Origin of the sequence: Micromonospora sp. NPDC093277 (assembly GCF_044765245.1) — a bacterium.
In the GTDB taxonomy this organism is placed as follows: Bacteria; Actinomycetota; Actinomycetes; order Mycobacteriales; family Micromonosporaceae; genus Micromonospora.
Genome location: NZ_JBIWJO010000001.1, coordinates 1,005,657 through 1,060,197, shown reverse-complemented (window position 1 = coordinate 1,060,197; position 54,541 = coordinate 1,005,657). Strand labels below are relative to the sequence as shown.

The following is a 54,541-nucleotide window of genomic DNA, read 5'->3' as shown; positions in this document are numbered from 1 at the left end:
CGGGGGGGGGGGGGGGGGGGGGGGCCGCCCGCGCCCCACCCCCCCCCCCCCCCCCCCCCCCCCCCCCCCCCCCCCCCCCCCCCCCCCGACAGCAACAAACCACCCCGAGCCCCCCGAGCAACCAACCCCCGAGAGCAACCAGCCCCGACAGCGACCACCCACCCAGAGCAACCACCCACCCCGAGCAACCGACCCCCGAGAGCAACCAGCCCAGCCAGAGCAACCAGCCCCCAACAGCAACCAGCCCCCGAGCGCAACCAGCCCCCGAGCGCAACCAGCCCACCCAGAGCGGCCTGCCCCTCCCGGCCCCCCGGAAACGCTGGCGGACGCGTCGAGGCTGCTTCGAGGACCGGTTGCTTCAGTCGATCGGCCGGGGCGACCACGAACAGCGTTCATCGAAGACTGCGGAGGTCGGGAGTGACCGGGGAACGGACCAGGAAAACAAAGAACGTGGCCGCCCGAGTCGGCGGCTGGAGCGCTCGTCACCGCTGGTGGGCGATCCTGATCTGGCTGGGGTTCGTGGTGGTCGCCACCGTCGTCGGCAACGCGGTGGGCACCACCCCGATGAAGAGCTACGAGGGCCAGAACGGCGACTCGCGCCGGGCCCAGCAGATCATCGACGAGGCCGGTTTCCCCGACGTGGCCGGCGAGATGGTGCTGGTCCAGTCCCGCGACGGGCGGATCACGGTGGACAGCCCCGAGTTCCGCCAGGCGGTGCAGGACGTCCGCAGCGCGGTCGAGGCGACCGGCCAGGTGGAGCACCTGCGCACCCCATACGACCCGGCCCGGCCGGCACCACGGACCAGCGACGGCACGACCGCTTTGGTGCTGTTCGACATGGCCGGCGCCGGCGACAGCGCGGACGAACGGGTTCAGCCGGTCCTCGACGCGGTGGCCGGCGTACAGGCCCGACACCCCGACCTGCGGGTGGAGCAGGCGGGCGCGGCGAGCCTGCAGCGGCTGGCCGGCGTGGCGGTCAACGAGGACTTCCAGCGGGCCGAGGCGCTGTCGCTGCCGATCACCGCGATCATCCTGCTGATCGCCTTCGGCACCCTGCTGCCCACGCTCATCCCGCTCGGGGTGTCGATGACCGCGTTCTTCGCCGCCACCGGTCTGCTGGCACTGGCCAGCAAGGCGCTGCACGTGGCCGACACCACCACCAACCTGATGCTGCTGATCGGGCTGGCGGTGGGCGTGGACTACTCACTGTTCTACGTGCGGCGTGAACGCGAGGAGCGGGCGAAGGGCCGGTCCAAGCAGCGTGCCCTGGAAATCGCGGCGGCCACCTCCGGTCGCGCCGTGCTGATCTCCGGGGTCACCGTGATCGTGGCGATGGCCGGCATGTTCCTCACCGACCACGGTGTGTTCATGGGCTTCGCCCAGGGGACCATCCTGGTCGTCCTGACCGCGATGGTGGCCTCGGTGACGGTGCTCCCGGCGACGCTGGCGGTCTTCGGCGACGCCGTCGACGCCCGGGTGATCCACGGAATCGTGCGGCTGGTCACCCGGGGCCGGGTCACCTGGCCACGGCGACTGGGCGGTCGGGCCGGCGGCGGTCGGGTGTGGAACGCCGTCCTGACCGGCGTGCTGCGCCGTCCGTGGATTTCGACGGTGCTGACCGTGGGCGTGCTCGCCGCGCTGGCGGTGCCCGCCCTCGGCATGCGGCTCGGCCAGCCCGGCATCGACGACCTGCAGGGCGATTACCCGATCGCGGCCACGTTCAAGGCGATCGACAGGGCCTTCCCGGGAGGCAACGAACCGGCCACCGTGGCGGTCAAGGCGCCGGACGTGTCCAGCCCCGCGACGCGGGAGGCGATCGAACGGCTCAAGGATCGGGCGCTGGCCACCGGCGTGGCGCACGAACCGGTGAGCGTCCAGGTGAATCCGGCGGGGACGGTGGCCACGGTCTCGCTCAGCATCGGCTACGGCGAGCAGGGCCGGAAGGCGGTCGAAGCGCTGCGGGAGACGATCGTGCCCGAGACCGTGGGCGCGCTGCCGGACACCCAGGCGTACGTCACCGGCACCGTGGCCGCCACGGCCGACTTCAACCAGCAGATGTCCCGTACCGCGCCGTTGGTCCTCGCGTTCGTGCTGGTGCTGGCGTTCGTCCTGCTGCTGAGCAGCTTCCGATCGATCATGGTGGCGATCCAGGCGATCCTGCTCAACCTGCTCTCGGTGGCCGCCGCGTACGGGGTGCTGGTGCTGGTGTTCCAGGACGGGCACGGCGCGGACCTCCTCGGCTTCACGCCGGGCGCGATCGTCAACTGGCTGCCGCTGTTCCTCTGCGTCATCCTGTTCGGACTGTCGATGGACTACCAGGTCTTCATCCTCAGCCGGATCCGCGAGGCGTACGACGGCGGGATGTCCACGGAGCGGGCGGTCACCCACGGCATCAAGTCTTCCGCGGGGGTGGTCACCAACGCGGCGCTGATCATGGTGGCGGTCTTCGCGGTGTTCGGGACCATGTCGCTGCTCAGCTTCAAGCAGATGGGGGTGGGGCTGGCGGTGGCCATCCTGATCGACGCCACCGTCGTGCGCGCCGTCCTGCTGCCGGCCACCATGAAGCTCCTCGGCGAGCGGGCCTGGTACCTGCCGAGCTGGCTGAACTGGCTGCCCAGCCTCTCGCACGACGAGCGGCCGGAGGAACCGGAGGAGGCGGAACAGCCGGCGGCCACGCGCGAGCCGGTCCCGGTGAGTTAGGAGTGTGCCGGGTCCGCGCCGCGCAGCAAGCGGTGCGGACCCGCTGGCACAGATCGTGTACTTCTGGTGGGCGATACTGGGTTTGAACCAGTGACCTCTTCCGTGTCAAGGAAGCGCGCTCCCACTGCGCCAATCGCCCGAACGCCCGCCGGGTCGGAACACCGGCGGCGGTCGGCCCCACGAGGGGCGGATCGCGAGCGGACGACGGGATTCGAACCCGCGACCCTCACCTTGGCAAGGTGATGCGCTACCAGCTGCGCTACGTCCGCGTGCCGCCAGCCTCCGCTGGCGACGGGTAGAACTGTACCCGATGGCAAGATCGCCGTGCGGGAGACCCCCACGCGCGGGGCACCACCCACCACCGCAGTGTGATTGCGCTGGTCGCCGACGGGGTACTGACTGCTCTCGACAGCACAACCCGTCCCCCGAAGGAGGCTGTCGTGGGAATCGGAACCAGTATCTTCCTGATCGCGGTCGGTGCGATCCTCACCTTCGCGCTGGACGTCCACGTCGGCGGGGTCAGCCTGGATGTCGTCGGCTGGATCCTGATGGCGGCCGGCGTGCTCGGCCTGATCATGACCACGCTGGTCTGGGGCCGCCGCCGCGACGTGGTCACCACGGCCGAGCCGGCGGAGTACCGGCGGGTCGAGGAACGGCGGGACGTGACGCCGCCGCTGTGACGCACCAGGCACCCGTGGTCGGCGGAGCCGACCGGTCACGGGCAGGACGGGCCCGGGGCGCCGGCCACGGCCGGCGCCCCGTTCGGGTGCCGGGTCAGCCGCGCATCAACTCGTTGAGCGTGCCGTAGTCAAGGGCGTCGGCCAGGGCGTCGTACGTCCCGGTGGCGAACGCCTCCACGGCGGCCCGGTGGGCTACCGCGTACGCGGCCTCGGCAACCGAGGAACCGAGGCTGACCCGGGCCACCCCGATCTTCGCCAGCTCGGCCACGGCCGGGGCACCCGGACCGGCCAGGACGTTCAGCGGCGCCGGAATCGCCTCGACCAGGGCGGCGAGCGTGCCGAGGTCGACCGTGCCGGGCACGAACACCCCGTCGGCGCCGGCCGCCAGGTACGCCCGGGCCCGCGCCACCGTCTCCGCGACGCCCCCGGCGCCGCGCAGGAACGTGTCGACGCGCGCGTTGACGAAGAGCGGGACCGCAGCTCGGTCCGCGGCGGACCGGACGGCCGCCAGGCGGTCACACTGATCGTCGACCTCCCGCAGCGGGATGGCCCCGTCGTGCCGGGCATCCTCGACGTTGACGCCGACGGCACCGGCCGCGACCACCGCCGCCACGCTCTCGGCGACCTCGTCGGCGGTGTCGCCGTACCCGGACTCGATGTCGGCGGTGACCGGCAGCGACGGGGCCGCCGCGACGACCCGGCGAACCAGGTCTACGGCGGTGTCGCGGCCGAGGGCATCGCCGTCGGGGGTGCCGAGACTCCAGGCAACGCCGGCGCTGGTGGTGGCGATCGCACGGGCGCCGACTGCGGCAACGATCCGGGCGCTCGCGGCGTCCCAGGCGTTGACCAGAACCAGCGGTTCGCCGGGGATGTGCAGGGAACGGAAACGCAGGGCAAGGTTGCGGTGATCGTTCACCCGGCCAGTCTGGGTCCACGCCGCCGATCGCCGTAATGTTTCAGTCCCAGCTGAAACGAAGGAGGCGGCGTGGTCGCGATCGGCCTGTCGGCGGGTGCCGTGGCACGGGTCCGGTTCGCGCTGTCCTGCCTCTGGGAAACGGTCGCCAGCGTGCGGGTGCTCCGCGACCCCGGCCAGCACGCGATCCACCTGCCGTGGGTGAACCGGGTCCGGCCGCGCCTGGCCGAGGCGAACCTGATCGGCCCGGACCACGGCCTGCTCTGGCAGCTCGTCCCGCCCGCACCCGGGTACCTGGCCGACTTCCTCACCCCGCCACCCGCCGGGCTGGCCCCCGACCTGGGGCAGGAACTCGCCGTCCTGCGCGCAACCCCGCCCGGGACCGTCCGCGCCCACCTGGACCTCTACCCCGGGCCTCGACCACCGGCTCTGGCCGCCCTCTACGCCGACCCCGAGGACGGGCTGCACCGCCTCGCCGGGGAGATCGAGGCGTACTGGCGGTTGGCCCTCGCCGGCGACTGGCCCCGGATCCGGGCCCTGCTGGACGCGGAGGTGTTCCGGCGGGCCCGCCGGCTGGCCGAGGACGGCGCGGCCGGGCTCCTCAACGACCTGCACGAGCGGGTCCGCTGGGAGGGCGACGCCCTGCTGATCAGCCAGCGGCACTGCACGGCTGCGGACGTGCCCGACGGCAGCGGGTTGGTGCTGGTGCCATCGGTCTTCGTCTGGCCGTCCGTGCTCAGCATCGCCGCCGGGGAGGTGCCGCAACTGGCGTACCCGGCCTGGGGGCTCGGCGCGCTGTGGGCCTGCCCGCCGACCGCGCCGGACGCGCTGGGCGCCGTACTCGGTCGGGGCCGGGCGCGACTGCTCGCGGCGTTGGACGCGCCCCGGTCGACCACCGAGTTGGCCCGCCGGACGGGCCTCTCTCCGGCGGGCGTGTCGCAGCATCTCACCGCGCTGCGCGCGGCTGGCCTGGTGGTGACGCACCGGCACGGCCGGTCGCTGCTGAGCAGCCGGACGGCGGTCGCGGAGGCGTTGTTGACCGCGTCGGCGTGAGTGGTGGCCGACTGGCCCTGCAGAAGCCCGCCGACGGGTCCGGGAGAAACAGAAAGGCTCGTCACCGCTGTCCGGTGACGAGCCTTTTGCTCATCCAACTGGTGGGCGATACTGGGTTTGAACCAGTGACCTCTTCCGTGTCAAGGAAGCGCGCTCCCACTGCGCCAATCGCCCTCGTCTACTGCCGAGGTGGAGACGGGATTTGAACCCGTGTACACGGCTTTGCAGGCCGTTGCCTCGCCTCTCGGCCACTCCACCGAGGTTGCCCCCGACACTCTCGGCGGTGGCATCTCCGAGCGGACGACGGGATTCGAACCCGCGACCCTCACCTTGGCAAGGTGATGCGCTACCAGCTGCGCTACGTCCGCGTGCCCCCGGTGTTTCCCGGTGACGGATGTGAACTTTAGCCGAGCCCGGGAACGGTTGCCAAATCGGGGTGCCCTTTCGGCGCGTCCGGGCGGTGACGTCCAGCTTCCCGTAGAGCTTCCTAGGAACCTGGGCGGAATGAACCCCGGGCCGGGCAGGGGGCGGGGAACGCGCACCCGACACGCCGGCGCGGGAAGTGTCCGGGTTCCGACTGACACCCGCCGGACCGGCCGCAGCGGTAACTCCCCGTGGTCACATCGATGGGATACGGTGACGGGCGTGACGAGACGCGCCGCCGAAATCCGCCTGGATGCCCTGCTTCGCACAGCCTGTGACGTGATCGCGGAACGTGGACTCGCCAACACCCGCACCGCCGACGTGGCGGAGGCCGCCGGAGTCAGCCAGGCCCTGGTCTTCTACCACTTCGCCACCAGGGACCGGCTGCTCGCGCGGGCGTTCGCGTACGCCGTCGAACAGGACCTGACCCGGCTCGACACGGTGGTCCGCTCCTCCGCCCCGCCGCTGGCGAAGCTGCGCCGGATGCTGCGCCTCTACGCGCCGACCGGCCGGTCGACCTCGTGGTCCATGTGGATCGACGGCTGGGCGGAGTCGCTGCGTACCCCCGAGCTGGAAAGGCTCTCCCGCCGGCTCGACCTGCGGTGGCGGCAGGATCTCGCCAAGGTGATCTCCGACGGGGTGGCCGACGGCACCTTCGACTGCCCGGATCCGGCGGGCGCGGCATGGCGGATCAACGCGGTGATGGACGGCCTGGCGGTGCAGCTCGCGGTGCACGAGCGGGTGATCACCCGACGGCAGATCGCCGAGTGGATCCGCCTCGTCGCCGCGCGCGAGCTGGGGCTGGAGCCGGCCCAGCTCGACTGATCCCGCGCCCGCAGCCGCCCCCAGCTCCTGAACCCGCGCCGCAGCCGCCATCCCGGTTCCGGGACCACCCACGCCAAGCCCGCCCGGCCCGCCGCGTACACCGGCCCCGGGCCGTACGACAGAATCACCCGGTGTCCGACCTGTCCGCGGCCTTCGTCCGGCTGCACGCCCGACTCGCCCCGGTCGCCTTCGTCCCCGAGGTGCGGTTGCACCAGGCCGACGAGCCGATCGGCCTGTGGGAGCTGACCGAGGGCGAGTTCCGCAGCGCCCAACCACCGCCGTTCTGGGCCTTCGCCTGGGCCGGCGGGCAGGCGCTCGCCCGCTACGTCACCGACCACCCCGAGCTGGTCGCCGGACGGCGGGTGCTCGACCTCGCCTCCGGCTCCGGCCTGGTCGCCATCGCCGCCGCCCGCGCCGGCGCTGCCGCCGTCCGGGCCGTCGAGGTGGACGAGCGGGCGGTCGCGGCCGTCGCACTCAACGCCGAAGCCAACGGGGTACGCGTCGACGCCGAACTCGGCGACATCCTCGACGGCGACGCCGGGGACGCCGGGGTGGTGCTGGCCGGCGACGTGTTCTACAGCGAGGCGATGGGCCGCCGGATGCTGCGCTTCCTGCTCCGGGCCGCCCGGTCCGGGGCCCGGGTGCTGGTCGGCGACCCCGGCCGGGCGTTCCTGCCCCGCGAGCGGTTCCACGAGCTGGCCAGGTACGACGTGCCGGTGCCGGAGGCGCTGGAGAGCGTACGGGTGAAGCACACCACCGTGTGGGAGCTGGACCCGGCTCCGCCGGGAGCCGCCCGCTAGCGTGACGCCGTGCTGTTCCGGGGCTGGGAGGAGTCCGTCGACCGTCCGTGGCCCGACGTGGCGACCGTGGTCGACCACGTCGGCGTGCCACACCTGGTGGTGACCCGGCACGAGCTGGTCCGGAGGCTGCTCACCGACCCCGAGACGTTCCGGCCGGACAACGCCCTCGACGCGGTGACCCCGATCCCGGTGGCCGCCCTGCGGGTCCTCGCCGGTCACCGGTTCCGGCTTCCCTCGACGCTGGCCAACAACTCGGCCGCCAGCCACCCCGAGATCCGCGGCATCGTCGCCGACGCGCTGCACCCCGACCGGGTGGCCGCGCAGCAGCCCTGGCTGGCCGACCTGGTCCGGCGCCGGGTGGCCCGGCTCGCCGCCGCCCTCGACGCCGGCGCACCCGTCGACCTGTACGCCGAACTCGCCGCCGACCTGCCGCTGCTGGTGCTGGCCCGGCTGGTCGAGCTGCCGGACGCCCCGGTCGGCACGGTCAAGGACTTCGCCCGGGCCGCCCTGGAACTCTTCTGGGCACCACTCGACGAGAATCGGCAGCTCGCCCTCGCCGCCGAGGTAGGCCGGTTCCACACCGTGCTGCGCGCGTTCGCCGAGACCGGCGGCGGGCTGGCCGCCCGGCTGCGGGACGCCGGGCACTCCTCCGACGTGGTCGTCGGCGCGCTGTTCTTCCTGCTGGTCGCCGGCCAGGAGACCACCTCGCAGTTCCTCACCCTGCTGCTGCACCGACTCACCGGCGAACCGGCGGTACGGGCCGGGCTCCGCTGCGGCGAGATCCGGGTCGCCGACGTGGTCGAGGAGGGGCTGCGGCTGGAGCCGCCGATCGTCACCTGGCGGCGGGTGGCCGCGGTGGACACCACGCTGGGCGGCACCGCCGTCCCGGCCGGCACCAGCATCGTGGCCTGGCTGGCCCGGGCCGGCCGGGACGCGGAGGTGTTCGCCGCGCCCGACGAGTTCCGGCCCGGGCAGCGCGGCTCCCGGCGGCACCTGGCCTTCGGGGCCGGGCCGCACCGGTGCGTGGGCGCGCAACTGGCCCGGATGGAGGCGGCCGTGGTGGTCGCCGAGGCGGCGCCGCTGCTCGACGGGGTGACCGTGGTCCGGCCGCCGTGGTGCCCGGACAACCTCACGTTCCGGATGCCCGACGCGTTCGTGGTGCGCCGGGCCTGATCCGGGCCGGCCCGCGCCCCGTCAGCGGCACCACCCGGCCGGCACGTCGCCCGGCGGCCGATCGATCTGCCGGACCTCGGCGGCGGCCTGATGTCGTATCCGATTCAGCTCGAAAGGACGCTCAGGGTGACCCGCCGGCGGCGGCGAAGGGGGCACAGCCCCGCGCGGACCTGACGAAAGTCAGGGTGAGCTGACGCCGATCGGCAGCGGTGCGGCCACCCGCCCGCTGCCTAGCGTCGAAGCATGATCACACTACGTACGTTGACGAAGCGGTTCGGGACGGCGACCGCGGTCGACGACCTGACCGTCGACATCGGACCGGGGCAGGTGACCGGCTTCCTCGGCCCCAACGGCGCGGGCAAGTCCACCACCATGCGGATGGTGCTCGGGTTGGACCGGCCCACCGCCGGGCAGGCCCTGGTCAACGGCCGCGCATACCGGGAACTGCGGCATCCGCTGCACGAGGTGGGCGCGCTGCTGGACGCCACCGGCATCCACCCGAGCCGCTCCGGCCGGTCCCACCTGCGGGCGATGGCTCGCAGCAACGGCATTCCCGCCCGCCGGGTCGCCGAGGTGCTCGACCTGGTCGGCCTGGACGGGCGCGCCGCCGACAAGCCCGGCCGGACCCTGTCGCTGGGCATGGGACAGCGGCTCGGCATCGCCGGAGCGCTGCTCGGCGACCCGCCGGTGCTGCTGCTCGACGAACCGGTCAACGGCCTCGACCCGGACGGCGTGCGCTGGGTCCGCCGGTTCACCCGGGCCCTCGCCGACGAGGGGCGGACCGTCCTGCTCTCCAGCCACCTGATGAGCGAGATGCAGCAGACCGCCGACCGGGTCATCGTGCTCGGCCGGGGCCGGCTGATCGCCGACGCGCCGCTGGCCGAGCTGATCGCCGCCGGCCCGGCCGCGTCGGTTCGGGTACGCGGCCCCGAGCCGGCCGGTCTCGCGGCGCTGGGCGCGCGGCTGACCGCTGAGGGAGCGACGGTGACCGGATACGACGCGGACGGGCTGACCGTCACCGGCGCCTCCGCCGCCCGGGTCGGTGACCTGGCGTACGAGCTGCGGGTGCGGGTGCACGAGCTGGCCCCGGTGGCCGCCTCGCTGGAGGAGGCGTTCCTGGAACTCACCGCCGGCAGCGTCGAGTACGCGGCCGGCCCGACCGGAAGCGAGCCCCGATGACCGCCCTGCCCACCGCCCAGCCGGCATCCCGGCCGGCATCCCGGCCCGCACCGACCACCGGCCCGTTCACCGGGGCGATCGCCGCCGAGTGGACCAAGTTGTGGTCGGTCCGGTCCACTTGGTGGGCGGTGCTGGCCGCGGCGCTCACCATGGCTGCCACCACCGCCCAACTCGCCATCTACGCCGTCAACGCGAACACCGACGACGATCCCACGGCCGGCCCGGGCGTCGTGCCGGTCGGCGAGATCGTGACCGGCTCGCTGGCACTCACCCAGTACGTCGTCCTCGCCCTCGGCCTCTTCGCGATCACCAGCGAGTACGCCACCGGCACCGTCCGCACCACGCTGTGCTGCACCCCGTCGCGCAGCCGGGTACTGCTGGCCAAGGCGGTCGTGGTCGGCGTGGTGGTGTTCCTGATCGGGCTGCTGCTCGGCGGCATCGGCGCGGCGGTCGCCCGGCCGGTGCTGGGCGAGTGGGGCAGCGCCCCGCTGGGCGGGACGGTACGCGACGTGGTCGCCTCGGCCGCGTACCTGGCGCTGGTCGGGGTGCTGGCGTTGGGCCTGGCGGCGGCGCTGCGCGGCGCGGTGCTCACCCTCACCGTGCTCCTCGCCCTGCTGATGATCGTGCCGTTGTCGCTGCAGGAACCAGGGATCACCGTGCTCACCCGGATCGCCGACGCGTTCCCCGGGGTGGCCGGCAACCACTTTCTCGCCGCGGACAGCGAACCGTACCCGGCGGTGGTGGGCCTGCTGCTGCTCGCCGGCTGGGCGGCCGCCGCGCTGGCCCTCGGCAGGTGGGCGCTGGCCCGGCGCGACGCGTGAGCGAGCGGGGTGGGGCTGGTCAGCCGGTCGGCGGGACCAGCCCCGCCTCGTACGCGAGGATCGCCGCCTGCACCCGGTTACGCACGTCCAGCCGGGTAAAGATACTGGTCAGGTAGCTCTTCACGGTGCCCTCGACGAGATGCAGCCGGCGGGCGATGTCGGCGTTGGACAGTCCCGCCCCGACCAGCGCCAGCACCTCCCGCTCCCGGTCGGTCAGCCCGGCCAGCCGGTCCCGGGCGTACGGGGTCCGGGCCATCCGCCCGCCGCTCAGCTCGATCACCCGGCGCGCCACCCGGGGCGACAGGTACGCTCCACCGTCGGCGACCGCACGGATCCCGGCGAGCAGTTCCCGGGGATCGCCCGACTTGAGCAGGAAGCCACTGACCCCGTGGCCGAGTGCCCGGGCGATCAGGTCGTCCTCGCCGAAGGTGGTGAGCATGACCGTGGCGGTCTCGGGGACCAGCCGGCGGATCTCCGCCGCCGCGCCGAGCCCGTCCCACCGGGGCATCCGGATGTCCAGCAACGCCACCCGGGGCCGGTGGGCGCGGACCAGTTCGACAGCGACGCGACCGTCCCCGGCCTCGCCGACCACCTCGATCCCCGGGTCGGCCGCCAGGATCGCCCGTACCCCGGCGCGGACCATCGCCTCGTCGTCGGCGAGCACCACCCGCAGGGGGCCTTCGGGGTCGTCGGTCACGACGCGATCCGCTCCTTGCTGACCAGCCGGCCGTCGGAGAAGCAGAGCCGCCAGGCCGGCTCCGCGAAGGGAAAGTTGCCGTCGGTGTAGTACTCGCAGCCCGCCGGGGTGTCCGCGGTCGGCGGGTCCGCCTGCCGTTCGGGCAGCCCGAGGCGGTCCCGGGTGTCGCCGAGGCGCAGCCGCTCGTACCCGGTCCGGTCGAGCACCGCGCCCGCGGTGGCCAGCGGGTAGTAGACCAGGGCGAGCACCAGGCCGAGGACGGCCGGGGTGCCGAACGCCACCAGCACGCTGCGCCGGGCCTGCCGTCGGGCGTCCCGCAGCCGCCGCTCCGCCTCGCCGGTCCGCGGCACCGAGCCGGCCGTCGCCGGCTCCGCCGTGCCGCGCGGCGCCTCGCCGGGAACGGTCCGACCGTCACCGGTCACCGGCAGGCGCGCGGAGACCGCGAAGCCGCCGGCCCGGGGGCCCGCGTCGAGCACGCCGCCGGCGAGGCGGGCCCGCTCTCGTAGGGCGAGCAGCCCGGAGCCGCGCGAGGCCGGTCCCGGCAGTGGACCGGCCGGGGCGGGACCGTTCACCACACTGACCGCCACCTCGCTGGCGGCGTGGTCGACGGTGACGGTCACCGGGGCGTCGGGGGCGTACCGGGCGGCGTTGGTCAGCGCCTCCCGGACCACCCGGTGCACCGTGTGCGCGGTGAGCGGAGGCAGCTCGGCCTCGGTCGATCCGCCGCGCAGCTCGACCGCCATCCCGGCGTCCCGGGCCTCGCAGACCAGCTCGGCCACCGTCTCGTCGGCGGGCCGCAGGGAGCCGGGCTGCTCCTCGCGGAGCACACCGATGACGTCGTGCAGCCGGTCGGTGGCGGCGGCCACGCTGGCCCGCAGCTCGCCGGCGGCCGCCCGGTGGGCGGGAGCCAGGTCGGCGGCCAGTTCCAGGGCGGCGGCACGCAACGCGATCAGGCTCAGGTCGTGGCCCAGCGAGTCGTGCATCTCCTGGGCGATCCGGGCCCGCTCGCGCAGCCGTACCTGGTCCACCGCCGCCTGCCGCTCCCGCTCCTCCGCCGCGGCGTGCCGCCGCCCGGCCTCGGCGAGCGCTCGCTGCTGCCGCCGGAGCCGGCCGAGCAGCCAGGGGAACACCCCGGCGAAAAGCAGCACCGAGGCGAGCAGGAACCAGGTCGCCGGGCCGGTGCCGAGCAGGCCGAGGTTGAGCGCGGTCCCGCCGACCGCGATCACGCCGAAGAGCACCGCCACCCGGCCGGCGCCGGCGCTGCGCCGGCCGGCGAGGTAGCTGAACACCGGGATGGCGAAGACGAAGTTGCCGTCGACCAGCGAGCCGAGCACCACCGCCGCCAGCGCCGCGAGCGGTAGCCGGCGACCGACCGCCACCGCGAGGGCGAGCAGCGCCAGCGACCCGACCAGCTGCGGCACCTCATGCCTCGGCCAGGGCGGGGTGAGCCCGGCGTACGCCACCGGCGCGGAGACGGCGGCCCAGAGCAGCAGGTCGCCGAGCCATCGCCGGCCCGTCGGCGGGCCGTCCGGGTCGTCGGATTCCACGGCGGTCACGCTACCGACGGCGGTCCGGGCCGGGACACCGACGAAAGTCAGGTGTTCAGCTGGCGTCCTCAGCCCAGGCCCGCCAGTCGTCGAGCACGCCGTAGAGGGCAGGGGTGAGCCAACCCGGCGCGGAGCGGCGGAACACCCCCGGGTCCATCGCACCCGCGCCCATCGGCACGGCGCCGAGCAGGCTGGGCGCCAGCTCGGTCAGGTTGGCCCAGTGCACCAGCTCAGGCTCGGCCGGCCAGGCGCCGATCACCACGCCGGCCGGGATCGCCCGGCGTTCCAGCGCCTCCAGGGTGAGCGCGGTGTGGTTGAGCGTGCCGAGCCCGGCGCGGGCCACCACCACAGCCGGCGCGCCCAGCGACACCGCCAGGTCGGCCACCGTCCAGGGCTCGCCCGACGGCCGCAGCCCCATCGGTACGAGCAGCCCGCCGGCCCCCTCGACGAGCACCAGATCGTGCTTGTCGTTCTCCTCGCGGATCGCGTCCACCGCCGCGTAGAGCTCCAGCGGCGGAAGCTCCGCGACCCGGGCCGCGGCGAGCGGGGCGAGCGGGTCCGGGTAGGCGGCCAGGGTCCGGCCGGTCAGCGGGGCGGCCAGCCGGGTGACCGAGTCGACGTCGCCCGGCTCGCCGGTGGCCGTACCGGTCTGGCCGGGTTTGACCACCGCGACCCGCAGCCCGGCGGCCTGCGCGGCAGCGGTGATCGCCGCCGTCACGACGGTCTTGCCCACCTCGGTGTCCGTGCCCGTCACCAGCACCGGCCCGGTCCAGCCAGTAGTCATGAGCCTTCCTTCGGGGCGCAGTCCACGATGACGTCCAGTGCTCGGACGAAGTCCGCCCGGGCCAGCCCGGCGTTGATGGTCAACCGGAGCCGGGACCGGCTGTCCGGGGTGGACGGCGGCCGGAAGCAGCCCACCGCCACGCCCCGCTCCCGGCACTCGGCCGCCCACGCGGTCGCCGCCTCCGGGCTGGGCGCGGTCACCGACACCACCGCCGCGTCTGGGGCGGAGACGTCCAGCCCGGCCGCGCCCAGCCGGCGGACCGCGAGCGCGGCCCGTTCGGCGAGTTCGGCGCGCAACCCGTCGCCGGATCGGGCCAGCTGGACCGCCGCCACCACGCCGGCGGCCACCGCCGGCGGCAGTGCGGTGTCGAAGATGAACGTGCGGCCGGTCTCCACCAGGTGCCGGACGAACTCCGCCGGCCCGGCCACCACCCCACCGGCCCCGCCGAGCGCCTTGGAGAGCGTGGCGGTCACCACCACGTCCGGCGCGCCGGCCAGGCCCGCCTCGGCCACGCCGCCCGCCCCGCCTGGGCCGGTGACGCCGAGCGCGTGCGCATCGTCGACCAGCAGCAGCGCGCCGTGCCGGCGGGCCACGGCGTGCAGCGCGGCCAGCGGGGCGAGGTCGCCGTCGACGGAGAAGACCGACTCGGTGACCACCACCGCGGGACGGCCCGGGGCCGCGGCGAGCGCGGCGGCCACCGCGTCCACGTCGGCGTGCGCGGTCACCACGGTCTCCGCGCCGGAGATCCGGCAGCCATCGATCAGCGAGGCGTGGTTATGGGCGTCGGAGACGAGCAGCGTACGCGGCCGCACCAGGCCCCGGACGGCGGCGAGGTTGGCCAGGTAGCCGGAGGAGAAGACCAACGCCCGGTCGGTGCCGAGCCACCCCGCGAGGGCGTCCTCCAGCGCGTGGTGAACGTCGGTCGAGCCGCGTACCAGCCGTGACCCGGTGGCGCCCAGCCCGTACGCGGACAGCGCCCGCGCCGCCGCGGCGGTGACCTCGGGGTGGGCGGCCAGGCCGAGATAGTCGTTGCCGGCGAGGTCGACCACGGCGTCGGCGGCGGCACGCGGGTGCAGCCGGCGGGTGAGCCCCGCCCTGGCCCGCAGCTCGGCGCGGCGGTCCAGGGCCGCCAGCCAGTCCGCCACCGTCACTACTCCCCTGCCGTCGACCGCCTCGCGGGGCGAAGTTACCACCCACCCGCCGGACCTCGGCGGATCCACTCCCGGCTTGACCTCAACCTCGCTTCAGCTCGAAGGCTGGGCCGATGGGAAACCCGACGCGCCTGGCGGCCGCGCTGCTGCGCCGCTGCCTCGCCCTCGCTCTGATGCTGGCCGCCGCCGACCCGGCCCTGCCGGCGCCGACCCGGGCGCTGCTCGCCGATGACCTGGCCAACCCCGACGCGGAGCCGATTTCTCGCCGCCGGGCCGCCTTGTAGGGTACGAGCCATGCCAGAGATCCTCGACCAGGCCCGGACCCAGGTGCTGGAGAACGGCGTCGGCCTCGACGAGGCCGGTGTCCTCGCCGTGCTCAACCTGCCCGACGAGCACCTGCCCGCCGCCCTCCAGCTCGCCCACGAGGTGCGGATGCGCTGGTGCGGCCCCGAGGTCGAGGTCGAGGGGATCGTCTCGCTGAAGACCGGCGGCTGCCCGGAGGACTGCCACTTCTGCTCGCAGTCCGGTCTGTTCACCTCGCCGGTCCGCTCGGTCTGGCTGGACATCCCGGCGCTGGTCGAGGCGGCGAGGCAGACCGCGGCCACCGGGGCCACCGAGTTCTGCATCGTGGCCGCCGTACGCGGCCCGGACGCCCGGCTGATGAAGCAGATGCGCGAGGGCGTGGCCGCCATCAAGGCCGAGGTCGACATCCAGGTCGCCGCCTCGCTGGGCATGCTCACCCAGGAGCAGGTCGGCGAGCTGGTCGAGATGGGTGTGCACCGCTACAACCACAACCTGGAGACCTGCCGCTCCTACTTCCCGAACGTGGTCACCACGCACTCGTGGGAGGAGCGCTGGGAGACCCTGAAGATGGTCCGCGAGTCCGGCATGGAGGTCTGCTGCGGCGGCATCCTCGGCCTGGGCGAGACGGTGGAGCAGCGCGCCGAGCTCGCCGCGCAGCTCGCCGAGCTGGACCCGCACGAGGTCCCGCTGAACTTCCTCAACCCCCGACCGGGCACGCCGCTCGGCGACCGCCCGGCGGTGGAGGGCAAGGACGCGCTGCGGGCCATCGCCGCGTTCCGGCTGGCCATGCCGCGCACCATCCTCCGGTACGCGGGCGGCCGGGAGATCACCCTCGGCGACCTGGGCACCCGGGAGGGTCTGCTCGGCGGCATCAACGCGGTCATCGTCGGCAACTACCTGACCACCCTGGGCCGGCCGGCGACCGACGACCTGAAGCTGCTCGACGACCTGAAGATGCCGGTCAAGGCGCTCTCCGCGACCCTGTGAGGCTGACAAGTGACCGTGAGCGAGCTGTGGTGCGACCGCTGCGGTGACTCCGCCGCGACGGGCCCGCACGAGGCGTGCGCCTCGGCCCGGGCGTTGGAACCGCCGCGCTACTGCGCGCACTGCCGGCGGCGGATGAAGGTGCAGGTGGTGCCGACCGGCTGGTCGGCGGTCTGCGTCGAGCACGGCGAGATCCGGGGCTGACCGGTGCTGCGCGGGCGGGCGGTGACACTGCGACCGGCGACGGACGCGGATGTGCCCACCCTCGCGGCGATCCGGGCCACCCCCGAGGTCCGGCGCTGGTGGCGCGGCGGCGCCGACCTGGCCGGCGAGGTCCGCGCCGACCTGGCCGACGACGAGCTGGCCGTCTACGCCATCGAGCACGACGGCCGGGTGGTCGGCGCGATCCAGTGCTCCGCCGAGACCGAACCGGACTACCGGCACGCCAGCCTGGACCTCTTCCTCGACCCTGGGGTACGCGGTGCGGGCCTGGGCGGCGACGCCATCCGCACCCTGGTCCGGCACCTGATCGACGAGCACGGCCACCACCGCTTCACCATCGACCCGGCGGCGGCGAACACGGCGGCGATCCGGGCGTACGCGAAGGTGGGTTTCCGCCCGGTGGGCATCATGCGCCGCTACGAGCGTGGCGCGGACGGACGCTGGCACGACGGCCTGCTGATGGACCTGCTCGCCGAGGACCTCGCCGGCTGATCAGCCGAGCGCCCAGGGCGCGGATAGCCGCCGCCCCCATCGCCAGCTCAGCGGGTACGGATCCAGTACCGCCTGGTCCGCCCCCGCTCGGTCTCCCGGACGTCCTCCAGCACCCCGCCGTGCCGCTCGATGGTCCGCGCGGAGGGGACGTTTGCGTCGTCGCAGGTGACCAGGACCGGATCGATGTCCCGCCGGGCGGCCTCGGCGAGCGCCGCGCCGAGGGCGAAGGTCGCCACGCCCCGGCCCCGCGCCGAGGGGCGCACGCCGTAACCGATGTGGCCGCCGGCCCGCAGGAGGAAGTCGTTGAGTCGCAGCCGCAGCGAGATGGCACCCAGCACCTCGTCGCCCTCGACGATCCACCAGTAGAGCGCGGGGACCAGACCGTTGGGTAGCGGCCGCGATTCGTCCGCGCCGTCCCGCAGCCGCCCCACCCAGGCCGCGAAGCCCTCCGGTGAGTCCACGTCGTCGGTGGGCTGCAACCCGCCGCCGTCCTGGTGGACGCCCCGACCCCAGTCGTCCCGGGCGGCCAGCCAGGACCGGTGCAGGCGGGTGGTCGGGGTGATCAGTGCCGGCATGCGCGCAGGCTAACGGCACCATCGGCCCGCCGGCCACCGAATTCCCGCCCGGTCAGCCGTCCCAGAGCAGGTGGCCGTCGGGGAGACGGCGGGCGCCCTCGGCGGGCCGGTGCGGGCTGAGCCGGCCGTCGGGCATGAGGTGCTGGACGGGCATCCCGCGACCGAGCACGGCCACGTCGGCGATCAGGCGGCGGTGGCAGCGCCACCACACGCTCTCGCTGCACATCACCGCCGTGCTCCGCCGCGCCGCGTCGACCAGCACCGCGTCCAGCCCCGCATCGAAGTCGGCGGTGCGGGTGTACGCGGCGTACGCCCGGAACGCCGCGACCGTCCACCAGGTGTCCGGCTCCGGTTCCCCGGCGCGTACGTGCCGTCGGCCGCCGAGCCGCGGCTCCCAGCGGTAGTCGATGCCCCGTTCGGGCAGCCAGCGTTCGAGGGCCTCCCGCCCTACGTCCGGGTTGGTCCGGCTGCCCGGATACCGCCGTACGTCCACGACGAGCGCGACCCCCGCCCCGACCAGCAGTTCTCCCAGCCACTCCCGCCCGGCCGCCCCGTGCCCCACCGTCAGCAACACGAACCCAGCTTGCCCCGAATCTTGGACACTTGCCGTTCGGTACGAACGGCAGCTCTCCAAGATCTCACCTCTCGGGTCGCCAGCCGGCCGCGCGGAGGGCATGGCGAAGCGAATCGGCGACCTCGTCCGGGTGGGCCCGGACGAGCCAGGCGGGAAAGCGGAGGATGCGGTCGCCGGTCGTCCTGATGTCGTTCTGCCGGCGCATGTCATCGGCCCATTGTCGGACGTCCATATGATGCGCACCGTCGACCTCCACGTGCAGCCGCCACTCCCGCCAGTACGCATCCAGCCAGCGAACGCGGCCGGCCCGGCCGGTCCGGCGTTCCTGCAGGTCCGGGCGGGGAAGCCGGTGCCGTCGGCAGAGTCTGAGGAAATCGAGTTCGGACAGCGCCTGCGCGCCGCCGGCGATGTCGGTCAGCGTTCGCCGGATCAGGGCACGGCGCGGTGCTCTGGGCAACGCGGCCAGCACGGCCTCGACCTCCTCGGGCAGCACCCGACGCTGCTGGCACGCCCTCGCCACGACCAGTTGTGCCTCCTCCGTGTGCCGGGCCCAGGCGGCCGCGTCGACCACGGCCCTGGCGGTGGTCGTCCGAGGCGGCCTGGCGAGTTGGCGATGCGCCCCGGGCAGCACCGACGTGCGGTACACGACGACCGCAGGCATGTCGACCGGAAGCCGGCGTAGCAGCGTCGCCGCCCGCCGCTGGGCAGGAACGAGCATGTGGAGCGGCTCCGCCGGGAGGCCCCGGACGCCGGCCTCGGCGGCAGCCGTCGGACCGGCCAGCACCGCCTCCGGACCGGCAGCCAGCACGGCGGCCCAGAGCTGCTGGTCCCGAGTGAGGCGACCGTTTCCGGTGAGCAGGATGCCCCGGCAGATCGACCGCCAGCGGCCGGAGCGAATCTTGCCGCGTACCGTGCCCTCGGTCAGCAGCCGGGTCGCCTGCGCGGTCGTCACCACCCCGGCCTGCTCGAACGCCAACCATTCCAGCGCGTCCGCCTCGTCCTTCGGAACGGCAACAGTTCTCACCACACGCCGGAGTCTTCTCCGGCATCCACCCGTGGCGCTGCCCTGTCCACAGCCCTGGAGCGAATCTTGGACAGTTGTCGTTCAGTGCGAACGGCAACTGTCCAAGATCTCAAAGCGGGACGGTCAGGAGACGGTGCAGGCGGTGCCGTTGAGGGTGAAGGAGGTGGGCTTCGGGTTGGTGCCGGTGTGGGTGCCGTTGAAGCCGAAGCCGGTCGACGCCCCCGGCGCCAGCGTCCCGTTGTACGACAGGTTCGTCGCGGTGACCGAGGTGCCGGTCTGGGTGAAGTTGGCCGACCAGCCCTGGCCCACCTTCTGCCCGGTGTTCGGGAAGGTGAAGGCGACCGTCCAGCTGTTGATCGCGGTCGTGCCGGTGTTGGTGAGCGTGATGTTCGCGGTGAACCCGTCGCTCCAGTCGTTCGTCACGTAGTCGATCCGGCACGGCGCGGTGGGCTGGGCCGGCGCCGTGGTCACCGTGACGGTCGGCGACGGGGCCGAGGCGTTTCCGGCGGCGTCCACCGCGACCACGTAGTAGGTGTAGGCGGTGGCCGGGGTCAGCCCGGTGACCGCATACGTGGTGCCGGTGACCGTGGTGACCAGGGCGTCGGTGGACCCGGTCCGCCGGTAGACCCGGTAGCCGGTGACGCCGACGTTGTCGGTGGCCGGACCCCAGGCGAGGGTGAACCCGTTCGGCCCGATCGCCGAGGCGGTCGGGGTGCCGGGCGCCGTCGGCGGGGTGGTGTCCGAACCGCCGCCGGACGGGGTGGTGACCTCCACCAGCGGCGAATACGCCGACCGGTTGCCGGCGCCGTCGCGGGCGCTGACCCGGAACCGGTACGTCCGGGCCGGCTGGAGCGAGCCGACGGTCAGCGTGTTGGTGCTGGTCTGGTACATCACCAGCGCGTCGCTGCCGACCGTCTCCTGGCTGACGTCGTAACCGGCGAGGCCGCTGCCGCCGGTGTCGGTGGAGGCGGCCCAGGTCAGGGTGACGGAGCTGGCGGTGAGCCCGGACGCGACCGGGGTCCCGGGCACGGTGGGCGGGGTGGTGTCGGTGGTGCCGGGTGCGGGCTCGTCACCCCAGACCCGTACGCCGGCCTCGTAGAGCGGCACCTTGCGGTTCGGGCCGGCGGTGGTCTGGTACGACGGGTCGTTGGTCGGGTCCCAGGTGCCGCCCTCGGGCACGCCGACCTTGAACTGGACCTCCATCCGGTGCTGCGACTGCCCGGCCGGGGCGATGGTGTAACCGGTGCAGTCGACCTCGACGTACCAGATGTCGCCGCTGTACTGCTTGGCGGTGCTCGGCGACGGGCAGCCCTGGGTGTAGCCGGGAGTGACCTGCACCGAGCCGGTGCCGTCGGGGCGGAAGTAGTAGCGGAACTTCGCCGTCTTCAGCGCCCGGGCCGGGAAGGCCGACTTGTTGTAGATCATCACCTTGAGCCCGGTGGCCCGGGGCTCGGCCTGCATCACCGTGGTCTCCACGGTCAGCTCGTCCATGTCCGGCTGCTGGGCGACCGGGAAGTTGGCGAGCGGCGTGCCTCCGTACTCGTTGGTCAGCCGCACGAGGGCGGAGGTGAAGCCGGCGTTGTAGTCGGTGGCGACCTCGTTCATCACGTAGTCGGACCGGCTGTCGGTGTACGCGTCGTTGGCCGACGAGGGGCCGCCGACCAGCGCGCCGTAGAGCACGTGCCGGGTTTCGGTGGGCACCGTCATGCTGTCCCACCAGGAGCCGTGCGCGGTGCGGTGGTGCGGGTTCTTCGGGGAGTTGGCCCCGAAGCCGATCACGTAGCTGGAGTTGCGCGGGTTGTCACCGAGCGCGTAGTTGATCTGGCGGACGGCGAAGTCGTGGTAGCGCGTCTTGCGGGTGGCGTCGGTGGTCCTGTCGCTGTAGACCAGCGCGGCGAAGGCGGTGTTGGCGGCGTACCGCAGCGCACCCCAGGAGTCGAGGACCGCCATCCCGCCCGGCGAGTAGTTCACCTTCGAGCCGTTGACGCCGACGGTCCACCAGTCGAGCCAGCGGTTGGCGTCGTCCACGTACTTCTGCTTGCCGGTCAGGTTGGCCAGCAGCACGTACGCGCCGAACTGCTTGTTGTCCCAGGCGATGGTCCACTTGTAGGAGCGGGTGGTGCTCTGCGGCTCGGTGCCGAGCTTGTCGTACTCGCTCTCCGCCTTGGCCAGGTAGGTGGCGTCGTTGGTGGCCCGGTAGAGCCAGATCGCGCCCCAGACCAGCTCGTCCTGCCAGCCGCTCCAGGACTTGTAGAAGTTGGTCGCGTCGGTGATGCACTCGTGGTAGTTCTTCCGCACCGTGTCGGCGAAGGTGTAGAGCTGCTTCGCGTGGGTGAGCAGCTTGTCGGCGTACGCGGCATCGGTCGGGCGGAACACCATCGACGAGGCGGCCATCGCCGCCGCCGTCTCCCCCGCCAGGTCCGCGCCGCCGCAGCTCGCGTCGATCTTGTACGCGGGCCGCGCCATCGGCAGCACCTCGGCCGGCCCCCACCACTTGTGGTCGTCGTCGCCCTTGCCGATCTGTCCATAGAGCACGTTCGGCGACGGGTGGGCCTTGACGAAGTAGTCGTTGACCCAGCGCAGGTTGTTGAGCAGGTTCGTGAGCTGGCCGGAGGCGGTGTAGCCCTCCCGGTACTCGACTGCGCCCCAGGCCAGCATGGTGGTGCTGAACGCCATCGGGAAGCCGAACTTCACGTGGTCGCCGGCGTCGTACCAGCCGCCGGTGAGGTCGAGGCCGACGTCGGCGCCGTCGGTGAGCGCCGAGTCGCCCCGCCAGGAGACCCGGTTCCAGGAGGGCTTCTTGCCGGACTGCTGCGCCTCGTAGAACAACAGTGACTTCTGCAGCGCCTCGGCGTAGTTGAAGGTGGGCGCGGCCGAGGCCGGGGACGGGCCGGTGACGGCGACGGCGATACCGGCGCCGAGGCCGACGGCCAGGGCGGCACCGGCGGCGAGCAGCCGGCGCAGCCGGGACCGGCCACCGGATGGTGGGGTCGGACGGGGCATGGCGAACTCCTGTGGGTGGCGCCGCGCGGCAGCCCGACCGACGAGGCGGCGTCGGATGGTCGGGCTGCCGGCGGCGGGTGGTGGTGGGGTGGTCACGGAAGCGCGGGAGCGCTCCCATGGATAGTCGACAATGTAATGTCGATGCGACCCGTTTGGGAAGGACGAAGCCGCTCGGCCCGTTCGTCTCTGCCGCTACACGACACGTCGTCCCAGCTCAACCCGATCGACCGATCCCTCCGACCGATGTACGCCGTGGGAGCATGTGCCGTCCCCTTTGACGATTTCGGAGGATCATTGATGCCACAGCGTCGGCGCGTCGCGCGCGCGGGCTTCACCGCAGCCGCCGCCACGGCCTGCCTCGCCCTTGCCACTCCGGCCTGGGCGGCTACTATCACCCACCCCGTTTTGCACCAGGCCAACCAGCACATCCTGGCGTCGAGCAAGGGTTACGACCAGGGGTTCGGCAAGTGCACCGGTAAGACGACGCAGAATGCCAACGAGGACGTCTGGGTCTTCGTCTGGCCGGGTAACGGCGTCCAGAGCATCGACGCAATGAAGATCGGCTGGGACACCGACAACAACGGGACCGCCGACACCTTCAGGACACTCGCCGACGGTCACCTCACGACCGACAACGGCGCGAAGAAGGTCTGGTTCGCCACGCCGGCCGGCTGGAAGCTCGAGACCGGCGAGTCGACCGTCCACGGGTCGACGCCGCAGAACTTCTTCAACCTGACCCACACCTGCGCCGCCAAGACCGGGCAGTCGCCGTCGCCGAGCCCGTCGACGCCGGGCGAGGAGACCCCGACCCCGACGCCGTCGACGCCGGGCGAGGAGACGCCGACCCCGACGCCGTCGACGCCGGGTGAGGAGACCCCGACCCCGAGCCCGTCGACCCCGGGCGAGGAGACCCCGACCCCGACCCCGGGTGAGTCCGACGACACGTCGGAGACCCCGTCGCCGAGTTCCTCCGTGGGCGGCGGCAGCGACAACGGCGGCGGCCTGCCGCTGACGGGTGTGGCGGCGACCAGCATCGCGCTCACCGGCCTCGCCCTGATCGGTGGCGGTGTCGTGCTGATGGTGCTGCGGCGCCGACGCGACAAGATCACCTTCACCAGCTGACCCTCGCGTCGGCCGAGCACCGGCCGTCGGACCCCGGTCCGGCGGCCGGTGCCGCATCTCCGGGCCATCTCGACACCGATCCACGCCCGGCCGGGAACGGGCCGGTACCGGCGATCCGCGCCGTCCGGCAACCCGGCCGACGGCGCTCGGAGCTGGATCACATGATCGAGTAATCTCGATTCGCTCCGGACATACGTCCAGTTCGGAGGGGCACTTCGCCGCCGCAGTCGGCGCCAACCGATGGACCGACCATCCTGGTATACGAGCGTACGGTTGCCCGCGCGCTCGGCCACGCGGGACAGTACGCGACACCAGCGGTGCCATCGACGCCGCCGCTCCCTGGACAAACCTGAGGAGATCGCGATGGCTCTCAGAATCGCTGACGGCACCTCCTGGCCCGACACCCTCGCCCGCGCGGTGGCGGCCGCGCCGGAGGCCTTCGGCACCGCGCCCGACGGCGGAGCCGTCCTGCACAACCTGATCGAGGGCGAGTGGCGGGCGATAGGCGCGCCGACCCCGGCCCGTACCCCGATCGACAACACCGTCCTCGTGCAGCTGGCCCGGCTCGACGCCGACGCGGCACGCGGAGCTGTCGCCCACGCCGCGGTCGCGCACGCCGACTGGGCGCAGACCCCGCTCGCCGAGCGCAAGGCCCGGGTCACCGCGGCCGTCGACGCGCTCACCGCCCACCGCGACCTGCTCGCCATGCTGCTGGTCTGGGAGATCGGCAAGCCGTGGCGGCTGGCCTGCGCCGACGTCGACCGCGCCCTGGACGGCGTGCGCTGGTACGCGCAGGAGATCGACCGGATGCTGGCCGACGGCCGCGAGCCACTGCCCGGCCCGGTCAGCAACATCGCCTCCTGGAACTACCCGATGAGCGTGCTGGTGCACGCCGAGTTGGTGCAACTGCTCGCCGGCAACGCGGTGATCGCCAAGACCCCGTCCCAGGGCGGCGCGGTCTGCCTCACCGTGGCGCACGCGCTGCTGCGCCGCGCCGGGCTGCCCGCCACCCTGCTCTCCGGCGGCGGCGAGGAGCTGTCCGAGGTGCTGGTACGCGCCCCGGAGATCGGCGCGGTGGCGTTCGTCGGCGGCCGCTCCAACGGCGGCAAGGTGGCCGCGGCCCTGCTCGACTCCGACAAGCGACACTTCATCGAGCAGGAGGGGCTCAACGCCTGGGGCATCTGGAACTACTCCCAGTGGGACCTGCTCGCCGCCCACCTGAAGAAGGGCTTCGAGTACGGCAAGCAGCGCTGCACCGCGTACCCGCGGTTCGTGGTCCAGCGGGACCTGGTCGACGAGTTCCTCGACATGTACCTGCCGGTGGTTCGCTCGGTCCGATTCGGCCATCCGCTTGCGGTGGACGAGAACTGGCGGGCCGGCGACCCGCTGCCCGAGCTGGACTTCGGCCCGCTGATCAGCGGGGCCAAGGCCGACGAGCTGCGCCGCAAGGTCGACGAGGCGGTACGCGGCGGCGCGGTGCCGCTGCACCGGGGCAAGCTGGACGAGGCGCCCTTCCTCGACGGGCAGGACACCTCGGCGTACGTGGCGCCGGCGGTGCTGCTCGCCCCGCCCGGCCGGTCCCGGCTGATGCACGCCGAGCCGTTCGGCCCGGTCGACACCATCGTCGTGGTGGACACCACCGACGAACTGCTGGCCCAGATGAACGCCTCCAACGGCGCGCTGGTCGCCTCCCTCGCCTGCGACGACGAGGAGCTGGCCGGGAAGCTCGCACTCGACCTCCAGGCGTTCAAGGTGGGCATCAACAAGCCCCGCTCCCGGGGCGACCGGGAGGAGCCGTTCGGCGGCCGGGGCGCGTCCTGGAAGGGCGCGTTCGTCGGCGGCGACCTGCTGGTCCAGGCGGTCACCGTGGGCGGCGACCGCCGGCTCTACGGCAACTTCCCCGACTACAGCAGCTACCCGGCGAGCTGACCAACCCCACGCCGAACCCGAACAGGGCCCCCGCATCGGGGGCCCTGCCGGGTCACCGTCCCCCGCACCGGGGGCCGGCCCAGGTGGCGCCGGGGTTTCCCGGCGCCGGTACCGGTCGCGTGCCGGTCGCCGTCCCCGCGCCGCGCCCTTGCGGAAACGGGGCCGTGCCGGCACGCGGCCGTCGGGTCAGTGCGTCCGGCCCGCCCGGCCGGTCGCGTCGGCCTGCCGGGGCAGCCCGGCCCGGCGGGCGTCCAACAGCTCGGCCCGGCGGGCGTCCAGCGGCAATGTCACGGTCAGCAGCCCGCCGTCCCGCTGCACCGACGTCGGCCGGCCCAGCCGGCGTACGGTGCGCAGCATCGGCGTGTTCTCGGCCGACAGGTGCAGCGACACGGCGGCGTGACCGGCCCGGTCGGCGTGCCCGAGCAGCCGCCGCAGCAGAGCCGAGCCGAGTCCCCGCCGCTGCCAGTCGTCGCGGACCAGCAGCGCCGCCTCCGCCTCGTCTCCCTCGGCGAGCAGGGTGCCCATCGCCACGACGGGTTCCGCTTCCTCGATTCCGGCCGTGGCGACCAGGGTGAGCCCCCGCTCCGGCTCCAGCAGCCGGCGCAGCCGGGCCGGCGACGGCAGGCCCCCCGCAGCCAGGTACCGCTGCTGCCGGCTGCGGTCCGAGCAGGCCTCGTGCAGCCGCAGCACGCCGGGCAGATCGTCGACGGTCGCCGGGCGGACCGACACCTCGGCCGCGCCGGGCAGCACCAGGGTGACCCGGTCGTCGTCCCGGCGGACCACGGCCGCGGCCAGCTCGATCAGGGCCTGGGCCCGGGCGTACTCGGCCGGGGTGAAGGTCGGCTCCCGCCGGGACAGCTCGTACGAGCCACCGGACCCGTCGGCCAGCAGCATCGTCGTGGCGCCCACCCCGCCGAGCGGGCCGGCCGGCGTCGGCCGCCAGGTGACCGTGTCGGCGCCGAGCAGGGCACGCAGCGCCTCGCCGGCCGCGTCCGGGTCGCGGACCAGCCGGGTGGCCAGGCCGAGCACCCGGGTGGGTTGGTCGGCCAGCCCCCGCGCCTCGCTGCGCGCGATCCAGCAGTCCCCGCCCCGGCCCCGCTCGACGGCCGCCCGCAGGTCCGCCTCGGTGAGGTGGTCGGGCGCGTCGACGAGGAAGTCGTCGACGGCACCCACCTCGGTGGTGTGCACCTGCACGGTGAGGATGTTGACCCCACGCAACGCGAGACTCGCGGTGAGCACCGACAGGTAGCCCGGCCGGTCGTCCACGGTGGCCCGGATCCGCCACAGCGCCATGGTTCGCTCCCTTCCCCGATGTTCACCCTGCCGGCCGCCTGTTGCGCGGCCGTTGCACGCGGGTGAAACGGCGGGACAGGTCAGGTGATGGTGGTCACGGGCGGGGTGCCGACCAGGTCCAGCCGGTCGCCGAGGATCACCGCGCTCGCCCGGACGAGCTGCGCGAGCCGGTCCACCTCGCTGGAGTGGAACGCGGCGGCCGTGAGGGGCTCGGTGTGGTCCCGCGCCACCACCAGCACCAGGCCGGCTCGGCCGAACGGCGCGGCCGCGTAGTGGTGCCCGTCCGGGCCGGCCATACTCCGGGCCCGCAGCGGGGTCACCTCCGGCAGCCGGGGCGGGACCGGGGCCCGCCAGCTCGCGTACCCGACGGTGGCCACGCCCGCGCCGCGGGAGGCCCAGTCCAGGGGTACGACCGCGGCCGCCGCCCAGTCCGCGGCGAGCACCCCGGGCACCGCGTCGACCAGGGTGGCCACCCCGTCGGCCGGGTTCGCGGCGATCTGGGCGAGCAGTTCGGCGTCCTGGCCCGTGGTGGTGGGCGTGCCGATCGCCCGCCACACCCCGTCCACCCGTACGCCGGGGATGGCGGCCAGGCCGGCCAGCAGCCGTTCCACCCGCGCGGCGCCCGGCCACACCACGGTGAAGTCGTCCACCGCCCGGCCGCCGAGCCGCTCCAGCACCACCACCTGGACGATGTCGGCGCCGGCCACGCCGAGTGTCCGGGCCACCTGGCCGAGTGTGCCGGGTCGGTCCGGCAGGGTCACCCGAACTCTCAGCAACATGTCCGATCCCTTCGCGGGGCGGGCCGGCCTGGGTGGCCGGCAGGCTGGGCACCAGCCTGCCGGCTGACCATTTCGTCCCTGTTGCAGGGGCATGTCCCATCGGAAAACTTCAGCCTTGACAAGAAGGTTGAGCTGCCATCAACTAGCCGGATGACCGATCCGGCCGTCGATCCGGCGCGGAACCCGACCGGTCCGGCCGTCGATCCGGCGCGGAACCCGACCGGTCCGGCTCCCCGCGGGCTCGACCTCGACCGGCTCGCCCGGTACCTGGCCACGCACCTGCCCGAGCTGGCCACCGGGCCGCTCTCCGCCCGGCTGATCACCGGGGGCAAGTCCAACCTGACGTACCTGCTGCGCGGCGGCGACCGCGAGGTGGTGCTGCGCCGGCCGCCGCTCGGGCACGTGCTGGCCACCGCGCACGACATGGCCCGCGAGCACCGGGTGATCTCCGCGCTGGCGCCCACCGAGGTGCCGGTTCCCGGCACGCTGCTGCTCTGCGCCGACGACGAGGTCATCGGTGCGCCCTTCTACCTGATGGAGAAGGTCGACGGCGTGGTCTACCGGAGGCGGTCGCAGACCGACCCGCTCACCGACGGGCAGCGGCGCGACCTGGCCCTGTCGATGATGGACACCCTCGCCGCGCTGCACGCGGTCAAGCCGTCCGCGGTCGGGCTGGCCGACTTCGGCCACCCCGACGGCTACCTGGCCCGGCAGGTACGCCGCTGGGCCGGCCAGCTCGACCGGTCCCGCAGCCGCCCGCTGCCCGGCATCGACGAGCTGCGCGACGCGCTCGCCGGCAGCGTGCCGGAGGGCGCGAACGCCGGGCGCATCGTGCACGGCGACTACCGGCTGGACAACCTCCTCGCCTCGGTCGACCCGGTCGCCGTCCGGGCGGTGCTCGACTGGGAGATGGCCACCCTCGGCGACCCCCTCGCCGACCTCGGGCTGCTGCTGACCTACTGGGACGTGCTGGGTGACAGCGACGCGGCGGAGGGCAACCCGGTCGCCGACGGCCTCGGCCCGCGGGCCGGCTTCCCCGCCGGAGCCGAGCTGATCGACCGGTACGCGGGCCGCGGCGACGTGGACGTCGGCCCGCTGCACTGGCACGTGGCGCTCGGCTGCTTCAAGCTCGCGGTGATCTGCGAGGGCATCCACTACCGGCACACCCTCGGGCAGACGCTCGGCGGGAGCTTCGACCGGATCGGCGAGCTGGTGGCGCCGCTGGTCGAGCACGGTCTGCACGCGGCCAGGGAGCGGTGATGGACTTCGCGTACGACGCCCGGACGGTCGAGCTGCGCGACCGGCTGGAGGCCTTTCTCGCCGAGTGCGTTTACCCGGCCGAACCGGTGCACGCCGAGCAGGTGGCCGCCGCCGGCGACCCGTGGGCCCGGCCGCCAGTGCTGGACGAGCTGAAGGCCGAGGCCCGTTCGCGTGGCCTGTGGAACCTGTTTCTCCCCGACCCCCGCTACGGTGCCGGCCTGACCAACCTCCAGTACGCCCCGCTCGCCGAGCTGACCGGGCGCAGCCCGCACCTGGCGCCGGAGGCGCTGAACTGCGCCGCCCCGGACACCGGCAACATGGAGCTGCTCGCCGAATTCGGCTCCGCGGTGCAGCGGGAACGCTGGCTCGAGCCCCTGCTGGCGGGCGAGATCCGCTCCGCCTTCTGCATGACCGAGCCGGAGGTGGCCTCCTCCGACGCCACCAACATCGCCACCCGGATCAGCCGCGACGGCGACTCGTACCTGGTCGACGGCCGCAAGTGGTGGTCGTCCGGGGCGATGGACCCGCGCTGCGAGATCCTCATCGTGATGGGCAAGACCGACCCCGGCGCCGAGCGGCACCGGCAGCAGAGCATGATCCTGGTCCCCCGGGACACCCCGGGCGTGGCGGTCCGCCGGGGCCTGACCGTCTTCGGCTACTCGGACGCCCCGCACGGCGGGCACGCCGAGATCGAGTTCACCGGCGTACGGGTGCCGGCGGAGAACCTGGTCGGTGCCGAGGGCGGCGGCTTCGCGATCGCCCAGGCCCGGCTCGGCCCGGGCCGCATCCACCACTGCATGCGGCTGATCGGGATGGCCGAGCGGGCTCTGGAGCTGCTCTGCCGGCGGGCCCTGGACCGGGTCGCGTTCGGGCGGCCGCTCGCCGAGCAGGGCGTGGTGCGGGAGTGGATCGCCGAGTCGCGGGTGCGCATCGAGCAGGCCCGGTTGCTGGTGCTCAAGACCGCCTGGCTGATGGACACCGTAGGCAACAAGGGCGCGCACACCGAGATCCAGGCCATCAAGATCGCCACGCCGGCGATGGCGGAGTGGGTGATCGACAAGGCCATCCAGGGGTACGGCGGGGCCGGCGTCAGCCAGGACACCCCGCTGGCCGCCCTCTGGGCCCAGGCCCGCACCCTCCGCCTGGCCGACGGCCCCGACGAGGTCCACAAGTCGTCCCTGGCCAAGCGTGAACTCCGCCGCTGGTCCTGACCCCACCCCCAAAGTGGGGGCCGGGGGTGGGTCAGGCGGAGGCGCGGTGGACCAGTTCGGTGTCGAGGACCAGTTGGGGGCTGGGGACCTTGTCGCCGCGGATGCGGGAGACCAGGAGGCGGGCCATCTGGCGGCCCATCTCCTCCACCGGCTGGAAGACGGTGGTCAGCGGCGGCTCGGCCTGCCGGGCGATGGGCGCGTCGTCGAAGCCGATCACCGCCACGTCCTCGGGCACCCGGCGGCCGGTCTCCCGCAGCGTACGCAGGGCACCGAAGGCCATCAGGTCGGAGGCGACGAAGACGGCGTCGAGGTCGGGGCAGGTCTCCAGCAGCCGCCGCATGCAGGCCGCACCGGCACCCTCGCTGAAGTCGCCGTACTCGATCAGGTCCGGGTTGACGTCGTCGCCGGCGGCCCGGACCGCCTCCCTGTAGCCGGTCAGCCGGGCCAGGCCGGCGCCCATGTCCTGGGTGCCGGCGATGGTGGCCACCCGCCGCCGCCCCTGCGCGAAGAGGTGCTCGACCGCCTGCCGGGCGCCGCCGACGTTGTCCACGTCGACGAACCAGGCGGGCTGGGCGTCCGGGAGCAACATCCGGGCCGGCCGGCCGCCCAGCACGGTGGGCAGGCCGCGCTCCTCCAGCAGGGTGGGCAGCGGGTCGGCGTCGTGCAGGGAGAGCAGCAGTACGCCGTCGACGTGCTGGTTGGTCAGGTGGTGCTCGACCCGTTCCCGCTCGATCGGCGACTGCACCATGGCCAGCCAGAGCTGCATCGGTGTCTCCAGCAGCCCGGAGCTGACGCCCCGGACGATGGCCGCGAAGAACGGCTCGGTGAAGACCCGCTCCCCCGACTCGGAGACCACCAGTGCCACGGAATCCGTCCGCTGGGTCACCAGTGCCCGGGCGGCGCGGTTCGGCACGTACCCCAGCTCGGCGATCGCGGCCTGGACGGCGGCCCGGGCCTCCGGGCTGACCTGGGGTGAGCCGTTGACCACGCGGGATACCGTGCCGCGCCCCACGCCGGCGCGGGCGGCGACCGCGTCGAGGGTCGGGCGCCCTAGCGAACGCGTGCGCTGCGTTGTCATCGTCTGCTCCTCCGACATCGGAACGGCCCGGCACCTGCTACGGCGTCGGTGCCGGGCCGTCCGTAACTGCTGGCCCAGCCTATTGTGCGGCCAGGCCGTTACGTCGGATCACCTCGGCGTACCAGCTGGCGCTCGACTTAGGGATTCGGGCCTGGCTGTCATAGTCGACATAAACCATCCCGAAACGCTTGGTATAGCCCCAGGCCCATTCAAAGTTGTCCATCAGTGACCAGGCGAAGTACCCCTTCAGCGGCACCCCGGCACTGATCGCGGCGTGCGAGGCGCGCAGATGCGCGTCGAAGTATGCCAGCCGGTCCGGGTCGTCGACCCGGCCGTCGATCACCGCGTCAACGAACGCGGAGCCGTTCTCGGTGACGTAGAGCGGCAGGTCGGTGTAGTCCCGGTGGACGCGTTCCAGGGTCTCCACCAGGCCGGGAGCGTCGATCTCCCAGTCCATGTCGGTCACCGGCACACCCCGCTTGACGAACCGGACATCCTCGCTGCCCGGCCAGCACGACGGCGCCCGCCAGTAGCGTTCCGGCTCCTCGCGCCCGACCGGCGCGGCGACCACGTACCGGCTGTAGTAGTTGACGCCCACCATGTCGAGCGGGGTCGAGATGATCGCCAGGTCGCCGTCGCGTACGTGCCCGAAGTCGGTGACCTGACGCAGGTCGGCCTTCAGGTCCGCCGGGTACGCCCCGCGCAGCACCGGATCGAGGAAGAACCGGTTGGCCAGCCCGTCGATACGGCGGGCGGCCTCCGCGTCCTCGGGCGAGTCGGTCGACGGGGTGACCGGGTAGAGGTTGACCGTGATGCCGAGCTGTGCCTGCGGGCGGGCGGCCCGCACCGCCTGCACGGCCAGCCCGTGCCCGAGCATGAGGTGGTGGCCGGCACGCACGGAGTCGGCCCGGTCGGAACGGCCCGGCGCGTGCACGCCGGAGCCGTAGCCGAGGAAGGCCGAGCACCACGGCTCGTTGAACGTGGTGAAATATTGCACCCGGTCGCCGAGGGCGTCGGCGACGAGCTGCGCGTAGTCGGCGAACCGGCCTGCGGTGTCCCGGGCCGGCCAGCCGCCGGCGTCCTCCAGCGGCTGGGGCAGGTCCCAGTGGTAGAGGGTCAGCCACGGCACGATGTCGTGGGCCAGCAACTCGTCGACCAGCCGCCGGTAGAAGTCCAGCCCTTCGGGGTTGGCCGGCCCGGTCCCGCCCGGCTGGACGCGGGACCAGGAGACCGAGAAGCGGTAGGACTTCAGCCCCAGCTCGGCCATCAGCCGCACGTCGTCGGACATCCGGTGGTAGTGGTCGCAGGCCACGTCGCCGGTGTGCCCGGCCACCGTCCGACCCTCGGTGTGGCTGAAGGTGTCCCAGATCGACGGGGTACGGCCGCCCTCGGTCGCCGCGCCCTCGATCTGGTACGCGGCGGTCGCCGCGCCCCAGAGGAAGCCGGGCGGAAAGGTGAGCTCCGGACCCTCGTCGAGGACGCCGACGGCGGGCGGGCTGGCTGGGTTGCTCACGACTTGACGGCGCCTTCCATGATTCCGCCAATGATCTGGCGGCCGAACAGGATGAACACGACGAACAGGGGCAGGGTTGCGATCAACGTACCGGCGAAGATCTGCGAGTTGTCCGCGAAGTAGGCGGTGTTCAGGCTACGCAGGGAGATCTGGACGGTCGGGTTGGCCGGGTCGGCCAGCACCACGAAGGGCCAGAAGAACTGGTTCCACTGCTCCATGAAGGTGAGCAGGCCGAGCACGGCGGCGGCGGGGCGCAGGGCCGGTGCCACGACGTGCCAGTAAACCCCCCAGGTCGAGCAGCCGTCGACCCGGGCCGCCTCGATCAACTCGTTCGGGACGGCCTGTTCGGCGTACTGGCGCATCATGAAGATGCCGAAGCCGCCGATCAGGAACGGCACGGTCACCGAGGGCATGGTGTTCAGCCACTCGAGCTTCGCCATCAGGATGTACAGCGGCAGCACGCCGAGCTGGATGGGCACCATCATCGAGGCCAGGATGATCAGCAGCAGCGCGTTCTTGCCCCGGAAGCGGAGCTTGGCGAAGGCGAAGCCCGCGAGGGAGCCGAAGAAGACCGTGGCCACGGTGATCGTGCCGGAGACCAGGAACGAGTTCATCAGGCCCTTGAGGACGTTGGCGTCGCCGTTGTCGAGGACCCGCTGGATGTTCTCGCCGAGCTTGCCGCCGGGCAGGAACGGCGGCGGCCAGGAGTTGGCGGCGTCGTTCGTACGCGAGGCGATCACGATCATCCAGTAGAACGGGAAGAGCGACAGGATCACCCCGAAGATCAGCCCGACCATGGTCAGCGGGCTGGCCCTCCAGAGCCGCGCCGCCTGGTGGCTTGCGCGAACCGGGGCGGGTTGCCGGGCGGGTGGGCGGAGCGTGGTCGTCATCTCGTCACCTCACTTGTCTGAGCTGATGCGGCGGGCCAGCAGGTAGTTCACCGTCGACATCAGCGCGATGAGCAGGAAGAGCACGAGCGCGACCGCGCCGGCGTAGCCCCACCGGAAGCGTTGGTTCATCACATCGAGCAGGTACATGGTGATGGTCTGGTACTGGCCCTGGGACCCGCCGGAGATGCCGCCCGCGCCGCTGGTGAACAGCAGCGGCTCGGTGAAGAGCTGCAACCCGCCGATGGTCGAGATGATCAGCGTGAAGATGATCGTCGGGCGGAGCTGCGGGATGGTGATCGACCAGAACTGGCGGCGGCGGGAGGCGCCGTCCAGCGCGGCCGCCTCGTACACGTCCTTGTTGATGGACTGCATGGCCGCCAGGTAGATCAGGGCGTTGTAGCCGATCCACCGCCAGTCGACCATGGTCGAGATGGCGAACCAGGAGGCGAACCGGTTGGCCCGCCAGTCAATCTTGTCCATTCCGACTGTGTCGAGCAGCCAGTTGATCAGGCCGAATTCCTTGGCGTAGATCATCGAGAAGACGAGCGCGACGACCGCGGTCGAGGTGATGATCGGCATCGCGATGGCCATCCGGAAGAAGGTCTGCCCACGCAGCTTCCGGTTCAACGCGTTGGCCAGCATCAGCGCCACCAACAGCTGCGGCACGGTGGAGATCAGGAACATGCCGAAGGTGTTGACGACGGCGTTCCAGAACTTCGGGTCGTCGGTGATCAGCTCGACGAAGTTGTCCAGGCCGACGAAGGAGATCGTCGGGTTCAGCGGCGACCGGTCGGTCAGCGCGATCCAGACCGTGTAGATGATCGGATACAGGCTGAACACCGCGAAGATCACGAAGAACGGCAGGACGTAGAGGTAGGGCGAGTACTTCAGGTCAAGCCGGGTGAACGAGGCGCGGCGACGGTGTGCGGGGCGGCCGGCGCCGGCCGGTCCCCGTCCGGGCGGCGCCGCTGCGTGCAGGTCGAGGCTCATGGGGAGTCCTTCTCCTCGGCCGGCGCCACCCGCCCACACGGGCGGCGCCGGGCTCTCCGGGCACCGCGGGTGGCGCCGACAGCCAGGGCTGTCGACGCCACCCGCGGCCGGGGCGGCCGGATCACTTACCGGCGGCCTCACCGTTCTTCAGCGCCGCTGCCCACTGCTCCGCGGCGGACTTGCCCTGCTCGACAGCGCGCAGGGTGTTCTCCACCTCAGTGCGGACGGCGTTGTTCTTCGGGCCGAGGTAGACCGGCTTCAGCGAGGTGGCACCGGCGGCGAAGATGGTGCCGGTCGGGGCGTTGCTGAAGTAGTCGTTGGTCGCGGAGGCGACGGCCTGGTCGGACAGCGCCTGCGGCGAGGAGGGCAGGTTGCCGACCGCCTTGAACGCCTCGACCTGGCCCTTGGCGCTGGTCAGGAACTTGGCCAGCTCGGCGGCCTCCTTGGGGTGCTTGCTGGACTTCGGCACGGCCAGCCAGGAGCCGCCCCAGTTGCCACCGTTGCCGGGGGCCTTCGCGATGTCCCACTTGCCGGCTGCCGCGTCACCGGCCTGGCCCTTGATGACACCGGTCATCCAGGCCGGGCAGGCGATGGTGGCGAAGGTGCCGTTCTTGAAACCGGCGTTCCACTCGTTGGAGAACGACTGGAGGTTGTTGGACAGGCCCGCCGCGATCATCTTGGTGGTGAGGTCGTACGCCGACCTGACGTCCGGGTTATCGCCGATGACCAGCTTGTTGCTCTTGTCGTAGTAGGTGTAACCGGTGCCGTCGCCCGCCTTCTGCATCAGCACCACGTTGTAGAAGTTGGTCGCCGAGTCGACGAACTTGTGCTTCTTGTCGGCGGCGGCGAACTTCTGGCCGGTGGAGATGAACTCGTCCCAGCTGGGCCAGAGCGCGGCGACCTGCTCCCGGTCGGTGGGCAGCCCGGCGTCCTTGAAGAGGTCGCTGCGGTAGCAGAGCGCCATCGAGCCGACGTCGGTGCCGAGGCCGAGGACCTTGCCGTCCGGCGTGGTGCCCGCCTCCCACTTCCACGGCAGGAAGTTGCCCTTGAGGTCGTTCGCGCCGTAGTCCGCGAGGTTCTGGAACTTGTCGGTCTGCGCGTAGTACTGAACGATGGTGCCCTCTTCCAGGGCCACCACGTCACCGGCACCGGAGCCCGCGGTGATCTGCTGGGTCAGCCGGGTGTTGTAGTCCCCGAGACCGAGGCCCTTGCCCCGCTCCTGGATCTTGACGTTCGAGTGCTCCGCCTCGTACTGCTTGTAGAGCTCTTCGTAGCCGAAGCCCTGGTCGCCGAAGACGTCGACGACGAGGGTGATCTTGCCGCCGCTGCTGCCGCTGTCCGACGAGTCGTCGCCGCAGGCGGTGGCGGTGGCGAGCACCGTCACGGACGCCAGCGCGATGGCCGCGAGCCGACGACGGCGGGATGGGACGCTCATCCGAGACCCCTCTTTCGGTGGTGAGGCTGTGTCGTGTGGTGGGGGGTTGCGCACGCGTCTCGCCACCACCGACCTGGAAAGGGGGTCATTGGCGGCGACCCGGGAGCAGGCAGGAGTGAGATCCAGACCACTCGCGGGAGCGCTCCCATGAGATTGCCGGCAGGTGACAGGGGTGTCAATAGACCGGTGGGAGCGTTCCCAGATCGTTACCGCGCGAATCTTGGGGCGCCGGGTGGCGCGGTCAGCAGAAGCGGCGCAGCAGGGTGGTCGACCGGGCCGCGTCGAAGGTGTCCGGGTCGAAGCCGGGGCCGGTCCACTCCCGCATCGCCTGATGCTCCCGATGCGTCGGGTCGGCGAGCGCGGCGAGCAGGACGGCGTAACCGGAAGGGCCGCCGACACCCTCCGGCGGGCAGGCCCGCTCCCCGTACGGGCAGGACGGGTAGCGCTCGTCCGGGGCGGCGGCGCAGGCGTCCTCCACCACCACGTCGTGCTCCCACCAGTCGCCGAAGTCGTAGGTGTAACGGAACCGGCTGCCCTTGCCCACCACCGCGTCCAGCCGCACGTCCAGCTCGTCGCGGAGCGCCAGCTCGCCGTCCGGGTCGGGTTCGCCGTACTGGAGGCCGTCGATCTCGAACGAATGCAGGTGGCAGTCCCGCCAGCCCATCGCGTGCTGCAACACCCGGTGCAGCCGGTCCAGCGTGTAGCCGCCGGGGACCAGCACCCGCCGCCACACCGGCGGCCGGACCCCGGCAAGGGACACCTTCAGCTGGAAGATCTGACGCGGCATGCTGCCCCATCCTCCCTCGGCACTAGGCTGCCAGCATGATCTGCCGAGCCTGCCGGGAACGGCGGCACGACGACTGTCCAGGTCGGAAGTGGTGCGACTGCCAGCACCGTACCCCCGAACCGACCCCTCCGGTCACCGGTCCGGCCGGCGAATGAGCGCCGGTACGCCGATCGCGCGAATCTGGCCGACGCCCGCGACCGGGCCGCTGACCGATCCGGAGCTGACCGCGCTCTACGGCCGCGCCGCCCGCCCCCACCTGCGGATGAACTTCGTGACCAGCGCCGACGGCGCGGTCGCCCTGGACGGCTACTCCGCCGGACTCTCCGGCGAGCCGGACAAGCGGGTCTTCGGCCTGCTGCGGATGGTCTGCGACGGACTCGTGGTGGCCGCCGGCACGCTGCGCCACGAGGGCTACCGGGCGGTCCGGCTGGACGAGACGCGCCGGGCCTGGCGCCGGGCGCACGGCCTGGCCGACTATCCAACGCTGGTGGTGGTCTCCGCTTCGCTCGACCTGGACCCGGCCCAGGCGGCCTTCGCCGACGCGCCGGTCCGCCCGGTGGTGCTCACCCGGGCCGCCGCGCAGCCACCACCCGGCCTGACCGAGGTGGCCGAGCTGGTCCGCAGCGGCGAGGAGCGGGTGGATCTCGCCGCCGGCCTGGCCGAGCTGCGCCGCCGGGGGCTCGGCCAGCTGCTCTGCGAGGGTGGGCCGCTCCTCTTCGGCACGCTCACCGCCGCCGACCTGGTGGACGAGCTGTGCCTCACCGTGGCGCCGCTGCTCGCCGGGGCCGGCCCCGGCCGGATCACCGCCGGGGACGGCAGCCCGCCACGCCGGCTTCCGCTGCGCCACGTGCTGGCCGCCGAGGACGGCGTACTGCTGCTCCGCTACGCCCGCGACCCCGGCGACGCGCTCCCCGCCGGCGCCGCCCCCGCCGGCTGACCGGCCGCCCCGATCGCCGGGGCTGGCCGGGGCGGAACGTGGTGGGGCCGGGCGGTGTCCCCGCCCGGCCCCAGCGCATCGCTACCGCGTCAGGTGCACGACCCGCGCCGCCGGCGCGGCGAGGCCGGACTCCTCGCAGAACCGGCTCGACACCCACTGGCCGTTGGAGAACATCGCCGTCTGGTCGGCGTAGTACGGCGAGGTCGGGTCCGCCGACTGCGACGACGCCAGCAGCGTGGTGACGTTCGGGCAGTCGCTCCCGTCGAACGCCACCACCTGGATGTAGGTGCTGCCGGTGGCCACCTCGACGTTGCCCGCCAGCGGGTGCCAGACCGGGTGGACCACGTTCAGGATCCCCATCTGCCAGGATCCACCCGGCAGCGGGATCCGCTGGTCACCCCGGGTCACCGTCTGGTGGTCGCCGAGCCGGGCGTCCAACGGGATGCCCGCGGCGCGCAACTCGGCGACCGCGTCACCGAAGGCCCGCTGCACGTCGGCCCGGCCGGTGTCGAGCGTGTTCGGCGTGGTCAGCGGCGCCTGCGGATCGAACGGCACCCGCCACGGCAGGGAGGCGGGGACCGGGGCACTCGGCACCAACCGCATGATGAACCGCTCGAAGAGCAGGGAGCCGCGGCTGTCCAGCGAATAGGTGTGGTCCCAGCTGCCCAGGGCGGCACAGGCCCCGGCGACGTCGACCGGCCCGCTGCTGGAGGGAGCCAGCCCACCGGGGAAGTCGGCGCACATCCGGGCGGTGTCCGCCGCCGCCAGCTCGGCCACCCGGCTCCGGTTGGTGAAGAGCATCTGCCGCATCGACGCCGCGGTGAAACCGCCCTCGGCCAGCCCCTCCTCCACACTGAGGATGGACTCCCGGGTACGCGGCGTGCGCTCCGTGTAGATGTCGCCCAGGATCCGCTGGTACCCCGTGATCGGCGCGTGCGGATTGGACAACCACGGGCTCTGGTTGGAGCTGGTCACGTAGTCCCGGCGGACCAGCCGCTGCATCCGGGACGGCCCGAGCAGCCCCGGCTCGACCGAGTCGGAGTCGGATCCCCAGGCGCAGGTCGAGTCGGCGCCGTTCAGCAGGGCCAGCCCGGCGGTCTGGAACAGGTACTGCCCGAGCGGCGTGGCGCAGCGCCGCGCGAGCACGTCGGTGACGTGCGGCACCACCTGGATGTCGGCGAAGAGCGCGTTGCCGGACCGGTCGACCGCCAGGGTGTTGAAGATCGGCAGGCCCTGGGTACGGGAGAGCGCGTCGACGACGCCGGCGGTGTCCTGCGCGGTGGCGAGCCCGAACGAGGTGTTCATCAGCCGCATGTTGGTGGCGTTGGCGTCCCGTACGGCGTAGGCCGAGGTGGCGGTCCACGGCAGGTCCATCGACGCCGCGTTGCTCGTCACGGGTCCGTAGCGGGTCGCGTAGAGCGTCCGGGTGGTCACCTCCACCCTGCCATCCGGCTGCTTGACCGGGACCGACACGCTCGTCCGGACCATCCGCTCCTTCTTCCCGTCCACCAGGTAGGCGGTCGGGTCGCCGGGGGCGAGTTTGAGTTCGTACAGGCCGAACGTCACCGGCGCGGCCCAGGTGTGCGTCCACGCGATCTTGTCGTTGAAGCCGATGGAGAGGAACGGCGTGCCGAGCAGACCGGCGCCGGCGGCGTTCAGCTTGCCGGGCACGGTCAGGTGCGCCTGCCAGAACCGGTTGACGCCGTGCCAGATGAAGTGCGGATTGCCGAGCAGAATGCTGTTGTCGCGCGCCGCGCCCTCCGCGCCGATGGCGATCCCGTTACTGCCCGGGAAGTTCTCCCCGAAACGCTCACCGAGGCCGGCCCGGAAACGGGCCGCGGTCTCGGCGTTCGCGGCCAGGCCACTGGTCGCGGTGGCCGGCTTCGCGTTGACGATACCGTCCACCATGCTGCCGGTACCGGCATATGTCGCCATGGCGTGGAGCATGTACCACACGTCCGTTTCGGTGATGGGGGTGACCCATTCACCGCCGCGGCAGGTCGGGTCACCGATCCCGGTTGCGCCGCCGACGTCGCGCAGATAGCGGTTGTAGCCGTCGACGTAACCCGCGACCATGTCGCGGACCTCCCGCTGCGGGCCTCTCGGCGCCGGCTGGGCCACCAGGCTCCACACCGCACCGGAGCTGTTGACCTGCTGGAAGTAAAGGTCACTGGCGAGGTTGGTGGTCGCCGAGGAGACGGTGACGTCGCCGGCGCCGCCGGGCCCGAAGAATCGCGAGCGCTGGGCGCGGACGGTGGTGTACGAGTTGGCGAGGACGCAGATGTTGTCCTTCGCCACCGCATATCCGTAGCCGTATCCGAGACCGGTGAAACCATTGGCGATGATGTGTGGAATTCCGTGTTCGGTGTATCGGATGGTCGCCGTGGTGTTCGTACCGGTAAGGGACGATTCCACCGGCGCGGCCGACGTGCTGGTCGACGGCACGGCCACCAATACGGAAACGGTGACCAAACCGCACAGTAACTGACGGCTTCGACGCATTGACCTCCACCTTCCACATGAGACGACACGCAGAACTCGGCAGCTTAGTGCGCAATCACGTCGGATACCAGGCCGTCAATGGATGGGCGAAAGTGCGGTAATGTGCCGGCGTGGGCGGGCAGGCCCGTCCGGGCCGCGCACCCACGGTGGCCGGTCGACCCCGCCGTGCTCGGACGACCGGCCGAGCACGTGGTGTCCGCCGCGTCGCGTGGCAACCTGTCGCATCCCTCGGGCAGGATGCTCCTCGTGCGCCGCGACCGAGACGACCAGCCGACCGGAGACCGCCGATGACGGACGACCTGCTCGACGGACCGGGCGACGAGGTCGGCCGGGTGCTCGGCACCGCCGACGCCACCCCGCTCACCTTCTGGACGGCCGTCTCCCCCGGCAGCTACCTCCAGCTCGACGATGTGGTGGTCACCCGGCGCGAGCTGCCCGACCGCGAGCCGGTGACGATCGCCGGGGTGGTCACCCAGGTCCGCGCCCGGCACGAGGGGGCGCAGTTCGACTCGGACGTCTTCGCCATCGCCGACGGCACCCTGCCCGCCCAGGTGCAGGAGGCCGCCGAGATCACCACCACCCGGGTGGACCCGGAGCTCTACGTGCCGCCCACCCCGGGCGCGGTGGTGCACCGGGCCGAGGGCGACGCGCGGGCCCGCGCGCTGCACTTCGACCGGATGGAACGGCGCATCCCGATGGGCATGGGCCGTGACGGCGTCCCGGTCTACCTCAACGCCGACTTCCTCGACGGCACCCGGGGCGCGCACGTCTCCATCTCCGGCATCTCCGGGGTGGCCACCAAGACCAGCTTCGCCACCTTCCTGCTCTACTCGGTCTTCCGCTCCGGCGTGCTCGGTGGGGACGCGGTCAACGCCAAGGCGCTGATCTTCAACGTCAAGGGCGAGGACCTGCTCTTCCTCGACCACCCCAACACCCGGCTCGACGACGCCACCCGCGCCGGGTACGCGCAGCTCGGGCTGGCCGCCGGAGCCTTCCCCGACGTGCGGGTGTACGCGCCGCCCCGGGTCGGCGACTCCTCCGGCACGCCGGACGTGAGCAGCCGGCTCACCGGCGTGGACAGCTTCTACTGGACGCTCGGCGAGTTCTGCGCCGACCGGCTGCTGCCGTACGTCTTCGCCGACGCCGACGACGAGCGGCAGCAGTACACGATGGTGGTCCACTCGGTCGCCGCCCACCTGGCCCGGTACGCCCAGCCCGCCGACGGCGGGGTGAGCGTCGACGGCGTCCGGCTCGGGTCGTACGCCGACCTGGTCGACCACATCGTCGAGCAGCTCAACGACGACGAGACCCGGGGCGACTGGGCGGGCAGCGCGGTCGGCCTGGGCACGGTCAACGCGTTCGCCCGCCGGCTGATCGGCAGCAAGAAGGACCTCGGCCGGCTCATCCGGGGCGACCTCGCCGCCCGCCGGCCGCACAGCATCAACACCGCGGAGAGCGCCCAGGTCACCGTGGTCGACCTGCACAACCTGCCCGACCGGGCGCAACGCTTCGTGGTCGGCGTGACGCTCAAGAGCGAGTTCGAGCGCAAGGAGAAGGCCGGCACCGCCAAGCCGCTGCTCTTCGTCGTCCTCGACGAGCTCAACAAGTACGCTCCGCGCGAGGGCTCCTCCCCGATCAAGGAGGTGCTGCTGGACATCGCCGAGCGGGGCCGCTCGCTCGGGGTGATCCTGGTCGGCGCCCAGCAGACCGCCAGCGAGGTGGAGCGGCGGATCGTCACCAACTCGGCGATCCGGGTGGTCGGCCGGCTCGATCCGGCCGAGGCGTCCCGCCCGGAATACGGCTTCCTCCCGCCGGCCCAGCGGCAGCGGGCGCTGCTGGCCAAGCCGGGCACCATGTTCGTCAACCAGCCGGACATCCCGGTGCCGCTCTGCCTGGAGTTCCCCTTCCCGGCCTGGGCGACCCGGGTCTCCGAGGCCGGCCGGGCCCCCTCGGAGACGCTGCGCTCGATCACCCAGGCGGCCGACCCGTTCGCGGTGGTCGGCTCGGGGAACTCCGACGACGACATCCCGTTCTAGGGGAGGCGGTGACAACCCAATGAAGATCCTGCACACCTCCGACTGGCACCTCGGCAAGGTCCTCAAGGGGCAGTCGCGCGCCGAGGAGCACACCCGGGTGCTCGCCCAGGTGATCGAGATCGCCGTCGCCGAACGACCCGACCTGGTCATCGTGGCCGGTGACCTCTACGACACGGCCGCGCCCACCCCGGAGGCGACCCGACTGGTCACCCGGGCGCTGACCGCGCTGCGGCGTACCGGGGCGGACGTGGTGGCGATCGGCGGCAACCACGACAACGGCGCGGCGCTGGACGCGCTGCGCCCGTGGGCCGAGGCCGCCGGCATCACGCTGCGCGGCAGCGTCCGCGACAACCCGGCCGAACACGTCATCGACGGGGTCACCGCCGACGGCGAACGCTGGCAGCTCGCCGCGCTGCCCTTCCTCTCCCAGCGGTACGCCGTCCGCGCCGTGGAGATGTACGAGCTGACCCCCGCCGAGGCCAACCAGACGTACGCCGACCACCTCGGGCGGGTGCTGGCCAAGCTGGCCGAGGGTTTCACCGAGCCGGACCGGGTGCACCTGGTCACCGCACACCTCACCGTGGTCGGGGCGAGCACCGGCGGCGGCGAGCGGGACGCCCACACCGTCCTCGGGTATGCGGTCCCGGCCACGGTGTTCCCCGGCAACGCGCACTATGTGGCGCTGGGCCACCTGCACCGCTCGCAGCGGGTCATCGGCCCCTGCCCGATCCGCTACAGCGGCAGCCCCATCGCCGTCGACTTCGGTGAGCAGGAGAACATCGGCTCGGTCACCCTGGTCGAGGTGACCGCGACGACGGCCGCCCGGATCCGGGAGGTGCCGGTGCCCGGGGCCACGCCGCTGCGCACGGTCCGGGGCACCCTGGCCCAACTCGCCGAGATCGACCCGCCCGACGGCTGGCTGCGGGTGTACGTCCGCGAGCAACCCCGCGCCGGGCTGCGCGAGGAGGTGCAGGAGCTGCTGCCCCGGGCGCTGGAGATCCGGATCGACCCGGAGCTGGTGCCCGCGCCCGGCAGCGGCACCCGGGCCGCCCAGCGTGCCGGCCGCTCGCCCCGGGAACTGTTCGCCGACTACCTGACCAGCCGGGGCCACGCCGACGACGGCGTCCAGGAACTCTTCGACGAGCTGATCGAGGAGGTGGATCACTGATGCGACCGATGCGGCTGGACATGGCGGGCTTCACCGTCTTCCGCGAGGAGACCACCGTCGACTTCACCGACGCGGACTTCTTCGCCCTGGTCGGGCCGACCGGCTCCGGCAAGTCGACGGTGCTCGACGCGATCTGCTTCGTCCTCTACGGCACGGTGCCCCGGTGGGGCGGTGCCCGGGGCCTGACCAACGCGCTCGCGCCGTCGGCGAACGAGGCCCGGGTCCGGCTGGTCTTCGAGTCCGCCGGCGACCGGTACGTGGCCACCCGGGTGGTCCGCCGGGACGGCCGGGGCACGGTGAAGACCGCCAACGCCGGGCTCCAACTCATGCCGGCCGGGTTCGATGTCACCAAGCTCGACACCGGGCTCAGCCCGGAGGATCTCGGCGAGGTGGTGGCCGGCACCCCGGCCGAGATGGAGCAGGCGGTGCTGGACGCGGTCGGGCTGCCGTACGAGCAGTTCACCAGCTGTGTGGTGCTGCCGCAGGGGCAGTTCGCCGACTTCCTGCACGCCAAGCCGGCCACCCGGCAGCAGATCCTGGTCAACCTGCTCGGCCTCGGCGTCTACGAGGCGGTGCAGAAGAAGGCCACCGAGCGCGCCGGGCAGGCCGAGGCGAAGCTGGAGGCCGTCGACAAGGTGCTCGGCGGGCTCACCGGCGTCGACGACGCGGCCCTGTCCGACGCCGGGCAGCGGGTGGGCCGGATGCGCGAGCTGGCCGGGGCGGTCTCGGTGGCCGTACCGGAGCTGGACCGGGCCCGGGCGACGGCGCGCGAGGTGACGGCGGCGCTGACCGCGCTCGACGCCGAGCTGACCGTGCTGGCCGGGGTGCGGCCGCCGGACGGGATCGCCGAGTTGGCCCGGGCGGTGGCCGCGGCCCGGGTCGCGGCCGACGAGGCCGCCGCGGCGGTCGGGCTGGCCGAGGAGCGGGAGGAGAAGCTACGCGGGGAGCTGGCCACGGCCGGCGACGAGAGCGCGCTGCGGCTGCTGCTCAGGGCACACGCCGACCGGGAGCGGCTGACCGGCGAGGTGGCAACCGTCGGGTCGGCAGTGACCTCGGCGCAGACCGAGCACGACGCGGCGGCCGGGGCCCTCGCGGCGGCTCGGGCGACCGTCGAGCGGGCCGAGACGGAGCTGGAGGCGGCGTTCCGGGCGCACGAGGAGGCGAAGGCCACCGACCAGGCGGTGGCGCTGCGGGCGCACCTGGTCGCGGGCGGCCCGTGCCCGGTCTGCGAGCAGGAGGTGGCCCGGGTGCCGGCGATGCCGGCCGGGTCCGCGGTGGCCCGGGCGGTCGCCGCCGGCAAGGCGGCCCGGGCGGCCAGCGAGGCGGCCAAGCGGGTGGTGCAGGAGCGCGACGCCGCCGCCCGCGAACTGGACCGGGTGCTGCTGCGCGCCCGCGCCGAACACGACCAGTTGCGGGCCCGGCTGGCCGAGCTGGACGAGCAGCTCGCCGACGCCGCCGCGCCGGCGGCGCTGCGGGAGGCGCTGGACGAGCACGCCCGGCTGCGCCGCGCCCTGGAGGAGGCCGCCGGCGCGGTGCGGGCCGGCCGGGACGCCGCCCGCCGGGCCCGGGGCACGCTCGACGGCGCGGAGGACCGGTTGCGCCGTGCCTGGCGCCAGTTCGACGCCACCCGCGACGAGCTGGCCCGGTTCGGCCCGCCGGCCGCCGACCGGGACGACGTGGCCGGCGCCTGGACGGCCCTGGCCGGCTGGGCCGGCGAGCAGGCCGACCGGCGGCGCGCCGACCGGGACGGGCTGGCCGCCACGGTCGGCCCGGCCGAGGCCGCCGCCGCCGAGGTCGAGGCGCGGATCGCCGCGCTCTTCACCGCCGCCGGCCTGGCCGCGCCCGGCGACCCGCTGCGGGACGCCGCGGTGGCGGTGGAGCGCGCCGAGGCGGAGCTGCGCCGGCTGGAGGAACGCCGGGAGCAGGCCGCCGAGCTGCGCGAGCAGCGGGCCGGCCACGAGCGGGAGGCCCAGGTGGCCCGGGCTCTCGCCGGGCACCTGCGGGCCAACAATTTCGAACGCTGGCTGCTGGCCGAGGCGTTGGACCTGTTGGTCGACGGGGCGTCGCGGATCCTGCGGGAACTCTCCAACGGCCAGTACGACCTGGTGCACGACAAGGGCGAGTTCTTCGTCGTCGACCACCACGACGCCGGGCTGCGGCGCGGGGTGCGGACGCTGTCCGGCGGGGAGACGTTCCAGGCGTCGCTGTCACTGGCGCTGGCCCTGTCGGAGCAGCTCGCCGGCATGTCGACGACCGCGGCGAGCCTGGAGTCGATCGTCCTCGACGAGGGCTTCGGCACGCTCGACGCGGCCACCCTGGACACCGTGGCGGCCACCCTGGAGAGCCTGGCCGCCCGGGGCGACCGGATGGTCGGCGTGGTCACCCACGTGCCGGCGCTGGCCGAGCGGATCCCGGTGCGCTTCGAGGTCCGCAAGGACGCCCGTACGGCCCACGTGGAACGGGTCGGCCGGTGAGCGCGAGGAGTGCGGCGCGGCGGGGCCGCGGTGGCGGGGCGGGGGCGACGTGACGCGGTTCTACGTCGACGCGTGGGATCCCGCGTACGGGGCGTCGTTCGAGGCGGCCGGCGGGGGCGGGCCGGCGGCGCCGAGCACCGCCCAGGTCGAGGCCGACGTCGAGCTACCGGCGGCGGACTGGCGGGCGCTCGACGTCCGGCGGGACGTGCCCGCCCCGGACGTGGTGCTGCTGGTCGACGGGGTACGCCGGATCGACGCCAGCATCTGGACCGCCGAGGAGGACGGCGGCTCGTTCCCGGGCATCGCCGCCTCGTACGCGGCCGGTGTGGTCCGCTGCGACCTGGAGCGCGGCGCGGCACAGCTGGCCGGGGCCCGGGTGGGCCGGGGGCTCTTCACGGCCAGCCCGTCGGCCCAGGACGTGGTGGCGGGGCAGGTCCGCTACCCGGTGCACCGGGTGAGCGGCACCGGTGAGCTGAGCAAGCTGCCGGCCGCGGTGCAGGCGCCACTGACCGCACTGGAGGTGGCGGTCTCCGACGCCGCACGCACCGACGGCGACCTGCTGGTGGTGGACGGCCCACTGCGCAGCCGCCGAAATCTGCCCCGCACCGTCGGCTACATCAAGACCCAGCACAGTCAATACCTCGACGCGCGGCTGAGCGCGGTGGTGACCGGGCTGGCCCCGGGCCAGCGCTGCCCGGTGTTCCGGCTGGGCACCGCCTGGGGCGGCTACTCCTGGTATCTGCGGCTGCCCGGGGCCGGCGGGGCGCCCTGGGCGGGCATCGTGCGGGTGGAGTGCTCCGCCGAGCTGCCCGAGGCCGAGGCGATCCAGCTGGCCGACCTCTCGCTGGTCACGCTGCCCCGGTTCGCCTCCAGCCCGTACAAGGACCCGCGGGCCCCACAAAACCTGGTCCCCATCGGCGGCCTGGAGCGCACGCTGCGCGCGCGGCTCGGCGACGCCCGCCTACTGCAGAGAAGCCTGAGCATGGCGGCCCAGCGGGGGCGGCGCTGATGGGCCGTAGGCGCGACACCGACCGGGTGGTCGAGCCGGTCGACACCGGGCAGGCCGAGCTGGTGCCCGACCCGGACCGGTCGGGCTCGTGGACGCTGCTGCTGGACGGCGCGCCGCAGTCCCACGTGGACCTGGCGGAGCCGACCCACCTGGAGTTCGAGTACGTCCGCCGGCTGGCCGCCGCGATCGACCTGGTCGCCCCGGCCGGCGCGCCGCTGCGGGTGCTGCACCTGGGCGGGGGCGCGCTGACCCTGCCCCGGTACGTCTCCGCCACCCGGTCCGGGTCGACGCAACGGGTGTCCGAGGTGGACGGCGCCCTGGTGGAGCTGGTCCGCCGGGCGCTGCCCTGGCCCGCCGACCCTCGCCTGCGGGTGCGGGTGGCCGACGCCCGGGCCACCCTGACGTCGAGCCGCGACGCCAGCTACGACGTGGTGGTGGCGGACGTCTTCGCCGGTGCCCGCACCCCCGCCCACCTGACCTCCGTGGAGTACGCCGGCGAGGTGGCCCGGGTGCTCCGCCCCGGCGGCTTCTACCTGGCGAACATCGCCGACGGCCCGCCGCTGCGACACGCCCGCGCCCAGGTCGCCACGGTCCGGACGGTGCTGCCCCGGGCCTGCCTGGTCGGCGACGCGGCGGTGCTGCGCGGCCGGCGCTACGGCAACCTGGTGCTGGTCGCGTCCCGGGTCGAGCCGCCGGTGCCGGAGCTGACCCGGCGGGCCGCCGGGGACTGGTTCCCGGGCCGGGTGCTGGCCGGCGAGGAGCTGGACCGGTTCGCCGGGGGCGCTCCGGTGGTGCGCGACGCCGACGCCACCGACTCCGCCCCGCCGCCGCCGGGCATCTTCTCCGTGCGTCGTTGATCCGCTCGGCGAATCGCGCCGTTTCACCGGGCGGCCATGCCCGTGGCGGGCGGCCGCCGTCGTGCACCCCGGCACCCGTGTCGCCCGTCACGGCAGGTCACCGTGGCAGAGTGACGGGGTGACCTCTCCCGCCGCCCGCCGGACGCTGCGCCCCCCGGTCGGCTACCGGCTGGCCGCGTCGGTCCGGTCGCTCACCTTCAGCCCGTACGACCCGTGCGCCCGGATCACCGACGGTGGCTTCTGGTGGGCCACCCGTACCCCGGCCGGGCCGGCCACTCTCGCGTTGCGCCCATCCGCAGGCGAGCTGGTCGCCGAGGGGTACGGGCCGGGGGCCGGCTGGGTGGTCGAGCGGGCCGACGCGGTGGCCGGGCTCCGCGACGATCTGGCCGGCTTCGCCGACCTGGCCGCCGCCCACCCGGTGGTGGCCCGGCTGGCCCGCGAGCACCGCGGGCTGCGGATGCCGGCCACCGGCCAGGTCTTCCCCCGGCTGCTGCGCGCGATCTTCGAGCAGAAGGTGACCGGCAAGGAGGCCTACCGGGCGTACGCCGCGACGGTCCGGCACTTCCGCGAGCCGGCGCCCGGGCCGGTGTCGCTGCTGCTGCCCCCGGCGCCGGCGGCGATCGCGGCCAGCGCGTACTGGGTGTTCCACCCGTTCGGCGTGGAGCAACGGCGGGCCGACACGCTGCGCCGCGCGGCGGCCGCCGCGGAGCGGCTGGAACGCTGCGCCGACACCGCCGAGGCCACCCGCCGGCTCACCGCCATCCCCGGCATCGGACCGTGGACCGCCGCCGAGGTGGTCCGGATCGCGTACGGCGACCCGGACGCGGTCAGCGTCGGCGACTACCACATCCCCAACACGGTGGCCTGGGCGCTCGCCGGGGAGCCGCGCGGCGACGACGCCCGGATGCTGGTGCTGCTGGAGCCGTTCCGGGGCCACCGGGGGCGGGTGTGCCTGCTGCTGGAGGCGGCCGGCGTCCAGGCTCCCCGGTACGGCCCCCGGGCGACCATCCGCTCGTTCGCGAGCTACTGACCGGCGCAGATCCGCCGCAGTGTCCGCCCCAGCCACCAGGCGTAGGCGTGCTGGACGGCCCGGACGACCGGCCCGGCGGCCCGCCCCCACCAGTGGGCCGGGCGGCTGAACGAGGTGACCTCGAACCAGACCCCGTCGCCCGCCCGGCTGACCAGGAACGCCTCCTCGCCGACCTCCGGGTGCCCGGGCAGGGTGCCGTAGCCGAACCCGGCCCGGTCCGGTCCGTCCACCGCCCAGACGACCTCGGTCGGGCCCCAGATGCGCAGCGGCCCGATGCCGAGTCCGGGGGTGACCCGGACGCCCACGCCGGCGCGGGGTGCGTCGGTTCGCATCGCCACCCCGGCGGCCCGGTGCAGCCGCCAGCCGAGCACGGCGTCGGCCGCGCCCGGGAAGCAGCCGTCCGGCAGCCGGACCCGGTGACGCAGGTGCTGATAGCCGGCCGGCAGGCGTCCGTCGCGGGTCGCCCCCACCTCGGGGTACGTCAGCTCGGGCACGGCCGGCACCTCCTCGCGCGGCACACCGCCAGCGTACGGGCGCCACGGCCGGCCCACCGCGGGACGGCCCGGCTACGCGGCCTCGCGGAGGTCGGCCAGATCGATCGGGGCGTACCGGCGGAGCAGCTTCTCCAGCTCGGCGACCGAGGCGACCTCGCCGATCACGTTGGCGCCGCCGCCGTGTTCCGGGCGGTAACGGTGCACCAGCCGGTACCGGTACCGCCCCCGGATCAGCTCGACGCTGACCCGCCAGCGCCCGCAGCACCCGCAGCTCCACTCCGGCACGCGCCGAACGGTAGCGCCGGCCTGCGGTTTCACCATCCGGCTCCGGGTGACGAACGGGCCGGACCGGGACACGCCACCCGGCACCGGCGGTGATCTGCCTCACCACTGTCGGTGGCGTCTGATTGACTGGTCGCCGTGGACCTGCCGATCAATCCGCCGGTCGAGCCGATGCTGGCCAAGAGCGTGCCCCAACTCCCCACCGCCCCCGGCCTGACGTACGAGCCGAAGTGGGACGGCTTCCGCTGCATCATCTTCCGCGACGGCGACGAGGTCGAGCTGGCCAGCCGGGGCGGCAAGACGATGACCCGCTACTTCCCGGAGGTGATCGAGCAGGCGCGCCGCCAGCTCCCGCCCCGGTGCGCGGTCGACGGCGAGCTGATCGTGATCCGCCGGGACGGCCCCGAGGGTCAGGCCCGGCTCGACTTCGAGCTGCTCGCCCAGCGGATCCACCCGGCCGCCTCCCGGGTGAGGCTGCTCGCCGAGACCACCCCGGCCGACTTCGTCGCCTTCGACCTGCTCGCCCTCGACGACGAGCTGCTCACCGACCGGCCCTATCCCGAGCGCCGGGCCCGGCTGGAGCAGGCCCTCGCCACGGTCCAACCGCCGGTGCACGTCACCCAGGTGACCACCGAACCGGAGGTCGCGCGGCGCTGGTTCGACGTGTTCGAGGGGGCCGGGCTGGACGGCCTCATCGTCAAGCCGGCCGACCTGCCGTACGAGCCGGGCAAGCGACTCATGTTCAAGGTCAAGCACGCCCGCACCGCCGACGCGGTGGTGGCCGGCTTCCGCTGGCACAAGTCCGGCCCGGTGGTCGGCTCGCTGCTGCTCGGCCTCTACGACGAGGCCGGCGTGCTGCACCACATCGGGGTCAGCTCGTCGTTCACCGCCGCCCGGCGCAAGGAGCTGCTGACGGAGCTGGAGCCGTACCGCGACACCGGCGGCGACCACCCGTGGGTGCATGGCGACCACGAGCGGGGCCAGCGCATCCCCGGCGGGGTGAGCCGGTGGACCGGCACCAAGAACCTGGAGTGGGAGCCGTTGCGACCCGAGCTGGTGGTCGAGGTCGGCTACGACGCGATGGAGGGCGACCGGCTGCGACACACCGCCCAGTTCGTCCGCTGGCGTCCCGACCGCGATCCCCGCTCCTGCCGCTACGACCAGTTGGAGCGCCCGATCCGCTACGACGTCGACCAGGTGCTGCGCGGGGATCCGGCGGCGACGGTCGGCGACGCGTCCGGCCGGGCGTAGCCTGGTCGTCGGACATGATCAACACGGAAGGCTCCCACGTGACCCGCTTCTCCGACCGGATCCGCCGGGTCCGATCCGCCCCACGGCGGGTCACCTGGCGACCTGCCCTCGCCGGGTTCGCCGCCGCGCTGGTGCTCACCGCCGGTTGCACGCTGCCGGCGTTCGCCCCGCGCACCGAGAGCCGGGCCCCGGCGGCACCCCCGGGCACCGCCCCGACCTGGCGTGCCTGCCCGGAGATCCCCAACGAGCTGGTCGGCCGGGGCGCGGCGGGCATGCGCTACGAGTGCGCCCGGATCCTCGTACCCCGGAACTGGGGCAACGGTGCGACCACCGGCGCGACCACCGGGCCCGGCACCGGGGAGACCTTCGAGATCGCGCTGATCCGGATCCGCTCCGACAAGCAGCACGACCGGATCGGGTCGCTGGTGGTCAACCCGGGCGGGCCGGGGGCCTCCGGCGTGGACACCGCCGTCTACCTGTCGTTCGGCCCGGCGTTCGGCGGGCTGCCGGCCGCGGTGACCGACCGTTTCGACATTGTCGGGTTCGACCCGCGCGGGGTGGACCGGTCCAGCCCGGTCAAGTGCATACCCGACGCCGATCTGGACGCCAACTTCGGCTACGACCCCGACCCGCGGAACCAGGCGGCCTTCGACGGGTTCGTCGCATTGAACCGGCGGATCGGCAAGGGCTGCGGCGACAAGTACGGCGCCCAGCTGCCGCTCTACGGCACCGAGCAGGCGGCCCGGGACATGGACGCGGTACGCGCGGCGGTCGGCGACGACAAGCTCACCTACCTCGGCTACTCGTACGGCACCCTGCTCGGCGCGGTCTACGCCCAGCTCTACCCGAAGCGGGTGCGGGCGCTGGTGCTCGACGGCGCGGTCGATCCGCGGCAGAAGCTGATCGCCGGGTCGGAGAGCCAGGCGAAGGGCTTCGAGCGGGCCTTCGACAACTTCGCCCGCTGGTGCACGGCCAACGCCGGCCGCTGCCCGATCGCGCCGGACGCCCGGGGGGCGGTCACCGCCGCCATCGACAAGGCCAGGGTCTCCCCGGTACGCGCCAAGGACGGCCGGGAGGCCACCGCGGGCTGGGTGTTCTACGCGGTCATCTCCTCGCTCTACACCGAGGCGGGCTGGCAGGAGCTGGCCCGGGCGATCGACTCGTTGCAGGGCGGCGACCCGACCGGCGTGTTCGACCTCGCCGACGCGTACGCGGAGCGTGGGAGCGATGGGCACTACACGAACCTGTTCGACGCCAACCTGGCGGTGAACTGCGCGGACGAGACCGAGAAGCCGAGCCGGGAGCAGATCCGGCAGCTGCAGTCGCAGTGGCGGCAGAAGTACCCGCTCTTCGGTCCGGCCCTGGCGGTGGGCATGCTCGGCTGCGTGGAGTGGCCCGGCGCGCGGGACCCGTACCCGACCGGGAAGGCGGCCGGTGCGCCGCCGATCGTGGTGGTCGGCACCACCGGCGACCCGGCCACTCCGTACGAGCAGACCGCCGCGCTCGCCTCGATGCTGGGGGTCGGGCGGGTGCTCACCTGGGAGGGTGAGGGGCACACCGCGTACCCGCAGACCGCCTGCATCACCGACGCCGTCGACGCGTACCTGATCTCGCTGACCGTGCCCCGGGCGGGGCTGCGCTGCCCGGCCCGGTGACCCTCCCGGGTTAACGGCCTCTGGCGCATCGGCGGACGTCGGTGTGACACGCTGCCCGGGTGACCGACGTGATCTTCCGGGAGGCGGTCCGCGCGGACCTGCCCGCCGTCATCGCCCTGCTCGCCGACGACGTGCTGGGCAAGGCCCGCGACTTCACCGAGGTGGACGACGCGTACGAGAAGGCGTTCGCCGACATCGACGCCGACCCGCGCAACCAGCTGGTCGTCGCCGACGCGGGTGGTGAACTGGTCGGCTGCATGCAGATCACGTACATCCCGGGGCTGGGCCGGCACGGCGCCGAGCGGTCGCTGATCGAGTCGGTCCGGGTCCGCTCTGACCTGCGCGGCCAGGGGCTGGGCCGGCAGATGATGGCCTGGGCGGTCGACCGGGCCCGGGAACGCGGCTGCGCGCTGGTGCAGCTCACCACCGACAAGACCCGCGCCGACGCGCACCGCTTCTACCGCAATCTCGGCTTCCAGGCCAGCCACGAGGGGATGAAGCTGGCGCTCTAGGCTCCTTTCCGGCCAACGGGGAGTTCACATGTCCACCGTCCCCGCCGTCGCCCACCCGCGTGACGGACGGCCCGCTCCGACCTGGGCGGTGCGGGCCGCCCACCTGATCCCGCTGGTCGTCCTGCCGTCCGGGCTGTGGCGGATCGCCCTGGTCGCCGGGGTGCCGATCGGCGCGTACGAGAACGGCGCGCCGGCCCGCACCCACGGCGCGGAGAGCGTCTACATCCTCGCGCTGAGCCTGGTCTCGGAGGCGCTGGCACTGCTCGCGCTCGGCCTGGTCCGCCCCTGGGGCGAGGTGTTCCCCCGCTGGTTGCCGCTGCTGGGCGGGCGCCGGGTGTCGCCGTTGTTCGCGGTCACCGTCGCCACCGCCGGCGCCGTCGGGGTCACCCTCGTCTGGGGGTACGCCACCAGGGGCATGATCGCCAGCAGCCTTCTCGTCCAGGGCGACGGGCTGGGCTTCTCGCCGCCCGGCTTCGCGCTGCTGGTGGCGTGCTACGTCCCACCGCTCCTCTGGGGACCGCTCCTGCTCGCCGTCACCGTCGCCTACCACCGCCGCCGCTGCCGCAACTGACGCCGCTGCCGACCGGTGCCTGGCTGGCGACCGGCCGGCGGGGGCGGTCAGTCGGTGACCAGGCGGCCGTCGCGGAGGGTGAGGGTGCGGTCGGCCATCTCGATCAGGGCCGGGTCGTGGGTGGCGACCAGGGCGGTCATGCCCCGGGCGTGCACCACGGCCCGGAGCAGGTCCATGATCGACCGCCCGGTCTCCGAGTCGAGCTGGCCGGTCGGCTCGTCGGCGATGAGCAGGTCCGGCTCGTTCGCCAGCGCCCGGGCCACCGCCACCCGCTGCTGCTGCCCGCCGGAGAGCTCATAGGGGCGCTGCGCGGCGTGCCCGCCCAGCCCGACCAGCTCCAGCAGCACGGCCACCCGCTGCTCCCGCTCCGCGGCCGGCACCTTCGCCAGCCGCAGCGGCACCCCGACGTTCTCGGCGGCGGAGAGGATCGGCACCAGCCCGAACGTCTGGAAGACGAAACCGACGGTGCCCCGGCGCAGCGCGAGCAGTTCCCGCTCGCCCGCGGCGGTCACCTCGTGCCCGGCCACCCGGATCCGCCCGGCGTCCGGCCGGTCCAGGCCGCCGACGAGGTTGAGCAGGGTGGTCTTGCCCGCGCCGGACCGGCCCCGAACCGCGAGCAGTTCGCCACGGCCGGCCGAGAACGACACCTCCCGTACGGCGTGCACGGCGTGCTCGCCCTTGCCGAAGGTCCGGCTCACCCCCTCCACCCGGACCACCTCGTCGGTGGTGGCAACGCCCAAAGACACCGCGGAAGACCGCTCGCTCATGCCGCCACCTCGCTTCGCTCCGGTGTCGGCATGAGGCACCATGGCGCTGTACCGATGATTCGTTCGCTCATGCCTCACTCCGTTCGGTGTGCGCCCGGTCGCCGGGCCGCACCTCGACATGGTCGGGCTCCAGGTTGAGCCGGACCCGGTCCCGCAGGGACAGGGCGTCCACGAAGGACGCCGGCAGTTGCATCCGGCCGGTCCGGTCGAGCACCGCGTACTCCTCGCTGACCAGCTCGGTGCTGCCGTCGGCGGTGACCCGGGCGGTCCGGCGTACCTCGGAGGAGGTCCGGCCGTCGCGGATGGCGACGGTCCGCCGGACCTGGCCGGCCACGGCGTGGTCGTGGGTGACCACGACGATGGTGACGCCCAGCTCGGCGTTGATGGTCCGCAGCGCGGTGAACACCTCGGCACCGGTCGCCTCGTCCAGTTCGCCGGTCGGCTCGTCGGCGAAGAGCACCTCCGGGTCGTTGGCCACCGCGACGGCGACCGCGCAGCGCTGCTGCTCGCCGCCGCTCATCTGGCCGGGCTTCCGGTCCGCGCAGTAGCCGACGCCGACCATGTCGAGCAGCTCGCGGGCTCTCTCCCGGCGCGCCCGACCGCCCCGCCGGCCAGCCAGCCTCATCGGCAGCTCCACGTTCTCCAACGCGGTCAGGTACGGCAGCAGGTTCCGGCCGGTCTGCTGCCAGACGAAGCCGACCACCTGGCGGCGGTAGCTGAGCCGACGCCGGCTCGACAGGGCGAGCAGGTCGTACTCGGCGACCCGGGCGATGCCGGCGGTGGGGG

49 protein-coding genes and 5 tRNA genes (1 of these 54 running past the window's edge) are annotated in these 54,541 nt (G+C 73.4%); 27 read left to right on the top strand and 27 right to left on the bottom strand.

Annotation, left to right across the window (positions count from 1 at the left end):
• Positions 1-417: 417 nt before the first annotated feature.
• The gene (locus tag ACIRG9_RS04865) at positions 418-2,700 is read left to right on the top strand and encodes an MMPL family transporter (RefSeq protein ID WP_402850151.1); all 2,283 of its coding nucleotides are present in this window, start codon (positions 418-420) and stop codon (positions 2,698-2,700) included.
• A gap of 64 nt (positions 2,701-2,764) precedes the next feature.
• On the opposite strand, the gene ACIRG9_RS04860 is transcribed toward ACIRG9_RS04865, so the two are convergent.
• Positions 2,765-2,839 (bottom strand) — tRNA-Val (locus ACIRG9_RS04860).
• A gap of 57 nt (positions 2,840-2,896) precedes the next feature.
• A tRNA-Gly gene (locus tag ACIRG9_RS04855) sits at positions 2,897-2,969 on the bottom strand.
• Positions 2,970-3,140: 171 nt separating this feature from the next.
• On the opposite strand from ACIRG9_RS04855, the gene ACIRG9_RS04850 reads away from it, so the two are divergent.
• Positions 3,141-3,380: a DUF6458 family protein gene (locus ACIRG9_RS04850; protein WP_402850148.1), complete on the top strand. Its 240-nt coding sequence runs from the start codon at positions 3,141-3,143 to the stop codon at positions 3,378-3,380.
• Between the two features lie 94 nt (positions 3,381-3,474).
• On the opposite strand, the gene ACIRG9_RS04845 is transcribed toward ACIRG9_RS04850, so the two are convergent.
• Entirely contained in the window at positions 3,475-4,296 is an 822-nt protein-coding gene (locus ACIRG9_RS04845; protein WP_402850145.1) for an isocitrate lyase/phosphoenolpyruvate mutase family protein, read from the bottom strand.
• 69 nt (positions 4,297-4,365) lie between these two features.
• Between ACIRG9_RS04845 and ACIRG9_RS04840 the strand changes: the two genes are divergently transcribed.
• Positions 4,366-5,346 (top strand): helix-turn-helix domain-containing protein, encoded by a 981-nt coding sequence (locus tag ACIRG9_RS04840; RefSeq protein WP_402850142.1) that lies wholly within the window; start codon positions 4,366-4,368, stop codon positions 5,344-5,346.
• A 99-nt stretch (positions 5,347-5,445) separates the two neighbouring features.
• On the opposite strand, the gene ACIRG9_RS04835 is transcribed toward ACIRG9_RS04840, so the two are convergent.
• The 3 genes from ACIRG9_RS04835 to ACIRG9_RS04825 form a co-directional block, all read right to left on the bottom strand.
• Positions 5,446-5,520, bottom strand: a tRNA-Val gene (locus ACIRG9_RS04835).
• 13 nt (positions 5,521-5,533) lie between these two features.
• Positions 5,534-5,604: transfer RNA gene (locus ACIRG9_RS04830), tRNA-Cys, on the bottom strand.
• A gap of 37 nt (positions 5,605-5,641) precedes the next feature.
• Positions 5,642-5,714, bottom strand: a tRNA-Gly gene (locus ACIRG9_RS04825).
• 277 nt (positions 5,715-5,991) lie between these two features.
• Here ACIRG9_RS04825 and ACIRG9_RS04820 point away from each other — a divergent pair.
• From ACIRG9_RS04820 to ACIRG9_RS04800, 5 genes are all read left to right on the top strand, one after another.
• On the top strand, positions 5,992-6,594 hold the full coding sequence (locus ACIRG9_RS04820) for a TetR/AcrR family transcriptional regulator (protein WP_402850139.1): 603 nt from the start codon (positions 5,992-5,994) through the stop codon (positions 6,592-6,594).
• A gap of 131 nt (positions 6,595-6,725) precedes the next feature.
• Entirely contained in the window at positions 6,726-7,394 is a 669-nt protein-coding gene (locus ACIRG9_RS04815) for a class I SAM-dependent methyltransferase (RefSeq protein WP_402850136.1), read from the top strand.
• 9 nt (positions 7,395-7,403) lie between these two features.
• Positions 7,404-8,567 carry a cytochrome P450 gene (locus ACIRG9_RS04810; RefSeq protein WP_402850134.1) on the top strand — a complete coding sequence of 388 codons (1,164 nt, stop codon included), beginning with the start codon at positions 7,404-7,406 and terminating at the stop codon, positions 8,565-8,567.
• 243 nt (positions 8,568-8,810) lie between these two features.
• Positions 8,811-9,746 carry an ATP-binding cassette domain-containing protein gene (locus ACIRG9_RS04805; RefSeq protein ID WP_402850131.1) on the top strand — a complete coding sequence of 312 codons (936 nt, stop codon included), beginning with the start codon at positions 8,811-8,813 and terminating at the stop codon, positions 9,744-9,746.
• The gene (locus ACIRG9_RS04800) at positions 9,743-10,567 is read left to right on the top strand and encodes an ABC transporter permease (protein ID WP_402850128.1); all 825 of its coding nucleotides are present in this window, start codon (positions 9,743-9,745) and stop codon (positions 10,565-10,567) included. Before ACIRG9_RS04805 ends, ACIRG9_RS04800 begins: the two co-directional genes overlap by 4 nt.
• Positions 10,568-10,586: 19 nt before the next feature.
• On the opposite strand, the gene ACIRG9_RS04795 is transcribed toward ACIRG9_RS04800, so the two are convergent.
• Genes ACIRG9_RS04795 through ACIRG9_RS04780 form a run of 4 tightly spaced genes read right to left on the bottom strand, consistent with a single transcriptional unit; the run spans position 10,587 to position 14,740 of the window.
• A complete protein-coding gene (locus tag ACIRG9_RS04795) occupies positions 10,587-11,264 on the bottom strand; it encodes a response regulator (RefSeq protein ID WP_402850125.1) in 678 nt (225 codons plus the stop codon).
• On the bottom strand, positions 11,261-12,811 hold the full coding sequence (locus tag ACIRG9_RS04790; RefSeq protein WP_402850123.1) for a sensor histidine kinase: 1,551 nt from the start codon (positions 12,809-12,811) through the stop codon (positions 11,261-11,263). The genes ACIRG9_RS04795 and ACIRG9_RS04790 overlap by 4 nt, the downstream gene beginning before the upstream one ends.
• Positions 12,812-12,866: 55 nt before the next feature.
• The gene (bioD, locus tag ACIRG9_RS04785) at positions 12,867-13,595 is read right to left on the bottom strand and encodes a dethiobiotin synthase (RefSeq protein ID WP_402850120.1); all 729 of its coding nucleotides are present in this window, start codon (positions 13,593-13,595) and stop codon (positions 12,867-12,869) included.
• Positions 13,592-14,740 carry an 8-amino-7-oxononanoate synthase gene (locus tag ACIRG9_RS04780; RefSeq protein WP_402850118.1) on the bottom strand — a complete coding sequence of 383 codons (1,149 nt, stop codon included), beginning with the start codon at positions 14,738-14,740 and terminating at the stop codon, positions 13,592-13,594. Before ACIRG9_RS04780 ends, bioD begins: the two co-directional genes overlap by 4 nt.
• A 119-nt stretch (positions 14,741-14,859) precedes the next feature.
• Here ACIRG9_RS04780 and ACIRG9_RS04775 point away from each other — a divergent pair, with 119 nt between their 5' ends.
• From ACIRG9_RS04775 to ACIRG9_RS04760, 4 genes are read left to right on the top strand one after another with little or no spacing between them, the layout of a single operon-like run.
• Positions 14,860-15,030, top strand: a complete 171-nt coding sequence (locus ACIRG9_RS04775) for a hypothetical protein (protein WP_402850115.1) — start codon at positions 14,860-14,862, stop codon at positions 15,028-15,030.
• 10 nt (positions 15,031-15,040) lie between these two features.
• On the top strand, positions 15,041-16,036 hold the full coding sequence (bioB, locus tag ACIRG9_RS04770; protein WP_402850113.1) for a biotin synthase BioB: 996 nt from the start codon (positions 15,041-15,043) through the stop codon (positions 16,034-16,036).
• Between the two features lie 9 nt (positions 16,037-16,045).
• Positions 16,046-16,237 (top strand): hypothetical protein, encoded by a 192-nt coding sequence (locus ACIRG9_RS04765; RefSeq protein WP_402850110.1) that lies wholly within the window; start codon positions 16,046-16,048, stop codon positions 16,235-16,237.
• 3 nt (positions 16,238-16,240) lie between these two features.
• Positions 16,241-16,747 carry a GNAT family N-acetyltransferase gene (locus tag ACIRG9_RS04760; RefSeq protein ID WP_402850107.1) on the top strand — a complete coding sequence of 169 codons (507 nt, stop codon included), beginning with the start codon at positions 16,241-16,243 and terminating at the stop codon, positions 16,745-16,747.
• Between the two features lie 47 nt (positions 16,748-16,794).
• Here the strand turns inward: ACIRG9_RS04760 and ACIRG9_RS04755 are convergent, their stop codons facing one another.
• The 4 genes from ACIRG9_RS04755 to ACIRG9_RS04740 form a co-directional block, all read right to left on the bottom strand.
• Positions 16,795-17,322, bottom strand: a complete 528-nt coding sequence (locus ACIRG9_RS04755) for a GNAT family N-acetyltransferase (RefSeq protein WP_402850103.1) — start codon at positions 17,320-17,322, stop codon at positions 16,795-16,797.
• 52 nt (positions 17,323-17,374) lie between these two features.
• A complete protein-coding gene (locus ACIRG9_RS04750) occupies positions 17,375-17,896 on the bottom strand; it encodes a DUF488 family protein (protein ID WP_402850101.1) in 522 nt (173 codons plus the stop codon).
• A gap of 64 nt (positions 17,897-17,960) precedes the next feature.
• A complete protein-coding gene (locus ACIRG9_RS04745) occupies positions 17,961-18,923 on the bottom strand; it encodes a DUF559 domain-containing protein (protein WP_402850098.1) in 963 nt (320 codons plus the stop codon).
• A 120-nt stretch (positions 18,924-19,043) separates the two neighbouring features.
• On the bottom strand, positions 19,044-21,923 hold the full coding sequence (locus tag ACIRG9_RS04740; RefSeq protein WP_402850095.1) for a glycoside hydrolase family 9 protein: 2,880 nt from the start codon (positions 21,921-21,923) through the stop codon (positions 19,044-19,046).
• Between the two features lie 297 nt (positions 21,924-22,220).
• Between ACIRG9_RS04740 and ACIRG9_RS04735 the strand changes: the two genes are divergently transcribed.
• Positions 22,221-23,045, top strand: coding sequence for an LPXTG cell wall anchor domain-containing protein (locus ACIRG9_RS04735; RefSeq protein WP_402850092.1), 825 nt, complete (start codon positions 22,221-22,223; stop codon positions 23,043-23,045).
• Positions 23,046-23,408: 363 nt separating this feature from the next.
• Entirely contained in the window at positions 23,409-24,974 is a 1,566-nt protein-coding gene (locus ACIRG9_RS04730; protein ID WP_402850090.1) for an aldehyde dehydrogenase family protein, read from the top strand.
• 186 nt (positions 24,975-25,160) lie between these two features.
• Here the strand turns inward: ACIRG9_RS04730 and ACIRG9_RS04725 are convergent, their stop codons facing one another.
• Both ACIRG9_RS04725 and ACIRG9_RS04720 read right to left on the bottom strand, forming a co-directional pair.
• A complete protein-coding gene (locus ACIRG9_RS04725) occupies positions 25,161-26,267 on the bottom strand; it encodes a GNAT family N-acetyltransferase (protein WP_402850088.1) in 1,107 nt (368 codons plus the stop codon).
• 80 nt (positions 26,268-26,347) lie between these two features.
• Entirely contained in the window at positions 26,348-27,046 is a 699-nt protein-coding gene (locus ACIRG9_RS04720; protein WP_402850085.1) for an amino acid-binding protein, read from the bottom strand.
• 150 nt (positions 27,047-27,196) lie between these two features.
• On the opposite strand from ACIRG9_RS04720, the gene ACIRG9_RS04715 reads away from it, so the two are divergent.
• Positions 27,197-28,306 (top strand): phosphotransferase family protein, encoded by a 1,110-nt coding sequence (locus ACIRG9_RS04715; RefSeq protein ID WP_402850082.1) that lies wholly within the window; start codon positions 27,197-27,199, stop codon positions 28,304-28,306.
• Complete coding sequence (locus ACIRG9_RS04710; protein WP_402850079.1) at positions 28,306-29,517, top strand: acyl-CoA dehydrogenase family protein; 1,212 nt, start codon at positions 28,306-28,308, stop codon at positions 29,515-29,517. The genes ACIRG9_RS04715 and ACIRG9_RS04710 overlap by 1 nt, the downstream gene beginning before the upstream one ends.
• A gap of 31 nt (positions 29,518-29,548) precedes the next feature.
• Here ACIRG9_RS04710 and ACIRG9_RS04705 read toward each other — a convergent pair whose 3' ends face one another.
• From ACIRG9_RS04705 to ACIRG9_RS04680, 6 genes are all read right to left on the bottom strand, one after another.
• On the bottom strand, positions 29,549-30,595 hold the full coding sequence (locus ACIRG9_RS04705; protein ID WP_402850077.1) for a LacI family DNA-binding transcriptional regulator: 1,047 nt from the start codon (positions 30,593-30,595) through the stop codon (positions 29,549-29,551).
• Between the two features lie 79 nt (positions 30,596-30,674).
• Positions 30,675-32,108 carry a GH1 family beta-glucosidase gene (locus ACIRG9_RS04700; protein ID WP_402850075.1) on the bottom strand — a complete coding sequence of 478 codons (1,434 nt, stop codon included), beginning with the start codon at positions 32,106-32,108 and terminating at the stop codon, positions 30,675-30,677.
• Entirely contained in the window at positions 32,105-32,905 is an 801-nt protein-coding gene (locus ACIRG9_RS04695; protein ID WP_402850293.1) for a carbohydrate ABC transporter permease, read from the bottom strand. The genes ACIRG9_RS04700 and ACIRG9_RS04695 overlap by 4 nt, the downstream gene beginning before the upstream one ends.
• Before the next feature lie 102 nt (positions 32,906-33,007).
• The gene (locus ACIRG9_RS04690; RefSeq protein WP_402850072.1) at positions 33,008-33,988 is read right to left on the bottom strand and encodes a carbohydrate ABC transporter permease; all 981 of its coding nucleotides are present in this window, start codon (positions 33,986-33,988) and stop codon (positions 33,008-33,010) included.
• Positions 33,989-34,109: 121 nt separating this feature from the next.
• Positions 34,110-35,423: an ABC transporter substrate-binding protein gene (locus ACIRG9_RS04685; RefSeq protein WP_402850069.1), complete on the bottom strand. Its 1,314-nt coding sequence runs from the start codon at positions 35,421-35,423 to the stop codon at positions 34,110-34,112.
• 241 nt (positions 35,424-35,664) lie between these two features.
• A complete protein-coding gene (locus tag ACIRG9_RS04680; protein WP_402850066.1) occupies positions 35,665-36,210 on the bottom strand; it encodes a plasmid pRiA4b ORF-3 family protein in 546 nt (181 codons plus the stop codon).
• A 151-nt stretch (positions 36,211-36,361) separates the two neighbouring features.
• Between ACIRG9_RS04680 and ACIRG9_RS04675 the strand changes: the two genes are divergently transcribed.
• Positions 36,362-37,147, top strand: a complete 786-nt coding sequence (locus tag ACIRG9_RS04675; RefSeq protein ID WP_402850063.1) for a pyrimidine reductase family protein — start codon at positions 36,362-36,364, stop codon at positions 37,145-37,147.
• A gap of 81 nt (positions 37,148-37,228) precedes the next feature.
• On the opposite strand, the gene ACIRG9_RS04670 is transcribed toward ACIRG9_RS04675, so the two are convergent.
• Positions 37,229-39,562 carry a penicillin acylase family protein gene (locus tag ACIRG9_RS04670; RefSeq protein WP_402850060.1) on the bottom strand — a complete coding sequence of 778 codons (2,334 nt, stop codon included), beginning with the start codon at positions 39,560-39,562 and terminating at the stop codon, positions 37,229-37,231.
• 374 nt (positions 39,563-39,936) lie between these two features.
• Between ACIRG9_RS04670 and ACIRG9_RS04665 the strand changes: the two genes are divergently transcribed.
• The 6 genes from ACIRG9_RS04665 to ACIRG9_RS04640 all read left to right on the top strand — a co-directional run bounded on the left by ACIRG9_RS04665 (position 39,937) and on the right by ACIRG9_RS04640 (position 48,223).
• A complete protein-coding gene (locus tag ACIRG9_RS04665; protein WP_402850057.1) occupies positions 39,937-41,685 on the top strand; it encodes an ATP-binding protein in 1,749 nt (582 codons plus the stop codon).
• A gap of 19 nt (positions 41,686-41,704) precedes the next feature.
• Entirely contained in the window at positions 41,705-42,853 is a 1,149-nt protein-coding gene (locus ACIRG9_RS04660) for an exonuclease SbcCD subunit D (protein ID WP_402850054.1), read from the top strand.
• A complete protein-coding gene (locus ACIRG9_RS04655) occupies positions 42,853-45,327 on the top strand; it encodes an AAA family ATPase (RefSeq protein ID WP_402850051.1) in 2,475 nt (824 codons plus the stop codon). The genes ACIRG9_RS04660 and ACIRG9_RS04655 overlap by 1 nt, the downstream gene beginning before the upstream one ends.
• Before the next feature lie 49 nt (positions 45,328-45,376).
• A complete protein-coding gene (locus ACIRG9_RS04650) occupies positions 45,377-46,336 on the top strand; it encodes a hypothetical protein (RefSeq protein WP_402850048.1) in 960 nt (319 codons plus the stop codon).
• Positions 46,336-47,193, top strand: coding sequence for a spermidine synthase (locus ACIRG9_RS04645; RefSeq protein WP_402850045.1), 858 nt, complete (start codon positions 46,336-46,338; stop codon positions 47,191-47,193). The genes ACIRG9_RS04650 and ACIRG9_RS04645 overlap by 1 nt, the downstream gene beginning before the upstream one ends.
• A 118-nt stretch (positions 47,194-47,311) precedes the next feature.
• On the top strand, positions 47,312-48,223 hold the full coding sequence (locus ACIRG9_RS04640; protein WP_402850042.1) for a DNA-3-methyladenine glycosylase family protein: 912 nt from the start codon (positions 47,312-47,314) through the stop codon (positions 48,221-48,223).
• Here the strand turns inward: ACIRG9_RS04640 and ACIRG9_RS04635 are convergent.
• Both ACIRG9_RS04635 and ACIRG9_RS04630 read right to left on the bottom strand, forming a co-directional pair.
• A complete protein-coding gene (locus tag ACIRG9_RS04635) occupies positions 48,217-48,741 on the bottom strand; it encodes a DUF1990 family protein (protein ID WP_402850041.1) in 525 nt (174 codons plus the stop codon). The genes ACIRG9_RS04640 and ACIRG9_RS04635 overlap by 7 nt on opposite strands.
• 48 nt (positions 48,742-48,789) lie before the next feature.
• Positions 48,790-49,002, bottom strand: a complete 213-nt coding sequence (locus tag ACIRG9_RS04630; protein ID WP_402850038.1) for a hypothetical protein — start codon at positions 49,000-49,002, stop codon at positions 48,790-48,792.
• Between the two features lie 135 nt (positions 49,003-49,137).
• On the opposite strand from ACIRG9_RS04630, the gene ACIRG9_RS04625 reads away from it, so the two are divergent.
• The 4 genes from ACIRG9_RS04625 to ACIRG9_RS04610 are packed head-to-tail and all read left to right on the top strand — an operon-like array spanning position 49,138 to position 52,988.
• Positions 49,138-50,250, top strand: a complete 1,113-nt coding sequence (locus tag ACIRG9_RS04625; protein ID WP_402850035.1) for an ATP-dependent DNA ligase — start codon at positions 49,138-49,140, stop codon at positions 50,248-50,250.
• A gap of 14 nt (positions 50,251-50,264) precedes the next feature.
• Complete coding sequence (locus ACIRG9_RS04620) at positions 50,265-51,905, top strand: alpha/beta hydrolase (RefSeq protein ID WP_402850033.1); 1,641 nt, start codon at positions 50,265-50,267, stop codon at positions 51,903-51,905.
• A 59-nt stretch (positions 51,906-51,964) separates the two neighbouring features.
• Positions 51,965-52,417: a GNAT family N-acetyltransferase gene (locus tag ACIRG9_RS04615; protein WP_402850030.1), complete on the top strand. Its 453-nt coding sequence runs from the start codon at positions 51,965-51,967 to the stop codon at positions 52,415-52,417.
• Positions 52,418-52,445: 28 nt separating this feature from the next.
• On the top strand, positions 52,446-52,988 hold the full coding sequence (locus ACIRG9_RS04610) for a hypothetical protein (RefSeq protein ID WP_402850028.1): 543 nt from the start codon (positions 52,446-52,448) through the stop codon (positions 52,986-52,988).
• 47 nt (positions 52,989-53,035) lie between these two features.
• Here the strand turns inward: ACIRG9_RS04610 and ACIRG9_RS04605 are convergent, their stop codons facing one another.
• The gene (locus ACIRG9_RS04605; protein WP_402850025.1) at positions 53,036-53,755 is read right to left on the bottom strand and encodes an ABC transporter ATP-binding protein; all 720 of its coding nucleotides are present in this window, start codon (positions 53,753-53,755) and stop codon (positions 53,036-53,038) included.
• A 67-nt stretch (positions 53,756-53,822) separates the two neighbouring features.
• Positions 53,823-54,541: the 3' portion of an ABC transporter ATP-binding protein gene (locus ACIRG9_RS04600; RefSeq protein WP_402850022.1), read on the bottom strand. It continues 274 nt past the right edge of the window; 719 of the gene's 993 nt are visible here — the last part of the coding sequence; its start codon lies off the right edge, out of view; it ends in the stop codon at positions 53,823-53,825.

Excerpts from the sequence above, each read along its gene's own strand:
- ACIRG9_RS04605 (WP_402850025.1), bottom strand. The coding sequence starts at position 53,755 with ATGAGCGAGCGGTCTTCCGCGGTGTCTTTGGGCGTTGCCACCACCGAC.
- ACIRG9_RS04680 (WP_402850066.1), bottom strand. The coding sequence starts at position 36,210 with ATGCCGCGTCAGATCTTCCAGCTGAAGGTGTCCCTTGCCGGGGTCCGG.
- ACIRG9_RS04655 (WP_402850051.1), top strand. The coding sequence starts at position 42,853 with ATGCGACCGATGCGGCTGGACATGGCGGGCTTCACCGTCTTCCGCGAG.
- ACIRG9_RS04645 (WP_402850045.1), top strand. The coding sequence starts at position 46,336 with ATGGGCCGTAGGCGCGACACCGACCGGGTGGTCGAGCCGGTCGACACC.
- ACIRG9_RS04705 (WP_402850077.1), bottom strand. The coding sequence starts at position 30,595 with ATGACAACGCAGCGCACGCGTTCGCTAGGGCGCCCGACCCTCGACGCG.
- ACIRG9_RS04675 (WP_402850063.1), top strand. The coding sequence starts at position 36,362 with ATGAGCGCCGGTACGCCGATCGCGCGAATCTGGCCGACGCCCGCGACC.
- bioB (WP_402850113.1), top strand. The coding sequence starts at position 15,041 with ATGCCAGAGATCCTCGACCAGGCCCGGACCCAGGTGCTGGAGAACGGC.
- ACIRG9_RS04610 (WP_402850028.1), top strand. The coding sequence starts at position 52,446 with ATGTCCACCGTCCCCGCCGTCGCCCACCCGCGTGACGGACGGCCCGCT.
- ACIRG9_RS04755 (WP_402850103.1), bottom strand. The coding sequence starts at position 17,322 with ATGCCGGCACTGATCACCCCGACCACCCGCCTGCACCGGTCCTGGCTG.
- ACIRG9_RS04695 (WP_402850293.1), bottom strand. The coding sequence starts at position 32,905 with ATGGTCGGGCTGATCTTCGGGGTGATCCTGTCGCTCTTCCCGTTCTAC.
- bioD (WP_402850120.1), bottom strand. The coding sequence starts at position 13,595 with ATGACTACTGGCTGGACCGGGCCGGTGCTGGTGACGGGCACGGACACC.
- ACIRG9_RS04690 (WP_402850072.1), bottom strand. The coding sequence starts at position 33,988 with ATGAGCCTCGACCTGCACGCAGCGGCGCCGCCCGGACGGGGACCGGCC.
- ACIRG9_RS04735 (WP_402850092.1), top strand. The coding sequence starts at position 22,221 with ATGCCACAGCGTCGGCGCGTCGCGCGCGCGGGCTTCACCGCAGCCGCC.
- ACIRG9_RS04725 (WP_402850088.1), bottom strand. The coding sequence starts at position 26,267 with ATGGCGCTGTGGCGGATCCGGGCCACCGTGGACGACCGGCCGGGCTAC.
- ACIRG9_RS04665 (WP_402850057.1), top strand. The coding sequence starts at position 39,937 with ATGACGGACGACCTGCTCGACGGACCGGGCGACGAGGTCGGCCGGGTG.
- ACIRG9_RS04775 (WP_402850115.1), top strand. The coding sequence starts at position 14,860 with ATGGGAAACCCGACGCGCCTGGCGGCCGCGCTGCTGCGCCGCTGCCTC.
- ACIRG9_RS04730 (WP_402850090.1), top strand. The coding sequence starts at position 23,409 with ATGGCTCTCAGAATCGCTGACGGCACCTCCTGGCCCGACACCCTCGCC.
- ACIRG9_RS04685 (WP_402850069.1), bottom strand. The coding sequence starts at position 35,423 with ATGAGCGTCCCATCCCGCCGTCGTCGGCTCGCGGCCATCGCGCTGGCG.
- ACIRG9_RS04710 (WP_402850079.1), top strand. The coding sequence starts at position 28,306 with ATGGACTTCGCGTACGACGCCCGGACGGTCGAGCTGCGCGACCGGCTG.
- ACIRG9_RS04620 (WP_402850033.1), top strand. The coding sequence starts at position 50,265 with ATGATCAACACGGAAGGCTCCCACGTGACCCGCTTCTCCGACCGGATC.
- ACIRG9_RS04805 (WP_402850131.1), top strand. The coding sequence starts at position 8,811 with ATGATCACACTACGTACGTTGACGAAGCGGTTCGGGACGGCGACCGCG.
- ACIRG9_RS04720 (WP_402850085.1), bottom strand. The coding sequence starts at position 27,046 with ATGTTGCTGAGAGTTCGGGTGACCCTGCCGGACCGACCCGGCACACTC.
- ACIRG9_RS04800 (WP_402850128.1), top strand. The coding sequence starts at position 9,743 with ATGACCGCCCTGCCCACCGCCCAGCCGGCATCCCGGCCGGCATCCCGG.
- ACIRG9_RS04740 (WP_402850095.1), bottom strand. The coding sequence starts at position 21,923 with ATGCCCCGTCCGACCCCACCATCCGGTGGCCGGTCCCGGCTGCGCCGG.
- ACIRG9_RS04660 (WP_402850054.1), top strand. The coding sequence starts at position 41,705 with ATGAAGATCCTGCACACCTCCGACTGGCACCTCGGCAAGGTCCTCAAG.
- ACIRG9_RS04715 (WP_402850082.1), top strand. The coding sequence starts at position 27,197 with ATGACCGATCCGGCCGTCGATCCGGCGCGGAACCCGACCGGTCCGGCC.